The organism is Sulfuritalea sp. (assembly GCF_017302275.1).
In the GTDB taxonomy this organism is placed as follows: Bacteria; Pseudomonadota; Gammaproteobacteria; order Burkholderiales; family Rhodocyclaceae; genus Sulfuritalea.
This window is the reverse complement of sequence record NZ_JAFLDR010000038.1, coordinates 1-44,043: the sequence shown is the minus strand read 5'-3', so window position 1 is coordinate 44,043 and position 44,043 is coordinate 1. Positions and strand designations below refer to the sequence as shown.

39 protein-coding genes are annotated in these 44,043 nt (G+C 65.6%); 12 read left to right on the top strand and 27 right to left on the bottom strand.

Going from position 1 to position 44,043, the window contains the following annotated elements; genetic code table 11:
• A partial coding sequence (locus J0M27_RS17160; RefSeq protein WP_294994508.1) for an ATP-binding cassette domain-containing protein occupies positions 1-339 on the bottom strand: 339 nt, incomplete at its 3' end.
• On the bottom strand, positions 336-1,031 hold the full coding sequence (locus J0M27_RS17155; protein ID WP_294994505.1) for an ABC transporter permease: 696 nt from the start codon (positions 1,029-1,031) through the stop codon (positions 336-338). The genes J0M27_RS17155 and J0M27_RS17160, both read right to left, overlap by 4 nt.
• Positions 1,032-1,108: 77 nt before the next feature.
• Here J0M27_RS17155 and J0M27_RS17150 point away from each other — a divergent pair, with 77 nt between their 5' ends.
• Positions 1,109-2,173, top strand: coding sequence for a substrate-binding domain-containing protein (locus J0M27_RS17150; protein ID WP_294994502.1), 1,065 nt, complete (start codon positions 1,109-1,111; stop codon positions 2,171-2,173).
• Here the strand turns inward: J0M27_RS17150 and J0M27_RS17145 are convergent.
• The 20 genes from J0M27_RS17145 to cutA form a co-directional block, all read right to left on the bottom strand.
• Positions 2,170-4,188, bottom strand: a complete 2,019-nt coding sequence (locus J0M27_RS17145; RefSeq protein WP_294994500.1) for an NADPH-dependent 2,4-dienoyl-CoA reductase — start codon at positions 4,186-4,188, stop codon at positions 2,170-2,172. The genes J0M27_RS17150 and J0M27_RS17145 overlap by 4 nt on opposite strands.
• A complete protein-coding gene (locus tag J0M27_RS17140; protein WP_294994497.1) occupies positions 4,185-4,745 on the bottom strand; it encodes a PadR family transcriptional regulator in 561 nt (186 codons plus the stop codon). The genes J0M27_RS17145 and J0M27_RS17140 overlap by 4 nt, the downstream gene beginning before the upstream one ends.
• Before the next feature lie 49 nt (positions 4,746-4,794).
• Complete coding sequence (locus J0M27_RS17135) at positions 4,795-5,043, bottom strand: hypothetical protein (protein WP_294994494.1); 249 nt, start codon at positions 5,041-5,043, stop codon at positions 4,795-4,797.
• Positions 5,044-5,143: 100 nt separating this feature from the next.
• Positions 5,144-5,542 (bottom strand): hypothetical protein, encoded by a 399-nt coding sequence (locus J0M27_RS17130; RefSeq protein WP_294994491.1) that lies wholly within the window; start codon positions 5,540-5,542, stop codon positions 5,144-5,146.
• A 62-nt stretch (positions 5,543-5,604) separates the two neighbouring features.
• Positions 5,605-6,558, bottom strand: coding sequence for an HPr(Ser) kinase/phosphatase (hprK, locus tag J0M27_RS17125; RefSeq protein WP_294994489.1), 954 nt, complete (start codon positions 6,556-6,558; stop codon positions 5,605-5,607).
• Entirely contained in the window at positions 6,543-7,001 is a 459-nt protein-coding gene (ptsN, locus tag J0M27_RS17120) for a PTS IIA-like nitrogen regulatory protein PtsN (RefSeq protein WP_294994486.1), read from the bottom strand. Before ptsN ends, hprK begins: the two co-directional genes overlap by 16 nt.
• Before the next feature lie 118 nt (positions 7,002-7,119).
• A complete protein-coding gene (gene raiA, locus J0M27_RS17115; protein WP_294994483.1) occupies positions 7,120-7,437 on the bottom strand; it encodes a ribosome-associated translation inhibitor RaiA in 318 nt (105 codons plus the stop codon).
• A gap of 24 nt (positions 7,438-7,461) precedes the next feature.
• Positions 7,462-8,913: an RNA polymerase factor sigma-54 gene (locus J0M27_RS17110; protein WP_294994476.1), complete on the bottom strand. Its 1,452-nt coding sequence runs from the start codon at positions 8,911-8,913 to the stop codon at positions 7,462-7,464.
• An 8-nt stretch (positions 8,914-8,921) separates the two neighbouring features.
• Entirely contained in the window at positions 8,922-9,743 is an 822-nt protein-coding gene (gene lptB / locus J0M27_RS17105) for an LPS export ABC transporter ATP-binding protein (protein WP_294994473.1), read from the bottom strand.
• Positions 9,740-10,189, bottom strand: a complete 450-nt coding sequence (locus tag J0M27_RS17100) for a regulatory protein RecX (protein ID WP_294994470.1) — start codon at positions 10,187-10,189, stop codon at positions 9,740-9,742. Before J0M27_RS17100 ends, lptB begins: the two co-directional genes overlap by 4 nt.
• 300 nt (positions 10,190-10,489) lie before the next feature.
• Complete coding sequence (gene recA, locus J0M27_RS17095; RefSeq protein WP_294994467.1) at positions 10,490-11,515, bottom strand: recombinase RecA; 1,026 nt, start codon at positions 11,513-11,515, stop codon at positions 10,490-10,492.
• A gap of 68 nt (positions 11,516-11,583) precedes the next feature.
• Complete coding sequence (locus J0M27_RS17090; protein ID WP_294994464.1) at positions 11,584-12,075, bottom strand: nicotinamide-nucleotide amidohydrolase family protein; 492 nt, start codon at positions 12,073-12,075, stop codon at positions 11,584-11,586.
• Positions 12,075-12,572, bottom strand: a complete 498-nt coding sequence (locus J0M27_RS17085) for a phosphatidylglycerophosphatase A (RefSeq protein ID WP_294994461.1) — start codon at positions 12,570-12,572, stop codon at positions 12,075-12,077. Before J0M27_RS17085 ends, J0M27_RS17090 begins: the two co-directional genes overlap by 1 nt.
• Before the next feature lie 10 nt (positions 12,573-12,582).
• A complete protein-coding gene (gene thiL / locus J0M27_RS17080; RefSeq protein WP_294994458.1) occupies positions 12,583-13,530 on the bottom strand; it encodes a thiamine-phosphate kinase in 948 nt (315 codons plus the stop codon).
• Between the two features lie 6 nt (positions 13,531-13,536).
• Positions 13,537-14,007, bottom strand: a complete 471-nt coding sequence (gene nusB, locus J0M27_RS17075) for a transcription antitermination factor NusB (RefSeq protein ID WP_294994455.1) — start codon at positions 14,005-14,007, stop codon at positions 13,537-13,539.
• 32 nt (positions 14,008-14,039) lie between these two features.
• Positions 14,040-14,498, bottom strand: coding sequence for a 6,7-dimethyl-8-ribityllumazine synthase (gene ribH, locus J0M27_RS17070; RefSeq protein WP_294994452.1), 459 nt, complete (start codon positions 14,496-14,498; stop codon positions 14,040-14,042).
• On the bottom strand, positions 14,495-15,601 hold the full coding sequence (ribBA, locus tag J0M27_RS17065) for a bifunctional 3,4-dihydroxy-2-butanone-4-phosphate synthase/GTP cyclohydrolase II (protein ID WP_294994449.1): 1,107 nt from the start codon (positions 15,599-15,601) through the stop codon (positions 14,495-14,497). The genes ribH and ribBA overlap by 4 nt, the downstream gene beginning before the upstream one ends.
• A gap of 32 nt (positions 15,602-15,633) precedes the next feature.
• Positions 15,634-16,230: a riboflavin synthase gene (locus J0M27_RS17060; RefSeq protein WP_294994446.1), complete on the bottom strand. Its 597-nt coding sequence runs from the start codon at positions 16,228-16,230 to the stop codon at positions 15,634-15,636.
• 26 nt (positions 16,231-16,256) lie between these two features.
• A complete protein-coding gene (gene dsbD / locus J0M27_RS17055; RefSeq protein ID WP_294994444.1) occupies positions 16,257-18,035 on the bottom strand; it encodes a protein-disulfide reductase DsbD in 1,779 nt (592 codons plus the stop codon).
• 1 nt (position 18,036) lies between these two features.
• Positions 18,037-18,384, bottom strand: a complete 348-nt coding sequence (gene cutA, locus J0M27_RS17050; protein WP_294994441.1) for a divalent-cation tolerance protein CutA — start codon at positions 18,382-18,384, stop codon at positions 18,037-18,039.
• Positions 18,385-18,474: 90 nt separating this feature from the next.
• Here cutA and J0M27_RS17045 point away from each other — a divergent pair, with 90 nt between their 5' ends.
• From J0M27_RS17045 to J0M27_RS17035, 3 genes are all read left to right on the top strand, one after another.
• On the top strand, positions 18,475-19,368 hold the full coding sequence (locus tag J0M27_RS17045; RefSeq protein ID WP_294994438.1) for a hypothetical protein: 894 nt from the start codon (positions 18,475-18,477) through the stop codon (positions 19,366-19,368).
• Positions 19,369-19,593: 225 nt separating this feature from the next.
• Positions 19,594-21,303, top strand: coding sequence for a ShlB/FhaC/HecB family hemolysin secretion/activation protein (locus tag J0M27_RS17040; RefSeq protein ID WP_294994435.1), 1,710 nt, complete (start codon positions 19,594-19,596; stop codon positions 21,301-21,303).
• Between the two features lie 112 nt (positions 21,304-21,415).
• Positions 21,416-29,809 carry a GLUG motif-containing protein gene (locus J0M27_RS17035; RefSeq protein ID WP_294994432.1) on the top strand — a complete coding sequence of 2,798 codons (8,394 nt, stop codon included), beginning with the start codon at positions 21,416-21,418 and terminating at the stop codon, positions 29,807-29,809.
• A 63-nt stretch (positions 29,810-29,872) separates the two neighbouring features.
• Here the strand turns inward: J0M27_RS17035 and J0M27_RS17030 are convergent, their stop codons facing one another.
• A complete protein-coding gene (locus tag J0M27_RS17030) occupies positions 29,873-30,457 on the bottom strand; it encodes a peroxidase-related enzyme (RefSeq protein ID WP_294994430.1) in 585 nt (194 codons plus the stop codon).
• A 156-nt stretch (positions 30,458-30,613) separates the two neighbouring features.
• Here J0M27_RS17030 and J0M27_RS17025 point away from each other — a divergent pair, with 156 nt between their 5' ends.
• From J0M27_RS17025 to J0M27_RS17015, 3 genes are all read left to right on the top strand, one after another.
• Entirely contained in the window at positions 30,614-31,108 is a 495-nt protein-coding gene (locus tag J0M27_RS17025) for a heme-binding protein (RefSeq protein ID WP_294994427.1), read from the top strand.
• Between the two features lie 65 nt (positions 31,109-31,173).
• A complete protein-coding gene (locus tag J0M27_RS17020) occupies positions 31,174-31,338 on the top strand; it encodes a dienelactone hydrolase family protein (RefSeq protein WP_294994424.1) in 165 nt (54 codons plus the stop codon).
• Positions 31,339-31,417: 79 nt separating this feature from the next.
• The gene (locus J0M27_RS17015) at positions 31,418-32,068 is read left to right on the top strand and encodes an acetyltransferase (RefSeq protein ID WP_294994421.1); all 651 of its coding nucleotides are present in this window, start codon (positions 31,418-31,420) and stop codon (positions 32,066-32,068) included.
• 237 nt (positions 32,069-32,305) lie between these two features.
• On the opposite strand, the gene J0M27_RS17010 is transcribed toward J0M27_RS17015, so the two are convergent.
• The gene (locus J0M27_RS17010) at positions 32,306-33,883 is read right to left on the bottom strand and encodes a glycosyltransferase family 4 protein (protein WP_294994418.1); all 1,578 of its coding nucleotides are present in this window, start codon (positions 33,881-33,883) and stop codon (positions 32,306-32,308) included.
• A gap of 79 nt (positions 33,884-33,962) precedes the next feature.
• On the opposite strand from J0M27_RS17010, the gene J0M27_RS17005 reads away from it, so the two are divergent.
• Positions 33,963-35,354 carry a hypothetical protein gene (locus tag J0M27_RS17005; protein ID WP_294994415.1) on the top strand — a complete coding sequence of 464 codons (1,392 nt, stop codon included), beginning with the start codon at positions 33,963-33,965 and terminating at the stop codon, positions 35,352-35,354.
• A 31-nt stretch (positions 35,355-35,385) separates the two neighbouring features.
• On the opposite strand, the gene J0M27_RS17000 is transcribed toward J0M27_RS17005, so the two are convergent.
• Together J0M27_RS17000 and J0M27_RS16995 are read right to left on the bottom strand one after the other, a co-directional pair.
• Positions 35,386-36,063 carry a hypothetical protein gene (locus J0M27_RS17000; RefSeq protein ID WP_294994413.1) on the bottom strand — a complete coding sequence of 226 codons (678 nt, stop codon included), beginning with the start codon at positions 36,061-36,063 and terminating at the stop codon, positions 35,386-35,388.
• 19 nt (positions 36,064-36,082) lie between these two features.
• Entirely contained in the window at positions 36,083-36,754 is a 672-nt protein-coding gene (locus tag J0M27_RS16995) for a GntR family transcriptional regulator (protein ID WP_294994410.1), read from the bottom strand.
• A gap of 125 nt (positions 36,755-36,879) precedes the next feature.
• On the opposite strand from J0M27_RS16995, the gene scpA reads away from it, so the two are divergent.
• From scpA to accC, 4 genes are read left to right on the top strand one after another with little or no spacing between them, the layout of a single operon-like run.
• Positions 36,880-39,045, top strand: a complete 2,166-nt coding sequence (gene scpA, locus J0M27_RS16990) for a methylmalonyl-CoA mutase (RefSeq protein ID WP_294994407.1) — start codon at positions 36,880-36,882, stop codon at positions 39,043-39,045.
• A 7-nt stretch (positions 39,046-39,052) separates the two neighbouring features.
• Positions 39,053-40,060 carry a methylmalonyl Co-A mutase-associated GTPase MeaB gene (gene meaB, locus J0M27_RS16985; protein ID WP_294994404.1) on the top strand — a complete coding sequence of 336 codons (1,008 nt, stop codon included), beginning with the start codon at positions 39,053-39,055 and terminating at the stop codon, positions 40,058-40,060.
• Positions 40,061-40,083: 23 nt separating this feature from the next.
• Entirely contained in the window at positions 40,084-41,619 is a 1,536-nt protein-coding gene (locus J0M27_RS16980; RefSeq protein WP_294994401.1) for an acyl-CoA carboxylase subunit beta, read from the top strand.
• A gap of 19 nt (positions 41,620-41,638) precedes the next feature.
• A complete protein-coding gene (gene accC, locus J0M27_RS16975; protein ID WP_294994398.1) occupies positions 41,639-43,627 on the top strand; it encodes an acetyl-CoA carboxylase biotin carboxylase subunit in 1,989 nt (662 codons plus the stop codon).
• Positions 43,628-43,705: 78 nt separating this feature from the next.
• On the opposite strand, the gene J0M27_RS16970 is transcribed toward accC, so the two are convergent.
• The coding region (locus tag J0M27_RS16970; protein ID WP_294994395.1) for a rhodanese-like domain-containing protein at positions 43,706-44,043 on the bottom strand (338 nt) is incomplete at its 5' end.

The window sequence follows — 44,043 nt, the reverse complement described above, 5'->3', positions numbered from 1 at the left end:
GAGGCCGACTCGGGCCAGCGCTTCGGCGGCGCGGCGCCTTCGTTCCGCCGCGGCGTGGCCTTGCAGCTTGAGGCCATATTCGACATTCGCCAACACCGTCGTGCGCAGCATGATCGGGCGCTGGAAGACCATGGCCTGGCTCAGGGGTTTCGGCCAGGCAAGGCGCCCACGGCTCGGATGCAGCAGGCCGTGGATCAGGCGCAACAAGGTGCTCTTGCCCGCGCCATTGGGGCCGAGCACGATGCTGCGCTGGGCGGAAAAAGCCAGCGTCGCCGAATCGATGATGCGCGTGCTGCCCTCGGTGAGCCCGAGGTCGTCGATGGAGAGCCAGGGACTCACCCCCACCGCCTTTCCGCCCAACCGCGTACGGCATAGGCCGCCGCGTTGATCGAGAGCACTACGGCGATCAGGACAAAGCCCAGGGCGAGCGCCAGGGGCAGGTCGCCCTTGCTGGTCTCCAGGGCGATGGTGGTGGTCATCACCCGCGTCACGCCGTCGATGTTGCCGCCGACGATCATCACGGCGCCGACCTCGGCGATGGCGCGGCCAAAACCCGCCAGCGCCGCCGTGGTCAGCGAGAAGCGGCCGTCCCAGAGCAGCGTCGCCGCGGCGCGGCTGCGGCTGGCGCCGAGCGAGCGCAGCTGCTCGCGGTACTCCGTCCATTCATCGGCAATCACCTGCCGCGTCAGCGCGGCGACGATGGGCGTGACGAGTATCGCTTGGGCAACGATCATCGCCGTGGGCGAAAACAGCAGACCCATCGTGCCGAGCGGACCGGCGCGCGACAGCAGCAGGTAGACCAACAGGCCCACCACCACCGGCGGCAGGCCCATCAGTCCGTTGAACAGAACGATCAGAACGCGCCGGCCGGCGAAGCGGCCGACCGCCAGCAAAGCGCCGATCGGCATGCCGACGACACAGGCGATCAGGGTGGCGGCAAGGCTGACGCGCAGGCTGAGCCAGACGATGTCGGCCAGTTTGGCGTCGGCGGAAGCGACGAGCTGCCAGGCGGTGAGGAAGGAATCACCCATTGCGGTCATTCATTTATGTAGCAGCATGCATAAGATGAAGCAGGTTAAAGTAGGTAGTTGAAAGGTGGAATATGTCGATGGTTGCAACTAAGCCGCGCTTGCGCTGGAGTTGGGATTTCGGTCCGCTGCTGCAGGACGTGGACAGCGCGCGCCTGCTGCGCCTGCTCGCCGGGATCGGTTCCGGCGGAACCCTGGGGGCGGCCGCGGACGCCGCCGGCATTTCCTACCGCAGCGCCTGGGGCTTGCTGCGCCAGTGTGAGCAGGCATTGGGGGCTTCACTGGTGGTGATGGAACGCGGACGCGGTACGCGCCTGACCGAATTTGGCGCCGCCCTGGTGGAACTTGACCTCGCCGCGCGCGCTGCGCTGGATGACGTGCATGCTCCCTGGCAGCGAAGGCTGGAGGCCCTGCTGGCTCCCGTCGCGCGCTTCGCACCGGAGCGCCTGCGCGTGGCGGCAAGCCACGACCTGGCGCTGGCCGACTGGGTGGAGCACGGCCGACGCATCCGCTTCGAACTGTTCTGGCGCGGCAGCGAGGAGGCGCTTGCAGCGCTGGGGCGCGGCGAGTGCGAACTGGCCGGCTTCCACGTGCCGGAGGACTGGCCCTTGGCACGCATCGAGAGCTGGCTCGGGCGCTGGCTGGAGCCAACGACCCACGTCTGCCTGCCGGTGATGCGCCGCCGCCAGGGCCTGATCGTCGCGCGCGGCAATCCGCACCGGCTGACGAGCCTTGGCGACATCGCGCGCCGCGGCCTGCGCATGGTCAACCGCCAGCGTGGTTCCGGCACGCGCGCCCTGATCGACGAACTGCTGGCGGCGACCCGTGTGCGGCCGGAATCCATCGCCGGTTACCAGCACGAGGAATTCACCCACGAGGCCGTCGCTGCGGAAGTCGCCACCGGCAAGGCCGATGCCGCGTTCGGCATCGAGGCCGCCGCCGCGCGCTACGACCTTGCCTTCGTGCCGCTGCTTACCGAGCGTTACGGCTTCGCCATGACGCAGGCGATTGCCGACAGCCCCGAGGGCAAGGGCTTCCTTGCCCGCCTGCATGGCAATACCTTCCGCCAGCGCCTGCTGGCGATGCCCGGCTATGAGCCCTTGCCGGCGCGCGAGCCGGGTAACTGGGCGGATTTCCTCGCTTAGAACTCGACCGCGAATTCCGTCGCCTGCCAGATCGCGCGCTTGGCGTCGAGTTCGGTGGCGACGTCGGCACCACCCACCAGCGTGTAGGCGATGCCGGCGGCTTCGAGCCCGGCGACGAGTTCGCGGCGCGGTTCCTGGCCCGCGCAGATGACGATGGTATCGACGTCGAGCACGCGCTCCTTGCCCTCGACGGCGATGTGCAGGCCGGCGTCGTCGATCTTCAGGTACTCGACGCCGCCCTGCATGTGCACGCCGCGCTTCTGCAAAAGCAGGCGGCGCGCCCAGCCGGTGGTCTTGGCCAGGCCGTCGCCGAGCTTGGTGGCCTTGCGTTGCAGCAGCCAGACTTCGCGCGGGCTCGGCGCCATCTGCGGCGCGGCCAGGCCGCCGCGCGTCTCGCTGTAGTTGGGATCGATGCCCCATTCCTTGCGGTAGGCGGCTATCGGGTCGCCGTGGTCGCCGGCATGGGTGAGGAATTCGGCGACGTCGAAGCCGATGCCGCCGGCGCCGATCACCGCGACCTTCCTGCCGGCCGGCTTGCGGCCTTCGATCAGGTCGATGTAGCTCGTCACCTTCGGATGGTCGATGCCGGGGATGACCGGTGTGCGCGGCACGATGCCGGTGGCGACGACGACGTGGTCGTAGCCCTGAAAGTCGGCGCTGGTGACACGGCGATTCAACTGCACATCGACCGCCAGATCCTTCAGCCGGGTGCGGAAGTAGCGCAGGGTCTCGCCGAATTCTTCCTTGCCCGGAATGCGCCGCGCCAGGTTGAACTGGCCGCCGATCTCGGATGCGGCATCGAACAGCGTGACGCGGTGGCCGCGTTCCGCAAGCTGCGTGGCGGCGGCCAATCCGGCCGGGCCGGCGCCGACCACGGCGACCTTCTTCGGCGCGTCGGTCGGCACTACCTCGACGTCGAGTTCATGGCAGGCGAAGGGATTGACCAGGCAGGAACAGAGCTGGCGCGAGAAGATGTGGTCGAGGCAGGCCTGGTTGCAGGCGATGCAGGTGTTGATCGCGTCAGCGCGGCCGGCGGCGGCCTTGTTCACGAACTCGGCATCGGCGAGGAAGGGCCGCGCCATCGACACCATGTCGGCATCGCCGCGGGCCAGCACGTCCTCGGCGACCTGCGGGTCGTTGATGCGGTTGGTGGTGATCAGCGGGATTCCCACTTCGCCCTTCATGCGCGCCGTGACCCAGGTGTAGGCGGCGCGCGGCACGGCGGTGTAGATGGTCGGGATGCGCGCCTCGTGCCAGCCGACACCCGTGTTGATGATCGTGGCCCCGGCCTTCTCGACCTCTTTCGCCATGGTCACCACTTCGTCCCAGGTCGAGCCGCCCTCGACCAGGTCGAGCATCGAGAGGCGGAAAATGATGATGAAGTTCGGACCGACGCGGGCGCGCACCGCACGGATCACTTCGAGGCCGAAGCGCAGGCGGTTTTCCAGGCTGCCGCCCCAGCGGTCGTCGCGGTGGTTGGTCTGCGGCGCGATGAACTGGTTGATCAGGTAGCCTTCGGAGCCCATGATCTCGACGCCGTCATAGTTGGCGAACTGGCACATCGCGGCGCATTGCGCGTAGTCGGCGATGGTCCGGAGGATTTCTTCCTCGCTCAGCGCATGCGGCGTGACCGGGTTGATCGGCGCCTTCAGCGCGGAAGGCGCCACCGGACGCTTGTGGTAAGCGTAGCGGCCGGTGTGCAGGATCTGCACGCAGATCTTGCCGCCGTGCTGGTGCACGGCCTCGGTGATGACGCGGTGCTTGGCGGCTTCGGTTTCGTTGTCGAGGATCGATGCGCCCTGCATGACGATGCTGTCCTGGTTGGGGGCGAAGCCGCCGGTGACGATGAGGCCGACGCCACCCTTGGCGCGCGCGGCGTAGAAGGCCGCCATGCGGTCGTGGCTGTTGCCGATGTCCTCCAGGCCGGTGTGCATCGAGCCCATGAGCACGCGGTTCCTCAACGTGGTGAAGCCGAGGTCGAGCGGCGCCAGCAGGTGCGGGTAGGGATTGCTCATTTCTTTTCTCTCCTTGGTGGGTCTTGTTCATGGCCATGCAGGAGGGCGATCGCCTCCTCGCACCATTCCAGCCAGCCCTGTTCGTAGCGGATGCCACTCTTCAGGACCTGGTATTGCAGGGCGCGCTGGCGGTCCAGCGTGCCGGAAAAATCCCTCGCCTCGATCACGCGGTAGGCGGTCAGCCGATTGGCGTGCAGGGCGCGATGGTGCTCGAGTTCCGGGATCAGGGCGCCGGCTTCGCCGAAGGCCGCGCCGCGCAACTTGACCATCAGGCTGTCGCGAACGCCTTCCGGCTCGGTGGGCTCCGCCAGCCAGCGCGCAACCTCACTGCGGCCGGCGCGGCTGACCGAGTACAGCTTGCGGTCGGGGGCGGCTTCGCCGGCCTGAAGCTCGCCGGAAATCCAGCCGGCTTCCTCCATGCGCGCCAGGACCTTGTAGATCTGCTGGTGCGTCGCGTGCCAGAAATAGCCGATCGAGCGGTCGAAACGACGCGCCAGTTCGTAACCCGAACTGGGCTTTTCAAGCAGGGATACCAGCAGGGCATGGTCCAGCGACATGCCCGAAAGATACTATGCAACGAGTTGCAGTGCAAGCCGTTGCATAGGGCTACCGTGCCGGGGCAGAAGTCGGCGCTGGCGCCACGGCAGCCGGAGCTGGGGTCTTGTCCGTGGCCGGCCGTTCCGACGGTGGCAAGTGGCGCGATTTGATCCCGGGGGCGTCTGTGGGTGCGCTTTGTCGCGAAAAAAAGCTCCAGGCCATGCCGCCGAGCGCGGTGACGACAATCAGGACGATGACGATCATGATGCGATCGCCGCCGGGTTCGTACTGGGGAGGGGTGTCTGAAGGAGATTTCATCCGCAGGATTCTAGTCGGGTCCCCTGGATACTGCCCGCCCTTCCGGACCGGACAAAAAAACGCCGGCGTGGAGCCGGCGCTTTCCGGGTTGCGGGCCGGATTACTTGGCCTTGGCATCCTTTTCGCACTTCTTGATCGAAGCGGCCTTGGCGGCGCCGGCCAGCGGCTTGCCATCCTTGCTCACGGCCTTGGCTTCGCAGCCGCTGGCATCGGCGGGCTTGCTGCCGCCTTCGCACTTCTTCATGAAGGCCTTCTTGGCGGCGCCGGCCAGCGGTTTGCCATCCTTGCTCACGGCCTTGGCTTCGCAGTCGCCGGCGGCGGCCTTGGCGGCGGGAGCAGCCGGTGCGGCGGCCGCAGGCTTTGCGGCCTCAGCAGGTTTCGCGGCCGGAGCAGCAGCAGCGGGCTTGGCGGCTTCGGCCGGCTTCGCGGCGGGGGCCTGGGCCAGCGCAACGCCGGCGGCAAATAGGGTAGACAGGGCGACGGCGATCATTTTGTTCATTGAATATCTCCTTGGTTTATTGGCGGCGCATGGCCGTGCCCGAATAACGCGCGTGCCGGTGTCTAGTTGACCGGGCTGCCGTTGCTGTCGGCGCGCAGAGCGGCCTCCTGGCGCTCGACGAACTCCTGCATGCTGTCGATGCCGCGCAGTTTCAGAACAGTGGCGCGCACCGCGGCTTCAAGCAGCACGGCCAGGTTGCGGCCCGCCGCCACCGGCAGCGTGACGCGGCGCACCGGTACGCCGAGAATGGTTTCCGTCTGCGCATCGAGCGGCAGGCGCGCTGCCTCGGGGACTCCCGGCGTCGGCCGTTGCAGATGGACGATGAGCTTGAGCCGCATCTTGCGTCGGCACGCGGTTTCGCCGAAGACGGTGCGGACGTTGAGCAGGCCCAGTCCGCGCACTTCGAGGAAATCCTTGAGCAGTTCCGGGCAGCGCCCCTCCAGGGTGTCGGAGCCGATGCGCGAAACGTCAACCACGTCGTCGGCGACCAGGCCGTGCCCGCGTGATATCAGTTCGAGGCCGAGTTCGCTCTTGCCGACTCCGGAATCGCCTGTGATCAGCACGCCCATGCCCAGTACGTCGAGGAACACGCCATGCAGCGTGCCGGTTTCGGCAAGCTGGCGCGAGACGAAATAACGCAGCGTGTCGATCACGAAAGCCGACGACATCGGCGTTGTCAGCAGCGGTGTGCCAGAGGCCTCGCATCCGGCGCGGACGCCGTCGTTGATCGTGCAGCCGTCGGCGACGATGATGGCCGGCGGGCGCGCGGCATAGATTTCCTGCATGTGGTGGGCGACTTTTTCCGGCGCGTGGCGCAGCGCCCAGGCGACTTCCGGCGCGCCGATGACCTGCAGGCGTTCCGGGTGCATCAGGTTGAGGTGGCCGATCAGGTCGGCGGGGGAAACGACGTGCTCGCTGGCGCAGATCGCCCGCGTCATCGCGCCGCTGACCCACGAGAGCTGGAGCCGCTCCCGGTTGCGTTCGAACAGCTGGGAAACGACTAGTTCGCGTGCCAATTGGCGAACAGGCCGTGCAGCGCCGCAGCGTCGGCGGCGGCCGCAAGCTGCTCGCGAAACGCCCGGTCGGAAAACATCTGGGCCAATTCGGAGAGCAGTTGGAGATGGTGTTCGTTGGCGGCTTCCGGTACCAGCAGGACGAAAATCAGTCCGACCGGCTTGCCGTCGGGTGCGTCGAATAGGACCGGTGTGGCCAGGCGGACAAAGGCGCCGCAGGGCGTCTTCAGTCCCTTGATGCGGCCGTGGGGAATCGCGATGCCCTGACCGAGCCCGGTTGAACCGAGCTTTTCGCGTGCGAACAGGGCGTCATAGACGGTGCTGCGGGCCACGCCCTGGTGGTTCTCGAACAATATCCCGACCTGCTCGAATACGCGCTTCTTGCTGCTGGCGTCGAGGTTGGCCACGACGTTGTCGAGGGGCAGCAGGCTGGCGATCTGATTCATCGTGGGAGCGATAATCTTGCAATAGGGGGAGGTCGCGGCGGCGGGAGTATAAACCGCGAACCCGGTTGGGTGGGGTTACCGGTCCGCGCCGCCGTGCCTTGCCTGGATCGTCGTGGCCTTACTCGGCCGCTTGGCGCTTGTTGTCGTGGGAGTGGCTGGAAACCTTTTCCTTGTGCTTGACCACCTGGCGGTCGAGCTTGTCGGCCACCAGGTCGATCGCCGCATAAAGGTCGGCGTCCGTGGCGTCGGCGAAGATGTCCTTGCCCTTGACGTGCAAGGTGACTTCGGCTTTCTGCTGCAGTTTCTCAACCGACAGAATGACGTGCGAGCTGGTCACCTGATCGAAATGCCGCAACACCCGCTCGAGCTTGCCCTTCACGTATTCGCGAATTGCCGGGGTGACTTCAACGTGATGTCCGGTGATGTTGAGATTCATGATGCCTCCTGGTCAAATGTTTTCTCAGAGAACCTTCCTGAGGTTTACCGGCGGAATGCCGAGCAGTTCGCGGTACTTCGCAACGGTGCGACGTGCCACGACGATGCCCTGCTCGCCGAGGATTTCCGCGAGACGGGCATCCGAGAGCGGCTTCTTGCCGTCCTCGGCGCCGACCAATTGCTTGATCAGCGCCCGAATCGCGGTTGAGGAGGCCGCGCCGCCGGTATCGGTGGCGACGTGGCTGCCAAAAAAGTATTTGAGCTCGAAGATGCCGCGCGGACTGGCCAGGTACTTCTGGGTCGTCACGCGCGAAATCGTCGATTCGTGAAGGCTGACGGTTTCCGCAATCTCGCGCAGGGTCAGCGGCCGCATCGCGACTTCGCCGTGGTCGAAGAAGGCGCGCTGCCGGTCGACGATGGCTTGCGAAACGCGCAGGATGGTGTCGAAGCGCTGCTGCACGTTCTTGATCAGCCATTTGGCTTCCTGCAACTGGCTGGCCAGGCCTGCAGACGAACCCCCGCCGCCGCGGTGGCGCTGCAGGATGTCGGCGTAGAGTCGGTTGATGCGCAGGCGCGGCATGGCGTCGCGATTGAGGCTTACCACCCACTTGTCGTTAACCTTGCGCACCGCCACGTCGGGTACCACGTAGCGCGTGTCGGTCGCCGCATACTGCGCGCCGGGGCGCGGATTGAGGGATTTGATCAGGGCCTGTGCCGTGCGCAGTTCGTCGTCGTCGCAACCCAGCAGCTTGCGGATGCGGGCGAAGTCGCGCGCCGCCAGCAGGTCGAGGTGGCGGTCGACGATGTCCAGCGCCAGCTTGCGCGGCGCCGTATCGGGCAGGCACTTCAGTTGCAGCACCAGGCATTCCTGCGCGTTGCGCGCGCCTATCCCCGGCGGGTCGAGGTTCTGCAGGTGGCGCAGGGCAATGCCGAGTTCTTCCAGCAGCACTTCGCGCTGCTCGTCGTCCTCGCCGACCAGCAGGTCGACCAGTTCCTCGAGCGGCTGTGTCAGGTAGCCGTCGTCATCGAGCGCTTCGATCAGGAAGCCGACCAGTGCCCGTTCGCGATCCGGCAACTGCGTCATCGCCACTTGCGGAACCAGATGCTCGCGCAGGGAAGTGGAGGCGGTTTGCGCCTCGCCACTGTCGAGGTCGTCGTCGTTGGGGTCGCGCTGGCCGTGGGCCCCGGAGAAATCCATGCCCCAGCCTTCGTCGTCGCCGCCTTGTGCTTCCCTGCGGTCCTCGTTTTCCGGCGCCGGCGCGGTTTGCGGCGTTGCCAGCGTTTCGCCCGCTACGCCGAGGCTGTACAGTGCCGGTTCTCCCGGATCGTCGCGTTCCAGCAGGGGGTTCTCCTGCAACGCTTGATCGATTTCGGCGTTCAACTCCAGCGTCGAAAGTTGCAACAGCCGGATCGACTGCTGCAACTGCGGCGTCAATGCCAGATGCTGCGAAAGCCGGAGCTGGAGACCCTGCTTCATTCTTGCTATTACATTCTGAAGTGCTCGCCGAGATAGACCCGGCGCACGCTTTCATTATCGACTATCTCGGCCGGCTGTCCAGCGGCAAGTACTTCTCCGGCGTTGATGATCGTGGCGCGATCGCAAATTCCCAATGTCTCCCGCACGTTGTGGTCGGTGATGAGCACTCCGATGCCGCGTTCGCGCAGGTAGCGGATGATTTTCTGGATGTCGATGACCGCGATCGGGTCGACGCCGGCGAAGGGCTCGTCGAGAAGGATGAAGCGCGGGCTGGTGGCGAGCGCGCGGGCGATCTCGACGCGGCGGCGCTCGCCGCCGGAAAGCGAGGCGGCAATGTTCTTGCGGATGTGGGTGATGTGCAATTCCTGCAACAGGGTTTCTTCCTGCTGGTCGATCGCTTCGCCGTCCATATCCTGTAGTTCGAGCACCGCGCGCACGTTTTCCGACACGGTCAGCTTGCGGAAGACCGAGTTTTCCTGCGGCAGGTAGGACAGCCCCAGCTTTGCCCGCTGGTGGATCGGCATGTGGGTCAGGCGCAACTGCTCGGCGCCGTTCTCGATGCGGATCTCGCCACCGTCGGCGGCGACCAGGCCCACGATCATGTAGAAGCAGGTGGTCTTGCCGGCGCCGTTGGGGCCGAGCAGGCCGACCACCTCGCCGGCGCCGACCTCGAAGGAGACGTCGGTGACTACGGTGCGCGACTTGTACTTCTTGCGCAGGTTGTGCGCCGAAAGGATCGCGGCGGGTGCGACGGCAGAGGCGGCGGCCTCGGGTGGTGCGGCATCGTTCTCGTAACCGAGGGGAAGCTGGCCGGGAGCGGGGATCTTCATTCGCCCTCCGCCTCCAGCGGCAGCTTGAGCAGGCGGCGCACGATGTCGCCGGCAAAGCCGCGGCTTTGCAGGAAACGCGCTTGGCGCGCCCATTCCTTGGGATTGGCTGGCGCGGCGGAAAACTTGCGGCTCCAGGCGGCGCGGGCGCGCGCCATTTCGTCGGGCAGGTCGGCCTGGGCCAGTTGCTCCTCGATCATCTCGGGCGCCAGACCGCGGGTTTTCAGGGTGTGGCGCAGGCGCGAGGCACCCAGGCGCGAGGCGTTGCTGCGCAGGAAGCTTTCCGCGGTGCGGCTGTCAGACTGCAGTTGGGACGATTCCATGTCGGCCAGCACGGCATCGATTTCCTCCGGCGTGCCCAGCCCCGCCAGTTTGCGGGCCAACTCGGCGCGAGTGTGTTCACGCCGGGCCAGCAGCTTGATCGCCTGCTGGCGCAGTTCATTCGACATGGTATCGACCGCGACACGCGCGGCAACTGCTGTTCGACAAGATGCGTGTCCCCGGCGGGTTAGCGTGAGATACAGTCGCCCACGAAGTCCCCGGCAACTATCGAGCGAAGCGAGCGGACGGGTAGCGCCGCCCCGGGAAGGGGGCGCAGGCGGGATATCACGAAGCACTGCTTCGCGCCGCCGAATCCGGCCGGCCATGCAGGGCCGGCCGTGGAGCGGGGGTGGGGGGCTTTCAATTCGCCTTTCGCGTGTTTCATCTTCAGCGGGTGGTTCTGGCTGTCATGAGCGCCAATGCCGCGCCTAGCTGCCCTTCGCCGCGTCGGCGGTACCGAGGGTGGCGACGCCGACCGCTTCGCGCACCCGGTTCTCGATTTCGACCGCAAGGTCCCCATGCTCGCGCAGAAATTCCCGCGCGTTGTCCTTGCCCTGGCCGATCTTCTCGCCCTTGTAGGCGTACCAGGCGCCGGACTTCTCGACGATCCTGTGCTCGACGCCGAGTTCGACGATCTCGCCCTGGCGCGAAATGCCTTCGCCGTAGAGGATGTCGAAGTGGGCTTCGCGGAAGGGCGGCGCCACCTTGTTCTTGACCACCTTGACCTTGGTCTCGTTGCCGATCACCTCATCGCCCTTCTTGATGGCGCCGGTGCGGCGGATGTCCATGCGTACCGAGGCGTAGAACTTGAGTGCGTTGCCGCCGGTGGTGGTTTCCGGATTGCCGAACATGACGCCGATCTTCATGCGGATCTGGTTGATGAAGATGACCAGGGTATTGGTCCGCTTGATGTTGGCGGTCAGCTTGCGCAGGGCCTGCGACATCAGCCGCGCCTGCAGGCCAGGCAACTGGTCGCCCATTTCGCCCTCGATTTCGGCGCGCGGCGTCAGCGCGGCGACCGAGTCGATCACGATGCAATCGATGCCGCCCGAGCGCACCAGCATGTCGCAGATTTCGAGGCCTTGCTCGCCGGTGTCGGGTTGCGAGATCAGCAGGTCGGGGACGACTACGCCGAGCTTCGCCGCGTAGCCGGGATCCAGTGCATTTTCCGCGTCGATGTAGGCGGCGACACCGCCGGCTTTCTGGATTTCGGCGACGATGTGCAGGCACAGCGTGGTCTTGCCCGACGACTCCGGTCCGTAGATCTCCACGACCCGGCCGCGCGGCAGGCCACCTATGCCCAAAGCGATGTCGAGTCCGAGCGAGCCGGTGGAAACCGTCTGGATGTCGTCGATCGCCAGGCCTTCGCCCATCTTCATGATGGAGCCCTTGCCGAACTGCTTTTCGATTTGGGCCAGGGCGGCCTGAAGTGCCTTGCTCTTGTTCTCGTCCATTTTTTGCTTCCTTGTCAATGATTCGATTATGTCATGGATGGCACAGTTTTTGCGCCATGTCGCTTCGGTCAGATGGCTTCGAGTCGCCGCAGCAGTCCCTGCAGGGCATGGATTACGGCCTGGCGGCGAATGGCCTCGCGGTCGCCGGCAAACTGCCGGGTTTCCGCGTCGGCCTTTTCCCCACGCCGACACCAGGCAAAGCATACGGTGCCCACTGGCTTACCAGGTGAGCCACCCGTGGGGCCGGCGATTCCTGTAATAGCCAATGAAAACATGGCGTTGGAGTTATTCAGCGCCCCACTCGCCATGTCTGCGGCGGTTTCCAGGCTCACGGCACCGAATTCGGCCAGGGTTTCGACAGATACTCCGAGCATGCCCACCTTGGCCTCATTGGAGTAGGTGACGAATCCGCGATCGAACCACGCCGAACTGCCAGCAGTGTGAGTGATTACTTGCGCCACCCAGCCGCCGGTGCATGATTCGGCAGTCGCCAGCAAAAGTCGGTGCTGGCGACACGGTACCGCTACCGATTCCGACAGTGCTATGAGGTCGGCGTCCATCAGAAGGGCAGGAATGCCTTGAAAACGGCGATCGTCAGCACCGTATAGCCAGCGGCGATGACATCGTCCATCATCACGCCGAAGCCGTTCTTCACCTGCGTGTCGAAGAACTTTGCCGGCTGCGGCTTGACGATGTCGTAAAAACGGAACCAGAGGAAGGCGGCGAGTTGCCACAGCAGTTCCTGAGGTGCGAGCATCAGCACGCCCCAGAATGGCACGATTTCGTCCCAGACGATGGCGCCATGGTCGACCACGCCGAGCGCGCGCCCGGTGATCTGGCAGGCGGCGACGCCGACGGCGAAGCCCAGCAGGAGGAAGATGGCGAAGGCGAGGTCGCTTCCAAGGTAGAGGCGCAGCAGCGGGTAGGTGGCCCAGGCGAAGGCCGTTCCCGCCGTGCCGGGCGCCCAGCGCGACAATCCGCTGCCCATGCCGCAGGCGATGAAATGCGCCGGGTGGTGGAGCAGGAATTTCAGTGGAGGCGGCGGGAGTTTGGCCATGTGCGGGGAGTCAGGTGTCGGTGCTCGGGAAGTGGTCATAGCCACGCCGGCGAATGACCAGGGGATTGCCTTCGGCATCGCGCAGGTCGATCGCACCAACACTTCCCGCTTCAACGGTTCCGATGCGAGTGAGCGCCAACTGAAGCCGGCCGGCAAGAGTGTCGATTGCGCTTCTGCACGATGGCGGCGCAGCAAACACCAGTTCGTAGTCGTCGCCGCCGGAGAGCCATGCATCCCTTTCAAGAGTCGGCGCTGATGGTACGGCGACTTGCACGGAAGCGGCGACCCGGGATGCTGTCAGGATGTGGCCGAGGTCGGCCAGCAGGCCGTCGGACACATCGATTGCCGCCGTCGCCAATCCTTGCAGGGCCAGGCCGAGGGCCACGCGCGGTTGAGGACGCTGTAGGGCCGCGACGCATCCGGCGCGACGGGGCTCGGCCAACACCGTGCGCCCTTGCAGGTGGGCCAACCCCAGCGCGGCTCGCCCCGGTTGGCCGGACACCCAGATGTCGTCGCCGACGCCAGCGCCGCTGCGGCGCAGGGCGTGGCCGGCCGCGACTTCACCGAGAATGGTGACGCAGAACGCGCGCGGCCCGCGCGTCGTATCGCCGCCGATCAGGTCGATGCCGAACTCGTCGGCGCAGGCGAAAAAGCCGCGGGCAAAAGCTTCGATCCAGTCGGAAGTCGGCGCTGGCAACACGGCGGCGAGCGTCGCCCAGCGTGGCCGCGCACCCATCGCGGCCACGTCCGAGATGTTGACCGCCAGTGTCTTCCAGCCCAGGTCTTCGGCGTCGGTATCGGGCAGGAAGTGGGTGCCCTCCACCAGCATGTCGGTGGAGATCACCAGTTCCTGGCCGGGGGCCGGCGTGATCAGCGCGCCGTCGTCGCCGACGCCGAGCGTCGTGTGGGTCGTGCCGCGCGTGAAATGGCGCGCGATGAGTTCGAATTCCGAGGGCACGCGGAATCAGCGCTTTTGCAGTTCCGCCGCCCTCAGCACGGCGGCGAGCTTGTCCAGCACGCCATTGACGAACTTGTGGCCATCGGTGCCGCCGTAGGTCTTGGCCAGTTCGATGGCTTCGTTGATGATCACGCGGTAGGGTGTTTCCGGATGCAGCTTGAGCTCGCAGGCGCCCAGCAGCAGCACGCAGCGCTCGATCGGCGAGACTTCGTCCCAGTTGCGGTCGATGTGCGGCGCCAGGTCGAGCATGAGTGCCCCGGCGTTCTGTCGCGCTTCGGCGAGCAGGGTGCCGTAAAGCGCGCCGTCGGCCTTGTCGAAACCTGCCACGCCCTCGGCCTGGACCTGGATCGCCGCTTCGTCCTGGCCGCCGACCTGCCATTGGTAGAGGCCCTGGATGACGAATTCGCGCGCGCGCCGACGCGGGTTCGACGTCCTGCCGCCCTTGACTCGCCCCGGGCGCTGGGGCGAGCTTGTCACCGGACCCTCGCCCGGTGAATTGCCGCCGGCCATTACTTCAGCGCCTTCAGCAAGTTCGCCATCTCGATGGCCGCCTGCGCCGCTTCGGTGCCCTTTTGCACCATGCGCACCAGCGCCTGGTCGTCGTTCTCGGTCGTCAGAACGGCATTGGCGATCGGGATGCCGCAGTTCAGCTGCACGTCGGTGATGCCGCGCGCCGATTCGTTGGAAACGATTTCGAAGTGATAGGTCTCGCCGCGAATCACGGCGCCCAGCGCAACCAGTGCATCGAAGCGCCCGCTTTGCGCCATGGCCTGCAGCGTCAGCGGCAGCTCCAGGGCGCCGGGAACGGTCGCATAGGTCACGTCGCCATCGGCCACGCCGAGGCGGGCGAGTTCTGCCAGGCAACCCGAACGCAGGCCTTCGCCGATTTCCTCGTTGAAGCGGGCTTGCGCCACGCCGATGCGCATGCCGCTGCCGGCGAGGTTGGTTTCGAGTTCGCGTGCGCTCATGCTGTTTTCTCTCCCGATGGAGTGAAGTAGCCGGTGATTTCCAGGCCGAAGCCGGCCATGCTCGGCATCTTGCGTGGGCTCGACATCAGCCGCATCCTGCCGACGCCGATCTCGCGCAGGATCTGCGCGCCGATGCCGTATATGCGCGGGTCCCAGGTATAGGCGGGCTTTTCGTTGCGTTCGCTCTTGAGCGCAGCCAGCAGCGCATTGCCGGTCTCCGCGCGGTGCAGCATCACCAGCACGCCGCACCCCTGTTCGGCGATCTTGCGCAGCGCGAAGTCGACGCTGTAGGTGTGGCCGCGGCTGCCGTGGTCGATGAAATCCAGCACGCAGACGGCTTCATGCACGCGCACCAGGGTTTCATCCGCAGCCGTGATCTCGCCGCGCGACATCGCCAGATGCACGTCGCCGCTGCTGCGGTCGGCGAAGGCGCGCAGGCGGAACTTGCCTTGCGCGCACTCGACCTGCTTGTCGGCCACGCACTCGATGAGTTTTTCGGTTTCCGAACGATGTTGGATCAGGTCGCGGATGGTGCCGATCTTCAGCCCGTGTTCGCGGGCGAACTCCAGCAGGTCCGGCAGCCGCGCCATGGTGCCGTCCTCCTTGAGGATCTCGCAGATCACCGAGGCAGGCGTGCAGCCGGCCAGTTGCGCGAAATCGCAGCCGGCTTCCGTATGGCCGGCGCGCACCAGCACGCCGCCGTTCTGCGCCATCAGCGGGAAGATGTGGCCCGGCTGGACGATGTCGGCGGGGGTGGCGTTCTTCGCCACGGCGGCCTGCACCGTGCGCGAACGGTCCTGCGCCGAGATGCCCGTCGTGACGCCCTCGGCGGCCTCGATCGACATGGTGAAGGCGGTTCCGTGCTGCGCCTTGTTGTCTCGCACCATCAGCGGCAGGTCGAGCTGGCGGCAGCGCGCCTCGGTCAGGGTCAGGCAGATCAGGCCGCGGCCGAACTTGGCCATGAAGTTGATCGCCTCGGGCGTGCAATGCTCGGCGGCGATGACGAGGTCACCCTCGTTTTCACGATCCTCTTCGTCGACCAGGATCACCATGCGACCGGCGCGCAGGTCGGCGACGATGTCGAGTACGGGGCTGATGCTCATGCTGTGCCTACCAGTGTGAGAAACGGCGCATTTTACGCCGCGTCGGGATTCAGCATCCGCTCCACGTAGCGCGCGATCAGGTCGATCTCCAGATTCACCCTGGCACCCGGATGCAGGCGCTTCAGCGTCGTCACCTCGACGGTGTGCGGGATCAGGTTGATCGAGAAGCGGCGCCCCTTGACCTTGTTGGTGGTCAGCGACACACCGTCGACCACGATCGATCCCTTGCGCGCGATGTACTTCGCCAGCTTCTTCGGCGCCTTGATCACCAGCTCGTGGGATTCGCCGATCGGCTCGAACTTTTCCACCTCGCCGACGCCATCGACATGGCCCGAGACAAGATGGCCGCCGATGAAATCCGACAGGCGCATGGCTTTTTCCAGATTCACTTCACCGCCCGCCGCATCGAGACCGACCGTGCAGTCCAGCGTCTCGCGCGAGACGTCGACCTGGTAGCTGCCTTTTTTCTTTGCGATCACGGTCAGGCAGACGCCGCCGTGGGCGATCGAATCGCCCAGCGCGACATCGGCCAGCTTGAGGCCGGGGGCTTCGACGGTGAGGCGCAGGCCTTTTTCCAGCGGCTGGACGTGGCTGATTTTTCCTACGGCGGTGATGATGCCGGTGAACATGGGAGGCTCCGAAGTGGTTGGCGGATTCAGCGCAGGACGCGCTCGAGGGTGGGCAGGAATTTGTCGGCCGGAACGAAGCCGACCACGCGCTGGTCGCCGAGCTCGCTGCCGGCCGTGTTCCAGAAAATGATGCCCGGCGGGCCGAACAGGCCGAAGCGCTTCAGCAGCGCCTTGTCGGCGTCGTTGTTGGCCGTGACGTCCGCCTGCAGCAGCACCATCTTCTCCATGCGCGCGGCGACCTTGGCATCGGCGAAGGTGAAGCGCTCCATTTCCTTGCAGCTGACGCACCAGTCGGCGTAGAAATCCAGCATCACCGGCTTGCCGGCGGCCTTTGCCGCGGCGAGGCGGGCATCCAGCTGTTCGACCGTGACCACGCGCTCGAAGGCGGGCCCGTGGGCTTCGGCGGCGATGCCGCCGCGCAGAAAGCCCAGCGGCTGCAGCGGGTCCTTCGCGCCGCCCAGAACGCCCATCAGCATCGCCGCGCCGCCCAGCAGCAGCACCACGCCGAGCCCCTTGCCCAGGCGCTGCCAGCCGTGCGCGTTTTGCGGCAGGGGGTCGAGCGCATGCAGGTAGATCGCCGGCACCACCAACAGCAGCGCCCAGCCGAGCATCTGGACCCACAGCGGAATCACCGGCGACACCAGCCACAGCGCGGTGGCCAGCATGATCACGCCGAAGAATTTCTTGACGCCTTCCATCCATGGTCCGGACTTGGGCAACAGCGTGCGCGAGAAGGCGCCCACAAGCAGTAGCGGCGCGCCCATGCCCAGCGCCATGACGAACAGCGCGCTGCCGCCGAGCACGGCGTCGCCCGTCTTGGCGATGTAGAGCAGGGCGCCAGCAAGCGGCGCGGCGACGCAGGGGCCGACGATCAGCGCCGACAGCGCGCCCATCAGCGCGATCGCGGGCAGCGAGCCACCCTGTTTGTTGGCCGTGTCCGAGACGCGGCTTTGCAGTGCCGCCGGCAGTTGCAGTTCGTAAAAGCCGAACATCGACAGCGACAGCACGACGAACACCAGCGCGAAACCGCCCAGCACCCAGGCGTTCTGCAGCGCGGCCGAGAGCAGCGTGCCGGAAAGGCCGGCGGCGACGCCCACCGCGGCATAGGTCACGGCCATGCCCAGCACATAGGCCAGCGACAGCATGAAGGCACGCAGGTGGCTCACGGCATGACCGTGATTGACGATGATGCCCGACAGGATCGGGATCATCGGGAACACGCAGGGCGTCAGCGAAAGCAACAGGCCGAAACCGAAGAAACTAAGAAGCACCAGCGCCAGGTTGTCGCCCTTGAACAGGCCGGCGATGCGCGAGGTTTCGTCGCCGGTGGCAGTTTTTTCGTCGGTGGCAGAAGTCGGTGCCGGCGCTACGGCAGTCGCGGCGGCTGCCGGGGTGGTGCCGGCCGGTGGCATCTCGATGCGTGCCTCCTGGTTGATCGGCGGGTAGCAGATGCCGCCATCCCAGCAACCCTGCGAGACGGCCTTCAGCGTCACTGCACCGGCGGCGTCGACCGGGATCAGGATCTTCACCTCCTTGCGGTAGACCTCGACATTGCCGAAGTTCTCGTCCTCCTTCATCTTGCCGGGCGGATATTTCGGCGTGCCCAGCGTGCCGCCCTCGGCCGCGAACTTGAACTTGTCGCGATACATGTAGTACTGGTCGGTGATCTGCCAGCGTGCTTCGATGGTCCGGGCGTCGATAGCCCTGGCCGAGAAGCGGAAGGCCTGCTCGGGCGGCAGGGGTTCTTCGGCGTGCAGCAATGCCGACAGGGAGAGCAAGAGGAGGAACAGCAGGCGCATCAACATGTCAGGGATCTTTCGGAGGGGCTTCGGCCCGCGTTTCGGTGACGACCCAGTTCAGGTATTCCGGCAGGGCATGGGCGATTGGGACCGCGATGATCTCCGGAAGTTCATAGGGATGATCGGCCCGGATCGCCGCCTCCAGCGCAGGGTAGCCTTGCGGCGTGGACTTGATCAGCAGCGGAATTTCCTGTGCGCCTTCAAGCCTTCCTTGCCAGCGATAGACCGAGCGACAGGGTGCGAGGATGCTCACGCAGGCGGCAAGGCGCCCTTCCACCAAGCGCGCCGCCAGCAGTTGTGCGCTGGCTTCGTCGGGCAGGTTGGTTATCACCAGCAGGGCTTGGGCGGCGTCCATCGGCATATTCTACCTTCCGCCTGCGGCGCTTCCGGGGCGTCTGCCCTAGAATCGGGACTCGGATTGCATGTCCGCACGCAGAGGCATGAATTGAGCAAGCTATTGACCGGATTGATGGAAGCGGAACGCAAACGGCGGCAACTCGCGGCCACTACCCCGCTGCCGCCTGTCGGCGGGAATGCTGTCGCCAATGGCGACGCCGGGTCGTGGATGGTTGCCGACAGTACCGGTCTGGTCGATGAAGAGCAAGCGGCGCTGGCGTTGCGAAGCCACATCGAACAGGAGTTCGCTTCCGCGCAGGCCGCCGCCGCGCAACTGGAGGCCGATAGATCGGCTGCGGCTGCGCTGGACAGGCGCATCGAGAATGAGTCGGCGGCGCTTGCGAAAGCGCAGCGTGAGGAACGTCGCGCTGCGGAGCTGGCCGCCGCTGCCGCCGTACGCGCGGCGAAGGAGGCGGAGCTGGCTCGCCTGACGAGGGAACGTGCCGCAGCCGAGCGCTGTGCCGCAGACCGCGCCGCCGCCCAACTGCAGGCAGATCGTGCCGCCGAAGCCGCCGCCCGGTCACGCGCTACCGCCGAGGAGGACGCGCGACAGCAGTCGCGACGCCGTGTCGAGCTGGAGGCCGAAGTCAGTCGAGCTGCGGCGCAATCGGCGCGCGACCGGGTTCCCGGCCGCGAAGCGAACCCGACCGTCAACCCTGCAGTCGTCGGGTCAGTGGCTGTAGCCTCGCGGGAGGCAGATCAACGAGACCGAGGGCAGCCCGTGGCATTCGGTCGCGTGGTCGTGGTGGCGGCGCTGGCGATGGGCATTGGCCTGTCAGCCGGGTTCTGGCTGGCTGGGTCGGCGCAAGTGCCGCCTACTCCACCCGTTTCGGTCGGAAACCCGCCTGCCGCAGCAGACCGTGATGCACCCTACCTGCGCCTCGACCACGAACTGCGAGCGGTGCCTGGCGGGACACCGCGAAGCTTGAGTGCCAAACCCTGACAGGTGCTCCGGCCTGCGGCATGCGGCGTCGAGCGCCGAACGCACGGCAACGGTGGCTCAATCCCAGCGCGGCCGATAAGTGGCGTACAAACAACACGTTGGCATGGGTTCCTGCCCCTTGCTTGTTGGACGGTTGCTGATACACTCGAAGCTTGGTATTGTTGTCGGTGAGAAAATGGTTTAACTGCGAATTGCTATGTTGATGTTTGTATTGAGGATTTATTCATGACGAAAGTCTTCGTCGGACTTCTGGCTGCGGCCATTCTTGCCACCGGATCGCCAAAAGTAGCGTTGGCGCAGGATGCTGCTTTCGATATCGTGCGGTTTCAGGTGGAAGGAAACACCATTCTGGGCGCCGACAGGGTGCAGGTACTCCTGGCGCCTTTTGTCGGCAAACGCAAGGTTTACGGCGATGTGCAGAAGGCGCTCGAAGCGCTGGAAGACGAGTTTCGCCGCCTCGGTTTCGGCACCGTGCAAGTGTATGTGCCGGAGCAGGAACTCACCACCGGTGTGGTCCGCCTGCTGGTCAGCGAAGGCGTGGTGGGGAAGGTCACCATCAGCGGCAACAAGCATTTCGACGATGCCAACGTGCGGGCCAGCCTGCCCCAGTTGAAGGAAGGGGTCGCGCCCAACATGCGCCAGTTGTCGGAAAACGTCCAGCTGGCGAACGAAAGCCCCGCCAAACAGCTGGAAGTCACGCTGGGAGTGAGCGAGGTGGAGGGCAAGGTCGATGTCAAGGTGGAAGTCAAGGAAGAAGACCCGGAACGGTTCTACGTGACACTGGACAATTCCGGCACCAAGGCCAGCGGCAAGCATCGCGTCGGCGTGTCCTACCAGAATGCCAACATCGGCAACGGTGACCAGGTTCTGACGCTGGCCTATACCACGGCCGTGGATCCACCGGGCGGCATGAAGATTCTGTCGAGCCGTGTGTTCCCGTGGCAGGACGACAGCGGGGTCAAGGTCGATATTTTCAGTGTTGGCTATCGTCTGCCGCTCTATTCGCTGGGCGGCAGCGTCGATTTCATCTTCGGCAGTTCAAGCACTAATACGCCGAGTGCCGCAGTGGGCCTGGGGCCCGCCATCAACGGCAAGGGCAAAGTCTTCGGCGTGCGCTACAACCACATTTTCCCCCGCGCCGGGGAGTACACATCGCGGCTGGTGCTTGGTTTCGACTACAAGTACCTCAACTCCCGTTGCACCAATCCGGCTACCGGAGCGCCTTTCACGATTGATCCGCCGACCGCGACGGCGGGCTGCACGCCGCACACCTTCAGGCCGGTTTCGGCTACGTACAGCGGGCAATGGCAAAAGCCCGGCGAGGCGATCGACTTCAATATCGGCTTGGTGCACCACTTGTTCCCGATGGGGACTGAATACGTCTTTGCACCCGCGGCGCCCGACGCAGGAGGTACCGACCGGTATTCGGGGCCGTCGGGTTACCGGACCAAGGACGAATTTTCCGCGTTGCGTTTCGGCGGCAGCTACGCCGCGGCTGTCGCCGGTGAATGGTTGCTGCGCGTCGCCGCCAACGGCCAGCATGCCAATAACGCGCTGCCTGCCGGCGAGCGACTCGGCCTGGCCGGGCAGAATGCCGTGCGCGGCTTCCTCGAGCGCGCGGTGGCCGTGGATCGTGGCCTGGTCGCCAACCTCGAGGCCTATTCGCCCGACATCGCGGCCAGCCTGGGCGTGCCCGGAAACCTCAAATGGCTGGTGTTCTTCGATGCGGCGCGGGGCTTCAACCTCAACCCGTCGACCAACCAGAGGGTGAACATCGCTTCGCTCGGCCTCGGTTTGCGCTACAACCTCAAGAAGGACATCAGCGCCCGGGTGGATATCGCCCGCGTAATGGATGGCGTCTGGCCGAATGGCGCCCCCAATGTGGCGCTGGAAGGCGACCTTCGCGGACATTTCGCTCTGGCTTTCGGCTTCTGAGCGTTAGTCCGGTTGGTAGGGCGCGTGAATTATTCCCTCGCATCGGGGAGAGCTTGGGGATATAAGTGAATAATGAGTGGACGGCTGTTCCGTCCTTTTGGAGTTTGCACCCATGAGCCACAAGAATCTGCCCCCCAATAATCAGTCTCGCTTGCGCACCTCGGTTCGTCTGGGCGTAGCGGCAGTAGCCGCCTGTTTCCTGACGGCACCGGTGCAATCGAACCCGGTGAATCCGGTGGTGGTGAATGGTACGGCCAGCTTCAACCAGGCCGGCAACAGGCTGACGGTGACCAACAGCAATGGCGCCATCATCAACTGGGACAAGTTCTCGATCAAGGCCGGGGAAACCACCCACTTCGCCCAGACGGCCGCCTCCAGCACCGTGCTCAACCGGGTGCTCAACGACCCGACGGCGATCTACGGCACGCTCAGCTCCAACGGCAAGGTCTGGCTGGTGAACCCGGCCGGCATCATGGTCGGCCCCGGAGGACGCATCGACACCGCCGGCTTCGTCGCCAGCACGCTCAACATCAGCAACGAGAACTTCCTCGCCGGCCGCAAGCTGTTCGACAACATCCCGGGTGCCGGCAACGTCATCAACCAGGGCGAAATCAGGACGCCTGCCGGCGGCAGCGTCTATCTGATCGGCAGCAACGTCGCCAACGAAAGCCTCATCAGCACCCCGCAAGGCGAGACCATCCTGGCTGCCGGTGCCACCGTCAGTCTCGTCGATAGCGCCACGCCCGGCGTCAAGGTCGACATCACCGGCGCGGCGGGCAATGCCACCAACCTCGGGCAGATCACGGCGGAAGCCGGACGCATCGGCATCGCCGGCGTCATCGTCAGGAATAGCGGAACACTCAACGCCAGCAGCGTCGTCAGTGAGGGCGGACGCATTTTCCTCAAGGCCACCAAGGCGGTCCAGCTCGATCCCGCCTCGATCATCCGTGCCGATGCGGGGCAGGACGGCAAGGGCGGCAATATTCTCGTCTGGGGTGGCGAAACCGCCCATGTGGATGGCAGCATCAGCGCCCGCGGCGGCAGCGCGTCCGGCGATGGCGGCTTCATCGAGACCTCGGCGCGCAAGCTGGGCATCGCGACCTCGGCGCGCGTTGACACCCGGGCGCCGCACGGCAAGGCGGGGACGTGGCTGCTCGATCCCTACGACTTCCTCATCGATCCGGACGAGGGCGACATCACGGGCGCGGCCCTTTCGGCGGCGCTGGAGTCCAACGATGTGCTGGTCCAGACCGACGACGGCTCCGCTTTCTGCACAGGCGTCGTGGGCTGCTTGGGGGGATACAGCGGCAACGGCGATATCTTTGTCGATGACGGAATCACTTGGACCAGCGGCAATCAACTGACGCTTTCCGCCTATCGCAACATCGAGGTCAACCAGCCGATCAGCGGCGGCAATGGCAGCGTCGTTGTCCTGCGCGCCGACAACACCGGAACCGGCACGGGAACCGTTATCAAGGGCCCCAGCGGCACGGTCGGTACCGGGGCTGTCAAGCACTTGCGCATCTACTACAACCCCGAGAGCTATAACTCGCCCGAGGTTTTCAGCGACCTGGCCCCGGGCGGGTACTTCGCCTGGATGCTGGTGAACGACGCGATCAATCTACAGGCGATGGCGGACAATCTCGCCGGTGTCTATGCCCTGGGCAGGGACATCGACGCGTCGTCCACCGCCTTCTGGAACGCGGGTGAGGGCTTCCTCCCTGTCGGCGACACGACGACATCCTTTACCGGCCAACTCGACGGGCTCGGGCGTACCGTGAGTGGCCTCACCATCAATCGGCCAGGCATGGACCACGTCGGCCTGTTCGGCGTCGCATCGGGCGCCGCGATCAAGAACCTCACGCTGGACGCCAGCACGATCACCGGGCAGTACTACGTCGGCGGCCTGGTCGGCAGCCTCGACGGCGGCAGCATCGACAGCAGCCATTCCTTGTCGGCGTCGATCGCGGGTGTCCAGGGAGTCGGCGGGCTGGCCGGGCAGATTTACGGAAACGCCTGGGTTTACGACAGCACCAGCAGCGGCAGCGTTTCGGCCACCGATACGCAGGGCAGTGCCGGCGGCTTGGTCGGCCTCATGGCCTGCTGCGGCTCACCGACGATACAGACGAGTTACTCTTCGGCGGACGTGAATGGCGTAGGCAATCTCGGCGGCCTGGTCGGCTGGATGCAGAACGGCCAGATCATCTCCAGTGGCGCCTACGGCGACGTGACCGGCGGCGGTGACAACGTCGGCGGCCTGGTTGGGAAAGCCGGGCAGGACGACGTCGGCAGTCCGGCCGTGATCTCGAACAGTTCGGCGAGCGGCTACGTCAGCGGGGGCATCAACGTCGGCGGCCTGGTCGGGGAGAACACCCCGTACAGCGTGGTCACCGATTCCTTTTACGGCAACGCGGATGTCGACGGCGGCGCCAACGTCGGCGGCCTGGTCGGCAACAACGGCGGCACCATAGTCAATAGCACGGCGCAGACCACCAATGTCACTGGCGTGCGGGATGTGAGTGGCCTGGTCGGCTTCAACAGCGACGTTGGTGTGGTGACCAATTCGCACTACGACGTAAGCGATGTTTCCATAAACGGCGCCAACCGGGTCACGCAAGGCGCCCTTTACCACGACCAGTTTGTCGACTGGATCAGCCACGGCATGACCTTGAACATCGGCGACTACGCGGCGAACCTGCCGCTGGTCGGCGGCTACCACGAAATCAACAGTCCCGTCGGACTCAAGGACCTGCTCGGCTTCGCCGGCACGCCCGGCTTGAAGTTCAAGCTGGTCGCCAGCATCGACCTGTCGGCCGAGACCGACGGCCTGCACATACCCTACTTCGCGGCAGACGAGCTGGACGGCGCAACCCATTTCGTCACCGGCTTCAACCTGAGCCTGCCCAACACCCACGTCGGCTTCATCGGTCGCCTGGATGTCGGTACGGTCAAGAACATCGGCATCATCGGTGGCAGCGTTTCGGGGGATGGCGGCGTCGGCGGCCTGATAGGCCTGAACAAGGGTGGCACTGTCAGCAATGCCTACAGCACGGCAACCATCACGGGCGGCGACGGCTACGACATCGGCGGCCTGGTCGGCTTCAACTCCGGCGGCACGGTGTCGGATTCCCATGCGGAGGGCAACGTAACCGGCGGGGCGGGCAGCACCCGCACTGGTGGCCTGGTCGGGGCGAATTTCGGCACCATTGCCAATTCGCATGCCACGGGCACGGTCAGCGGCTGGCGCGAAGTCGGCGGCCTCGCTGGCGGGCAAGGCGGCGACATCAGCAATTCCTGGGCGACCGGTGCGGTCAGCGGCACCGGCGACGACGTCGGAGGCCTGGTCGGCCATGCCTGGTATGGCAGCATCAGCGACAGCTACGCGACCGGCAACGTCAATGGTGCAGGTAGCAACACCGGCGGATTGATCGGCTACAACGGATATCCCGGCTTCAGTCCGGGGGTGAACCGCAGTTATGCCACCGGCACGGTCACCGGCACCTACGAAGTCGGCGGATTGGTGGGCACCAACAGTGGCGGCACCATCACCGATTCCTACAGCATGGGCAGCGTGATCGGGGACTACGATGTCGGCGGCTTGGCGGGTGTCGTCAACAGCGGCGGCTCGATCATCCATTCCTACAGCACGGGCCCGGTGAGCGGAACCATCCATGCCGTCGGCGGGCTGGTCGGCCGGAATCAGGGAAGCATTGGCAACTCCTACAGCACCGGCAGCGTTACCGGCAACATCTACGGCGCGGGCGGACTGGTGGGCTTGAACTACAACGACATCGACAGTTCCTACAGCACCGGCCCGGTCAATGTTCCGTCGAACTCGAGGATCGGTGGGTTGGTGGGGTGGAACCACTACGGCGTCATCACGAATTCCTACAGCACCAGCAGCGTGAGCGGCCTCAACGAAGTCGGCGGACTGGTGGGTTACACCAATTTCGGCAGCATCAGCAATACCTACAGCACGGGCAGCGTGAGCGGCGCCAGCCCGGTCGGCGGCCTTCTGGGCCTGAACGACGGCGGCGCGGTCACCAACAGCTTCTGGGACACGACGACCTCCGGTCAGCCTGACTTGTTCGATGACCGCGGCACCGGACTGACAACCGCGGAAATGCAGACTGCGGCGACATACATCCCAGCCGGCTGGTCGGCGACTTACTGGAACATCGCCGACGGGGCCTATCCGACGCTGAAGAACATGCCGGTCATGGCGGGATGCGTCGGTTACGACAACTGCTGGACCGGCGCCGTCGACGGCCTCTGGGCCACCGCCGGCAACTGGACCGCGGGCCTGCCCGGCGGCAGCCAGACGGTGAAAATCGACGTCGCCGGAACGCCGACGATTTCGCTGGTCGGGGTCAACCCGAGCTTCGGCAGCCTCTGGCTGGCCGAGAACCTCGACGTCGATGCCGGGGTCACGTTCAACCTGTCCAACCTGTTTACCCTCGTCTCGGGCACAACGACGCTCGACGGCACGGCGACGGTGCCAGCCTACGTGCAGACCGGCGGCACGCTGGCGGGCAGTGGAAGTATCCACATCACCAACAACTACCTGCATTCCGGTGGCGCCATCGATGGCACCAACATCACCCTTTGGATTACCCAGGCATCGGGGCCGCTCAACTTCTCGGCGAGCCGGCTCGGCTCGGCCAACCTTAATGCCAATGCCATCGTGCTCGGACCGATCGGCCAATCGGGTGGACTCGGCATCACCACCGACAGCCTGCAGGTCACGGCGCCGGTGTCGACGGGCCTGATGACCCTCTACCCGAAGTCCTACGCGACGATCCGGCTCGGCAGCGCCACCGCGAGTACCGTGAGCCTGCTGCAGTCCGACCTCGACAACCTGACGGTGGGCGAGCTGCAGGCCTTCGCGCTGAACCTGGAGGTGAACAACGGCCCGAGCACGGTCACGCTCGCCAACTTCGATACCGTCCAGCTCGGCAGCCAGGTCAGCATCGACTCGCCGCTGGCGCTGACGCGGCCGGGCAGCGCGCTCTACCTTAACGCCAAGCGAATCGACATCAACGAAACGATCGCGGCCGGTGCCGGCGGCGTCTTCCTTGGCCAGAACGCCAGCAACGTGGCTTACCTGGTCGGCGTCGGCGGCAAGACCTATCCGACGGATACAGTCGAGTTGAGCAACGCCGAACTCAACCGCATCCTCACCACCGGCCCGGTGACCATCGGCGATCCCTACAACGCCCACAACGTGAACCACGGACCGATGCAGATTGTCGGGCCGATCGACCTGACCGGCATCACTTCGCAACTGCGCCTGGTCGGCAACGGCATCACCCAGGCGCTTGGCGCCACGATCACCGTCCCGCAACTGGCGGCAGATGGTTACGGCAGCATCAGCCTGCCCGAAGTCAACCAGGTCGGTACCTTCGCCGCGAAATCCGCAAACGGCAGCATCAGCTTCGCCAGCGCCGGTCCGCTGGCCATCGGCAAGGTGGAGACCACCGCGTCGCCGTACAATTTTGCGACCACCGGTGTGATCGCGCATGCCGGATCTCCGGTCACGGTCACCGCGGCCGGCCCGCTGACCATATCCGCGGCGGCTGGGCAGCAGGTCCCGGTGTTCGGGGCCGAGGTCTGGCTCAACTTCAACGGCGACCTCTCGCTCAACGCCGGCCCCGGAGGCCAGGCCTATGTCGAGGCCGCAGTGCCGGCCACGATCCATCTCGACTTCGCCAACTCCGCAGGCCAGGTCAGGTTCAATGGCGTCGTCGCCACGGCCCCGACCAACGGCCTGGCGGGTCCCGGCACGCCGGACTTCATCGGTTTCTGGGACAACGGCATTGCCGCAGTGGAAGGGAGCACCCTGCTGCTCGCCAACACCAGCTTCTCCTTCGGCGGCATTTCCTGTCCCGGCTACGACAACTGCTGGACCGGCGCCGTGGATAGCCTTTGGGCAACGGGCGGCAACTGGACGGCCGGCCATGCGCCGACCGGCAGCGAATCGGCCAGGGTCGATGTCGCCGGTACGCCGACGATCTCCATTCTCGGCGTCAATCCGAGCTTCGGCAGCCTCTGGCTGGCGGAAAACCTCAATGTCGATGCCGGGGTTTCCTTCAGCCTGAGCAACCTGTTCACCCTGAATGCCGGCACCGCGACGTTTGACGGCACAGCCAGTGTCAATGGCTATGCCCAGACCGGCGGCACACTGGCCGGCAGTGGCGCCTTCACTGTCACCAACGCGTTCTCGCGCGGCGGCGGCGGCATTGATCGTTCCGGCGCCATGTACATTACCCAGGCGACAGGCAACCTGGCGTTCTCGGCGGCCAACGTCGGCGCCCTGAGACTGCGTGCCGCCAGCGGCAACGTTTCGCTTGGCGCGGTGACCGCCGGCGGCGACGTGTTCGCCGCGGCGGGATGCAATCTGGACACATCGGCCAGGATACGGAGCGAGGGCGCGATCACGCTCGCCTCCGGCGCCATTCACGACGGAATGGCCTATTCCCCATCGGGCTTCGGCGGCGATATCGTGCTCGGCGCGGGCAGCGAACTGAGCACGGGCGATGGCGTGACCTACAACGGCAAGAACATCCTGCTGGTCGCGCTGGCTGGCAGCGATGCCCGGGGCAGCATCACCCAGAGTCATGGAAGTAGCGTCGGCGGCGATACGGTTTCCTTCCATGGCAGCGACAGCGTGACCCTGGAAGGCAATGTCACGGCGGTCGACTATTCGCCAGCCTCACTGAACGTCTTCGCCGGCACCGACTATCTTGCACCGATGAGCCGGACGCAGTATGGCGGCGACATCCTGATCGGCGGCAATCTCGATGCCCAGGACATCAACCTCACGGCCAACGCCGGGTTGTCCGGCACGGCGGCCGTCGTGCAAGCGCCGGCCTCGCTGATCAACGTGCGCGGCGGGCAGATGACCGCGACGGCCCATGGTGACGTGCTGCTCGATGGCACCACGATCGCGCACGACGCCTCCGTGACCCTCATCGCTGGGTATGACAGCATCGGGGCCGGAGATATTGCCGGCAAGAACGTCTCGCTCGGTCGCATCGAGGCTGCCGGGGCCTACATTACCGCCACGGGGGCGATCCTCGACGGCAACGGCGGCGATCCCAACATCGTCGCCGCATGGATCGGTGGGCCGGTCATCCAGTTGCGCAGCAAGGGTGGCGGCAGCCCCGGCAGTGCGGCGATCAGCGCCGACACGGTTACCGAGGGCAGTATCACCGCGACCGTGGACGTCGGCGCGGTGAATGGCGGCATCGACCTGCGCGACTTCAGTGCCACGGGGCCGGTCGCGCTTGCGCTGTCCGACGGCGCCAGCAACCAGCCATCGGTCGCCTACTACCAGGACGGCGATCTGGCGATGGGCGCCGGGCACACCTTCAATGCCGGCAGCGGCGGCATCGTGATCGGCAGCGGCGGCTCGATCAGCGGCATCCAGAGCAGTCGCTTCGGCGGGGCGCCGACGCAACTAACGCTGATTGCCGACCAGAACATGAGTCTTTCGGGCGCGCTGAGCTTGGCCGCAACCCATGTCGGATTGTCGGCGGCCGGCACGCTCGACATCGGACAGGCGCTGAATGCCCAGCATGTCACCCTCAGCGCCGGTACCCTCAATGTCGGCGCCGCGGTTAGCGCGTCGGGCGACCTCAGCGCCGGCGCCGGCATCATCAACATCCACGGTGGCATGAGTGCGCAGCACGCCATCATCGGTGCCGGTACGCTGAACATCGGCGGCAGCGGCGGAGTCCATGCGTCCAGCCACCTGTTGGCGGTCGTCGCGGGTGACGCGACCATCGCCGGCGGCTACCTGACGACATCGAGTGGCGACCTCGAAATGCTCGTGGGCGAAAATCTGACGATAGGCAATGCCGGCCACGGCGGGGAAATCTGGGCCGGCCATGGCCAGTTGAGTCCGCCCTTCGCTGACGCCAGCATCGCCGTCGGCGGCAACCTGACGCTGAACAACGCCGCCCACATCAACGCCGCCAACGATGTCTTCATCGACATGCTCGGCAGCGCTTCGGTGCTGGCGCTCAACACTGGCATCGGCGGACCTTCCTACATCCTGTCCGACATTGGCACCGGCGTGATCGGTACCGCCTACCTCAGCTTCCTCGGTCGCAGTTCCGGCGGCTTGCAGCTTGACGGTGTGGCTACCACCACGACACGGGTGGGCGGCAGCGGCATCTACGCGCTGAATCTGTCTACACCCGCGACACCCGGCGCCGGACTGCAGATCGAGTATGGCGCGGGAGGCGGCGGCGACAGCATCGCGGCGCAACTGGTGACAGCAATACAGAAGTCCGTCGAGGACGCCGCCACCGCCTCCACCCCGACCGACGATGCCACGCCTGCGACGCCGCTGGGCAGCGCCGCCGACGGCTGCACCGAAAACTGTTTCGGCGATGACGAGGAGCAGGACGGGAAGAAGAAAAAAGACAAGTCCGCCGGCGAGGGCAAGGACGGCAAGAAGGAAGACAAGCCGGCGCAGAAAAAAGTCGCCCAGTGCATCTGAGGCGGCGTGGCAGGCGCGGTGGCATCCGCTGCGCCGTGTCGCCGGCGCCGACTCTTGGGGGTGCTACTTCTGCTTCGGCACGCGCCCCATCAGGTAGAACTCGTCATTCGCCCGCATCGCGGTCATGTTGGCCAGGCGGTTGCTGAGGCCGAAGAACGCCGCAACGGCGCCGATGTCCCAGATGTCTTCGTCATTGAAGCCGTGGCCGTGGAGCATCTCGTAGTCGGCATCGCCGATCGCGGCCGAATCCAGCGCCACCTTCATCGCGAAGTCGAGCATGGCCTTCTGCCGCGGCGTGATGTCGGCCTTGCGGTGGTTGATCGCGACCTGGTCGGCGACCAGCGGATTCTTGGCCCGGATGCGCAGGATCGCGCCGTGGGCCACCACGCAGTACTGGCAGCCGTTGGCATTCGAGGTGGCGACCACGATCATTTCGCGCTCGGCCTTGGTCAGGCCGCTGTCCTTTTCCATCAGCGCGTCGTGGAAGGCAAAGAAGGCGCGCCATTCGGCGGGACGGTGCGCGAGGGCGAGGAAGACGTTGGGCACGAAGCCGGATTTTTCCTGCACCTCGAGGATGCGGGCGCGGATGTCCGCGGGCAGGTCTTCCAGTTTCGGCACCGGGTAGCGGCTGATGGGTGGTGTGCTCATGGTGTCTCCATTGAAATGCAAGGCGTGTCGGGGTATTTTACGGGCTCCATCGCCATGAACCACGGCGACGTGCATGGACGCGTCCCCGCGGACGACGTCAATGATCGTCGACGAACAGGTACAGTTGGAATTCGCGAGTCACCAGGGAGACGTTTCATGCAAACTGCAAAATGGCTGGCACCAGTTCTGCTTGTCGCCGCGATGTCTGCACAAGCGCAAGATGGTACTTTCCAGTCCAGATCACTGACTCCGGAAACCGCCCTTACGGCGGCAAGAGCAGCGCTGGATGCTTGCCGAAAGCAGGGGTTTCAAGTGACAGTGGTCGTCACCGACAGAGCCGGCCTGACGCAAGTCTTGCTGCGCGATCGCTTTGCCGGGCCCCATACGGTCGAAGTTGCTTCAAACAAGGCCTGGACGGCGGTCAGTTTTCGGACGTCGACAGCGGTCATTGCCGCAGAAACCCAACCCGGCCGTCCAATGAGCGGCTTGAGAACCCTCCCCAGGCTTCTCGCCGCGGGCGGCGGCCAAGTGATCGAAGCCGCGGGAAGCATTCTGGGCGCCATTGGTGTTTCTGGCGGCCCCACCGGCGAAGCCGATGACAGCTGCGCGGCAGCGGGGATCAAGGCAATCACCGATGCCATCGAGTTCTGACTCGTCCTGGATGGACTCCACCGAGGTCAGCGAAATCAACCGACTGAATTGGTGTTTCGGCCTCGTTGGCCAAGTCCGGCAGCCAGTCACGGATTCACGCAAACGACGACGCGCCGCACGCCTTCCATGCCGACTGCCGGCCAGGCTATCGCAAGGAGCCGGCCGAGGACGGCTGGAAACGCCTGCTGGCCTGGCTGCAAATGCACGGTGTATCAAGGTTTCTGAAGTGATGTTCGCTGGCAGCCTCGTCGCGCGTCCCGTGCCCGCGCTGACGCCGTGAGCTCGAGCCCGGGAGACCCGCGCCGGCTGGTGATTTTCGGTGCCAGCAACATCGTTTCCGACCTGTTCGACTGCGCGCTGGCGAACGGCTTGGTGCCTGCCAGGGTGGTGCTGCACCTGCCCGAATCCGGCGGCGAGCGCGACATGGCGCTGGCGGACCGGGTTGCCGCGCTGGCTGGCCTGTGCGATCCACCGAAAATCGAAACCCTCGACGAATTCCGGCCCCAGGCCGGCGAACTGTACCTGCTCGGGCCGACCACGCCGACCCGCGCCAACCTGGCGGCGGAAATCGAGCGGCGCTTCGGCCTGCGCTACCACACGCTGATCCATCCGACGGCTTACGTCTCGCCTCTGGCGCGCATCGGGCAAGGGGTGTTCGTCGGCGCCAACAGCGTTGTCGGTCCCGGCGCCTGGCTCGATGACCATGTTTTCGTCAATCGCGGCGTCACCATCGGTCACGACACGCGGATCGCGTCGTTCTCGCGCCTTCAGCCGGGCGCCAACCTGGGCGGGCTATCGCGCATCGGCGGCGGCGTCACGGTCGCCATCGGCGCCACCTTGCTGGAACGCCTGGTGGTCGGCGACCGCGCCTTCATCGGCGCCGGCGCCGTCGTGACCAAGGACGTGCCGGACGACGCCCTGGTGCTGGGGATTCCGACCAAGTTCAAGAACCTGCCCTGACGCCCATGGCTTCGATGTGCCACCCTGCGTAATGAAACACAACACTCTCTTGCTGCCGAGGGCCAAATATTCGCCCCCCACCCCCGTTCCACGGCTGGCTTCGCACAGCCAGCAGGCTCTGGCGGCGCAAAGCAGTGCTTTGCGAAACCCCGCCTTCGCCGCCTTCCCAGGGCGGGGCTATCAATCAGCTCGCTGCGCTCGATATCACCATCGCCCCAAGCTGCTGCTTCACGTTAATCAGGCGTGCAGTCGCTCGCGAGCCAGGCCTGACGCGACCTTGAAGGCTTCCAGCAATGCGGGACCGGAGGCCGCGATATCGAGCTGCCGATCGAAGCGCTGGCGCAACGCGGCGCCCATTTCGCGGCGCAGGCGGGGATTCTCGATCAGGGCCGCGAGGCGTTCGGTGCAGGCGTCGAGGTGCGGCAGCGCCAGCTCGCCGAGCTTGTCGCCGCCGTCGGAGCCGGCCAGCGCAATCACGGGCAAACCTTCGGCCATGGCCTCGGCGACGCTGAATCCGCCGCCCATGCGTGGCGGATTGACATAGATGTCGCTGCTGCGCAGGATGGCTGGCAGGTCGTCGCGCGTCGCCAGCGCCCGCACGCGACCCCGCCCGGCCTGCGCCAGGGCGGGCGGCAGCTTGCCTTCGCCGCCCACCAGCAGCCAGACCACCTGCGGATAGCGCGCGACCAGTTCCAGCATCCGCTTCGCCCATTCGTCGCGGATTTCGTGTTCCAGGCGGAACCCGGCGCTGATCCAGACCACGGCCTTGTCGTCGATGCCCAACTCGGCGCGCGGCAGCGGCGTGCCAGCGACCGGGCGTTTGACGCGGAAGGGATGATGCACGGCCTGTGGCGCCGGAAACCGGCCGCCCCAGGTTTCCCCGCGCACGTTGGCCGGCCCTGCGGTCAGCCAGACATCCAGCGGCGCGATCGGCGCCACGGTATTGACGCTGATGCCGACCACCGGCCGCAGCGAGTACAGTGCGCCGGCCAGGGGCGAGTAGAGCCCGACCAGCAGCACCGCATCCGGGTCGAAGGCGGCCAGCGTCGGCATCAGGTTGCGCCAGCGTCCCGGCAGGCTGTAGCGGGAGTCGCTGATCGTCATGTTGATGCCCGCCGGCAGGATGCCCGCCCAGGACTTCGGCTGCAGCGGGGGCAGCACCAGCCGGCGGCCGTCGCCGCGAAACAGCGCGGCGTCCGCGGGCAGCAGTTCCTGCGCGGAAAAGATCTGCACCTGGATGCCTTGGCGTGCGAGCACGATGCACTGTTCGACCGCCATCATGCTGGGCGTATGGAAGCGATGTCCGACGTAGGGCACCACCACCGCCACCCGCCGGATCTCGTCCGGCCGGCGTGCGACGAAGCCCGGCGGCAACTGTCGGGTTGCCGCCTGCACCAGGCGTTCGGCCATTTCAGGAACGAGCCCGACGGACAGGTCGGCGACGAAGTCCGGCCGCTGCGCGATCGTCTGCAATGCGGCCAGCCAGCGATAGGCCATGAAGGCCGCAAGCCGGTCCGGATCGGCGGGTTGCGCCGCCAGGACCAGGGCGGCGGCGGTGTTTTCGTAGTGGGACGCGCCACTCGTTCCGGCGAGGAAGGTCAGGCGCAGGATGTCGGCGCGCGGATCGCCTTCGGGCAGCTTCGCCAGCAGGTCTTGCACGGAGGCGCGCCGGTTGGCGTCGCGCGTTTCCAGCCAGGCGGTGAACAGGCTGTGCCAGCGCTGCGCGCATTGCGGCTCAAGCAGGGTTCGATCGAGTGCGTCGCGCAGCAGGGCCATGGGCAGGGGGTTCGACCGGGGCGATTGCGGAACGGGCATGTTACCGCGCCGCGGCCGGCTGCCGCAGCTCGGGTAGCATATGCCGGACCCGCCCGCTGACCGAGATCGAGGAAACGCCGTGAATGCAAGTCCGCCTGGCTTCGAACTGCCTGCCGTGCGCAGCGGCATCGAAGGCGTCGCCTGGCCCGGCATCGCCGCCGACGGCGCGGCGCAACTGCTGGCAATGAACTTTCAGTTGGAACGCACGCAATGGTGGACGCCAGAACAACTGCGGGCGCGGCAATTGACGCAATTGCGCGTGCTGCTGCGCCATGCGCTCGATTCGGTGCCCTATTTCAGTCGCGTTCTCCAGGGCCACGATGTCGAACGGATGGACTGGCAGGTGTTCGAGCGCCTGCCGCTGCTCGAACGGCGCACGCTGCAGGCGGAGTTCGACGCCCTCGCCAGTCGTCGCCTGCCGCCCGGCCATGGCGCGGTCAGCGTCGCGGAGAGCTCCGGTTCGACCGGCATGCCGATCAGGTTTCGCACCACGGCGCTGAGCCATTTTTTCTGGGAGGCGTTGACCCTGCGAGAACATTTCTGGCATCGGCGAGACTTTGCCGGCAAGCTCGCCGCGATCCGGGTCCAGGTCGACGATGCCAGCCTTCCGGACTGGGGCGCGCCGGCGGGCAGCGTGTTCCGTACCGGACCCGCGGCCATGCTCAACGTGCGCGCGGATGTGGCGACGCAATTGGCATGGTTGCAACGCGAGGATCCGGACTACCTGATCACCCATGCCAGCAACCTCGGCGCGCTGGCCGAGCTGAGCCTCAGGCGCGGCCTGCGCCTGCCGCGCCTGAAGCAGGCGCGAACGCTGAGCGAAACCCTGCGGCCGGACCTGCGCGACACCGTGCGCGCGGCGTGGGGGGTCGAGGTCGTGGATACCTACAGTTGCTCCGAGGCGGGCGTCATCGCGCTGCAATGCCCGCTGCACGAGCACTACCATGTTCAATCGGAAAACCTGGTGGTCGAGTTACTGCGACCGGATGGCAGCGCCTGCGGCGCGGGTGAAACCGGCGAGGTGGTGCTGACCACGCTGCACAACTTCGCCCTGCCGCTGATTCGCTACCGCATCGGCGACTATGCGGAGGCCGGCGAGCCCTGTTCCTGCGGGCGAGGGCTGCCGGTGCTGAAGCGCATCCTGGGCCGCCAGCGCAACATGGCGCGCCTGCCGGACGGGAGGACGCTGTGGCCGAGTTTTCCGGCCGCGGTCTGGCGCTCGGTGGTGGCGGTCGAACAGTTCCAGTTGATCCAGCGCGAACCGGACCGGATCGAAGCGCGCTATGTCATGGATCGCGACATGACGCCGGACGAAGCCTCGCGCCTGACCGAGCTGCTGCGGGAAAAGCTGGGTTATCCCTTCCGCATCGACCCGCTGCGCGTCGATCGGCTGGAGCGGCCGGCGGCGCACAAGTTCGAGGACTTCATCTGCGCGCTGTCGGCGGCGGATGCGCCCAGGCCGGGAGCATAGCCACCCGCCGCAGTCAAGCCGATACCCGCCGCTATTGGGGCAGCCGGATGCTGCGCCGTGCCGCTTCGATCCGGCGCTGGCTGCCCATGCCGATGAAGTCCGCGAGCCTGGCGATGTTCATGCGCGGATCGGCGAGCAGGTCCTCGTAGCGCAGCGCGAGATGCGGCACGCCGAGATTCCCGGCGTGCCATGCGGCGAACCCGGCGTAGCGTTCGAGCGTCGCGCGCGCCGATTCCAAACTGCGTTCCGCCATCTGGCGCGCGAGTTCGGGCATGCCGTACAGGTCCTGCGCGGCGTCGTCGAGCTGGCGTTCCATGCGGACGACCCGGAGTCGCGATGGATCGAGAACGTCGGCCGCGATCCAGGCCAGCAGCGTCGCGCTAAAGCGCGGATCCTTGATTCCACTCAGCGACGTGGCGCCGGTCCAGGCGAGGCCGACTCGCTGCAGCGGCCGCAGGTCGCCCTCGGTGGCGAGCACTTGTGGATGCGCGGGCCAGGCGACGGTGGAAGCGACGGACCGGATCAGGCGGTTGTTGGCGATGCGCACCCGTGCATGCTGGAAGTAGCCATCCGGATTGAAGCGGTCGGCCTTCAGCATCGTGTCGGGCGGGCCGAAATCGGCGCCGAGGATGGACAGGATGCGGCTCGCCAGCGAGGTGCCGGAGCGGAAGGGCCCGATGACGACGACCGTCCGCGGACCGCGCTTCATGCCGGTGCCTGTCGGCCCGTCAAGCCGTCGTCGCCAGCCGCGCCAGCGCCGCGCGTCCCGACAGGAGATGGTCGTGCATGGCCTGCCGCGCTCCCGCCGCATCCTTCGCGCGCAGGGCTTCGAGGATTTCGCGGTGCTCCTGCAGCGATTGCTTGAGGCGTCCTTCGAGGCGCAGCGAATCGCGGCGGGTGAGCTTGATCAGCTTGCGCGCGTCGTCGATCAGTTGCGCCAGGTAGCGGTTGCCGGCGATTTCCTGCAGGGCGGCGTGGAAGCGCTGGTTGGCCTCGAAGAAGCGGTCGGCGTTGTGGGTCGCCGCATGGTCTTCGAGCTCCGCGTGGATCGCCGCAAGCCGCGAAAAGTCGGCGCTGGTGGCACGGCGTGCCGCCAGTTCCGCAACGCGCCCCTCGAGCATGGCCATGACGGGAAAGACCTCGTCGATGTCACGCTCCGACAACTGGGTCACATAGCAGCCGCGGCGCGGCTTGAGTTCCACCAGGCCTTCGGCGGCAAGCACCTTCAGGGCTTCGCGCAACGGGGTACGGCTGATGCCATACTCCAAAGTGAGCGCTTGCTCATCTATCCAGCCGCCTTGTGGAAGCTCATGCGCGAAAATGCGATTGCGCAGGCGCTCGGCTACCTGTTCGTAGAGGGCGGGTGCCGCAAGAATTTTGGATGACGGTCTTGCATTCATAATTATGAATGCAGTATCATGGCTCTTCGTCCGGAAGTCAAGTGCATCGAAAGCGAAGTTTCAGTGGAGGCTAACGCCGGCATCATCGGCGTTAAGCGCAGCGGCCGTAACCAAAAGGAAAAATCATGAGCAAGGCACCCGAAGTCGGCATTCCCTCGATCGACGCCTGGGCGAAGGCCGCCGCCAAGTCGGCGCCCGGTGGTGACGTCGCCAAGCTGAACTGGGTCACGCCCGAAGGCCTGACCGTCAAGCCGCTGTATACCAAGGCCGATGTCGTGGGCCTGCCCTACGCCGACACGCTGCCCGGCTTCGCGCCCTTCCTGCGCGGCCCGCAAGCCACCATGTATGCGGTGCGGCCCTGGACCATCCGCCAGTACGCCGGCTTCTCCACCGCCGAAGCGTCAAACGCCTTCTATCGCCAGGCCCTTGCCGCCGGCGGTCAGGGTGTCTCGGTGGCCTTCGACCTCGCCACCCATCGCGGCTACGACTCCGACCATCCGCGCGTCACCGGCGACGTCGGCAAGGCCGGCGTGGCGATAGATTCGGTGGAGGACATGAAGATCCTGTTTGACGGCATCCCGCTCGACAAGATATCCGTGTCGATGACCATGAACGGCGCCGTGCTGCCGATCCTGGCCGGTTATGTGGTCGCCGCCGAAGAGCAGGGCGTTTCCCAGGAACAGTTGAGCGGCACCATCCAGAACGACATCCTCAAGGAGTTCATGGTCCGCAACACCTACATCTACCCTCCCGAGCCGTCGATGCGCATCATCGCCGACATCATCGGCTACACCGCGCGGAACATGCCGAAGTTCAACTCGATCTCGATCTCGGGCTACCACATGCAGGAAGCCGGCGCGACACAGGCGCTGGAACTGGCCTTCACCCTGGCCGACGGCCGCGAGTATGTGAAGACGGCACTGGCCTCGGGCATGGACGTCGATGCATTTGCCGGCCGCCTGTCCTTCTTCTGGGCGATCGGCATGAACTTCTACCTGGAGATCGCCAAGATGCGGGCCGCACGCCTGTTGTGGTGGCGCATCATGGACGAGTTCAAGCCGAAGAACCCGAAGTCGATGATGCTGCGCACCCACTGCCAGACCTCGGGATGGTCGCTGACCGAACAGGACCCGTACAACAACGTGGTGCGCACCACGATCGAAGCCATGGCGGCAGTGTTCGGTGGCACGCAGTCGCTGCACACCAATTCGCTGGATGAAGCCATTGCCCTGCCCACCGAGTTCTCATCGCGCATCGCGCGCAACACCCAGCTCATCATCCAGGAAGAAACGCACATCACCAGCGTCATCGATCCCTGGGCCGGCAGCTACATGATGGAAAAACTGACCCAGGACATCGCCGACGAAGCCTGGCGCATCATCGAGGACGTGGACAAGATGGGCGGCATGACGCAGGCCGTGCAAAGCGGCTGGGCCAAGCTGCAGATCGAAACCTGCGCCGCGCAGAAGCAGGCGCGTATCGATTCCGGGCAGGACGTCATCGTCGGCGTGAACAAGTACAAGCTGAAGGAAGAGGCGGCGATCGACACGCTCGACGTCGACAACAACGCCGTCCGTGAATCCCAGGTGGCACGACTGAAGACCATCCGCGCCGGCCGTGACGGCAAGGCGGTGCAGACCGCGCTCGATGCGCTGACCGCTGCCGCGAAGGACAAGACCGGCAACCTGCTCGACCTTGCGATCAAGGCCAGCCGCCTGCGCGCCACGGTGGGCGAGATTTCCGACGCCCTGGAAGCGGTCTATGGTCGCCATCGTGCCACCAACCAGACCGTCTCCGGCGTTTATAGTGCGGCTTTCGGCGAGGATGGCACCATGAAGGAAATCCGCGAACTGATCGACAATTTCGCCGCCGCCGAGGGCCGCCGGCCGCGCATAATGATCGCCAAGCTGGGCCAGGACGGGCACGATCGCGGCGCCAAGGTGGTGGCGACGGCCTTCGCCGACCTCGGTTTCGACGTCGATGTCGGCCCGCTGTTCCAGACGCCGGAAGAGGCTGCGCGCCAGGCGATCGAGAACGACGTACATGCAGTTGGCGTTTCGACACTGGCCGCCGGCCACAAGACCCTGGTGCCGGCTTTGATCAAGGCCTTGCGCAGCCAGGGTGCCGACGACATCGTGGTCTTCGTCGGCGGCGTGATTCCGGCGCAGGACTACGACCAACTCTTCAAGGACGGCGCCGCCGGCATCTTCGGCCCGGGCACGCCTATCCCGCAGTGCGCCCACGAAGTGCTGCGCGCCATTCGCGCCGCCCACCTGCCGGCCAGCGCCTGACCGGACAATGCATCCGATGCCCGAGCTGGGCCAGTCCGCGGTGGATGCGCAGGACCTCGCATTGTTCGAGGGCCTGCTCGCCGGGAATCGGCGGGAGTTGGCCAAGGCCATCACCCTGGTCGAGTCGACACGCCGCGACCACGCATTGCGCGCACAGAAACTGCTCGACGCGGTGCTGCCGCATGCAGGGCGTTCGCTGCGCCTGGGCATCTCGGGCGTGCCCGGCGTCGGCAAGTCGACCTTCATCGAGGCGCTGGGTCTGTACCTGATCGGACGCGGGCATCGCATCGCCGTGCTCGCCGTCGATCCTTCGTCGACGCTGCACGGCGGCTCGATACTCGGCGACAAGACGCGCATGGAGCTGCTGTCGCAGCGCACCGAGGCGTTCATCCGCCCCTCGCCTTCATCTGGCAGCCTCGGCGGCGTCGCCGCGCATACGCGCGAAGCGCTGCTGCTGTGCGAAGCCGCCGGCTACGACATCATCATCGTCGAAACCGTCGGCGTGGGCCAGTCCGAAACCGCCGTCGCGGGCATGACCGACTGCTTCGTCCTGCTTCAGCTCCCGAATGCGGGCGATGACCTGCAGGCGATCAAGAAGGGCATCATGGAACTGGCCGACCTGGTTGTCTTCAACAAGGCCGACATCGATCCGGCGGCCGCCCAGCTCGCCGCGGCGCAAATGCGCTCGGCGCTGTCCATGCTGCATCCGGCTTCGCCAAACTGGAAGCCACCGGTACTCACCTTGTCAGCCATGCGCAAGGATGGACTGGTGGAGTTCTGGCAGACCATCGAGAAGTTTCGCACTACGCTCGGCGCCAGCGGCGAGTTCGAAGCCCGTCGCCGGCACCAGGCCCTGGCCTGGATGTGGCAACTGATCGACGCCGGCCTGCGTTCGCATTTTCACCAGGCACCGGCAGTGATGTCGGAGCTGCAGGACACAACCGCCGCCGTGGAAGCGGGACGCATGACGCCCGCCGAAGCCGCGCGCCGTCTGCTGGATATCTCGGCAGGATAAACAGGTTTTTCAGGAGCCAAACCATGCATGAAATCATCGACCAACTGGAAGAAAAGCGGCGACGGGCTGCGCTCGGCGGTGGCCAGAAGCGTATCGACAGCCAGCACGGCAAGGGCAAGCTGACGGCGCGCGAGCGCATCGAACTGCTGCTCGACGATGGCACCTTCGAAGAGTGGGACATGTTCAAGGAGCACCGCTGCGTCGATTTCGGCATGGCCGAGCAGGAGAAGATCCCGGGCGACGGCGTGGTGATCGGCTATGGCACCATCAACGGCCGCATGGTCTTCGTCTTCTCGCAGGACTTCACGGTGTTCGGCGGTGCGCTGTCGGAAGCCCATGCCGAGAAGATCTGCAAGATCATGGACAAGGCGATCCAGGTCGGCTGCCCGGTGATCGGCCTCAACGATTCGGGCGGCGCCCGCATCCAGGAAGGCGTCGCTGCGCTCGGCGGCTATGCCGACGTGTTCCAGCGCAACGTCATGGCCAGCGGCGTGATTCCGCAGATCTCGATGATCATGGGCCCCTGCGCCGGCGGCGCGGTGTACAGCCCGGCGATGACCGACTTCATCTTCATGGTCAAGGATTCGTCCTACATGTTCGTCACCGGCCCCGAGGTGGTGAAGACCGTGACCCACGAGGAAGTCACGGCCGAGGAACTCGGCGGCGCGGTGACCCACACCAGCAAGTCCGGCGTCGCCGACCTGGCCTTCGAGAACGACGTCGAGGCGCTGGTCATGCTGCGCCGCTTTTTCAACTACCTGCCGCTTTCGAACAAGGAAAAGCCGCCGACCAGGCCGACCGACGATCCGGCCGACCGCCTCGACTACAGCCTCGACACCCTGGTGCCGGACAACCCGAACAAGCCCTACGACATCAAGGAACTGATCTTCAAGGTGGTCGACGACATCGATTTCTTCGAGGTCCAGCCTGATCACGCGAAGAACATCGTGACCGGCTTCGCCCGCATGGAGGGCCAGACCGTGGGCATCGTCGCCAATCAACCGGTGGTGATGGCCGGCTGCCTCGATATCAAGAGCTCGATCAAGGCCGGGCGCTTCGTGCGCTTCTGCGATGCCTTCAACATACCGATCATCACCTTCGTCGATGTGCCTGGCTTCATGCCGGGCACGGCGCAGGAGTATGGCGGCATCATCAAGCACGGCGCCAAGCTGCTCTATGCCTATGCCGAGTGCACCGTGCCGAAAATCACCGTGATCACGCGCAAGGCCTATGGCGGGGCCTACGACGTTATGGCCTCCAAGCACCTGCGCGGCGACGTCAACTTCGCGTGGCCCAGCGCCGAGATCGCCGTGATGGGGCCGAAGGGCGCCGTGGAGATCATCTTCCGCGAGGACAAGGGTGACCCGGCCAAGCTTGCCGCGAAGGAGGCCGAGTACAAGGCCAAGTTCGCCAACCCCTTCGTCGCCGGCGCGCGCGGCTTCATCGACGACGTCATCCAGCCGCACGAAACCCGCAAGCGCATCTGCCGTTCGCTGGTGATGCTGCGAGGGAAAGACATCAAGAATCCGTGGCGCAAGCACGGGAATATCCCACTCTAAGCGCCGGAAAGAAATCACCATGTTCAAAAAAATACTTATTGCCAATCGCGGCGAGATCGCCTGCCGCGTGATCAAGACCGCCCGCAAGATGGGCATCAAGACCGTCGCCGTGTATTCCGAGGCCGACAAGGATGCGATGCACGTGACCATGGCCGACGAGTCGGTCTGCATCGGGCCGCCGCCGTCGAAGGAATCCTACCTGGTGATGGACAAGGTCATCGCCGCCTGCAAGCAGACCGGCGCCGAGGCCGTGCATCCGGGCTATGGCTTCCTCTCCGAGAACGCCACCTTCTCGCGCCGGCTGGAGGAAGAAGGCATCGTCTTCATCGGCCCGAAGCACTATTCGGTCGAGCAGATGGGCGACAAGATCGCCTCGAAGAAGCTGGCGCTGGCCGCCAAGGTCAACGTCATTCCCGGCTACAACGACGCCATCGATACACCCGAGCAGGCCGTGGAGATCGCCAGCGGCATCGGCTATCCGGTGATGATCAAGGCTTCGGCCGGCGGTGGCGGGAAGGGCCTGCGCGTGGCCTTCAACGACAAGGAAGCGCACGAAGGCTTCGCCTCGTGCAAGACCGAAGCCAAGAATGCCTTCGGCGACGATCGCGTCTTCATCGAGAAGTATGTCGAAGAGCCGCGCCACATCGAGATCCAGGTGCTGGGCGACGCCCACGGCAACACGCTCTACCTGCACGAGCGCGAATGCTCGATCCAGCGGCGCCACCAGAAGGTAATCGAGGAGGCGCCCAGTCCCTTCCTCGACGCGGCGACGCGCAAGGCCATGGGCGAGCAGGCCGTGGCGCTGGCCAAGGCGGTGAAGTACCAGTCGGCCGGCACCGTCGAATTCGTCGTCGGTGGCAAGGACAAGAGTTTCTACTTCCTCGAAATGAACACGCGGCTGCAGGTCGAGCATCCGGTGACGGAACTGATTACCGGGCTGGACCTCGTCGAGCAGATGATCCGCGTCGCCGCCGGCGAGAGGCTGACGTTCAAGCAGGAAGACCTGAAGATCAACGGCTGGGCCATGGAGTGCCGGATCAATGCCGAGGACCCCTTCCGCGGTTTCCTGCCGTCCACCGGGCGCCTGGTGAAGTACGTGCCGCCGCCTGCCGAGAATGGCGTGCGCGTCGACACCGGCGTCTACGAAGGCGGCGAGATCTCGATGTTCTACGATTCGATGATCGCCAAGCTGATCGTCCATGCCGCCTCGCGCGACCAGGCCATCGCGCGCATGAGGGATGCCCTGAACGAGTTCGTGATCCGCGGCGTGGCCAGCAACATCTCTTTCCAGGCCGCGCTGATGCAGCATCCGCGTTTCACCTCGGGCAACTTCAACACCGGCCTGATCGCGGACCAGTACCCGAAGGGCTTCAACGCCGCCGACGTGCCGCACGACGATCCGCTGATGCTGGTGGCCACGGCCGCCGCCATCCACCGCCAGTACCTGGCGCGCAACGCGACGATCACCGGCCAGATGCCGGGCCACGAATACAAGCCGGGCAAAGAATACGTGGTGCTTTTCAACGGCGAGCGATATCCTGCCAGCATCACCCCGGCCGACGGCGGCTGGGACGTCAAGCTGGCCGGCGGCAACTACTCGATCCGCTCGCGCTGGCAGTTCGGCGACATCCTCTATCGCGGCACGCTCAACGGCGAACAGATCTGCATGCAGGTCGAACGTCGCGGCTCCGCCTACCGCCTGTTCCATTGGGGCGTGCAGGCCGACGTCCAGGTGATGAGCGCGCGCGCCGCCGACCTGCTGGCGCTGATGCCGGTCAAGGCGGCGCCCGACATGTCGAGATTCCTGCTTTCGCCGATGCCGGGTCTGCTGACCCAAGTTGCGGTCAAACCCGGTCAGGAGGTCAAGGCCGGGGAAGTACTGGCCAGGATCGAGGCGATGAAGATGGAGAACGTGCTCAAGGCCGAGCGCGACTGCGTGGTCGACAAACTGCTGGCGCAGCCGGGCGAAAGCCTCGCGGTGGATCAGGCCATCATCGGCTTCAAGTAGGCGCCTGCAAAAAAGTCGGCGCTGGCCACACGGCTATCGTCACCGTGTCGCCAGCGCCGACTGTTGCAGGTCCCCGAACTACTTCTTTGCCGTCATCGTGTAGCTGCCGTCGGCATTGAACTTGACGTCGGCATCGAGGAAGGATGCCTGGACCTTGCCGCCGAGCAGCTTGACGGTGTCGTAGGCCTCGCCCGAGCGCGCGCCGGTGCCGCAGACAAAGACCACCGGTTTGTCGGTCGGCAGCGTGCCGATCTTCTTCTCCAGTTCATTCATCGGGATATTCACCGAGCCCTTGATCATGCCGGAAGCCACTTCCTTCGCGTCACGTACATCGACCAGCATCACCGAGCCCGGGCTGGCCTTCCACACGGCCTGGAAGGAGTCGACCGTGACCGAGCCCTTTTCCTTGCCGGGCA

Excerpts from the sequence above, each read along its gene's own strand:
- J0M27_RS17155 (WP_294994505.1), bottom strand. The coding sequence starts at position 1,031 with ATGGGTGATTCCTTCCTCACCGCCTGGCAGCTCGTCGCTTCCGCCGAC.
- J0M27_RS17150 (WP_294994502.1), top strand. The coding sequence starts at position 1,109 with ATGGTTGCAACTAAGCCGCGCTTGCGCTGGAGTTGGGATTTCGGTCCG.
- J0M27_RS17145 (WP_294994500.1), bottom strand. The coding sequence starts at position 4,188 with ATGAGCAATCCCTACCCGCACCTGCTGGCGCCGCTCGACCTCGGCTTC.
- J0M27_RS17140 (WP_294994497.1), bottom strand. The coding sequence starts at position 4,745 with ATGTCGCTGGACCATGCCCTGCTGGTATCCCTGCTTGAAAAGCCCAGT.
- J0M27_RS17135 (WP_294994494.1), bottom strand. The coding sequence starts at position 5,043 with ATGAAATCTCCTTCAGACACCCCTCCCCAGTACGAACCCGGCGGCGAT.
- J0M27_RS17130 (WP_294994491.1), bottom strand. The coding sequence starts at position 5,542 with ATGAACAAAATGATCGCCGTCGCCCTGTCTACCCTATTTGCCGCCGGC.
- ptsN (WP_294994486.1), bottom strand. The coding sequence starts at position 7,001 with ATGAATCAGATCGCCAGCCTGCTGCCCCTCGACAACGTCGTGGCCAAC.
- raiA (WP_294994483.1), bottom strand. The coding sequence starts at position 7,437 with ATGAATCTCAACATCACCGGACATCACGTTGAAGTCACCCCGGCAATT.
- J0M27_RS17110 (WP_294994476.1), bottom strand. The coding sequence starts at position 8,913 with ATGAAGCAGGGTCTCCAGCTCCGGCTTTCGCAGCATCTGGCATTGACG.
- lptB (WP_294994473.1), bottom strand. The coding sequence starts at position 9,743 with ATGAAGATCCCCGCTCCCGGCCAGCTTCCCCTCGGTTACGAGAACGAT.
- J0M27_RS17100 (WP_294994470.1), bottom strand. The coding sequence starts at position 10,189 with ATGTCGAATGAACTGCGCCAGCAGGCGATCAAGCTGCTGGCCCGGCGT.
- recA (WP_294994467.1), bottom strand. The coding sequence starts at position 11,515 with ATGGACGAGAACAAGAGCAAGGCACTTCAGGCCGCCCTGGCCCAAATC.
- J0M27_RS17090 (WP_294994464.1), bottom strand. The coding sequence starts at position 12,075 with ATGGACGCCGACCTCATAGCACTGTCGGAATCGGTAGCGGTACCGTGT.
- J0M27_RS17085 (WP_294994461.1), bottom strand. The coding sequence starts at position 12,572 with ATGGCCAAACTCCCGCCGCCTCCACTGAAATTCCTGCTCCACCACCCG.
- ribH (WP_294994452.1), bottom strand. The coding sequence starts at position 14,498 with ATGAGCGCACGCGAACTCGAAACCAACCTCGCCGGCAGCGGCATGCGC.
- ribBA (WP_294994449.1), bottom strand. The coding sequence starts at position 15,601 with ATGAGCATCAGCCCCGTACTCGACATCGTCGCCGACCTGCGCGCCGGT.
- J0M27_RS17060 (WP_294994446.1), bottom strand. The coding sequence starts at position 16,230 with ATGTTCACCGGCATCATCACCGCCGTAGGAAAAATCAGCCACGTCCAG.
- dsbD (WP_294994444.1), bottom strand. The coding sequence starts at position 18,035 with ATGTTGATGCGCCTGCTGTTCCTCCTCTTGCTCTCCCTGTCGGCATTG.
- cutA (WP_294994441.1), bottom strand. The coding sequence starts at position 18,384 with ATGGACGCCGCCCAAGCCCTGCTGGTGATAACCAACCTGCCCGACGAA.
- J0M27_RS17040 (WP_294994435.1), top strand. The coding sequence starts at position 19,594 with ATGACGAAAGTCTTCGTCGGACTTCTGGCTGCGGCCATTCTTGCCACC.
- J0M27_RS17035 (WP_294994432.1), top strand. The coding sequence starts at position 21,416 with ATGAGCCACAAGAATCTGCCCCCCAATAATCAGTCTCGCTTGCGCACC.
- J0M27_RS17030 (WP_294994430.1), bottom strand. The coding sequence starts at position 30,457 with ATGAGCACACCACCCATCAGCCGCTACCCGGTGCCGAAACTGGAAGAC.
- J0M27_RS17025 (WP_294994427.1), top strand. The coding sequence starts at position 30,614 with ATGCAAACTGCAAAATGGCTGGCACCAGTTCTGCTTGTCGCCGCGATG.
- J0M27_RS17010 (WP_294994418.1), bottom strand. The coding sequence starts at position 33,883 with ATGCCCGTTCCGCAATCGCCCCGGTCGAACCCCCTGCCCATGGCCCTG.
- J0M27_RS17000 (WP_294994413.1), bottom strand. The coding sequence starts at position 36,063 with ATGAAGCGCGGTCCGCGGACGGTCGTCGTCATCGGGCCCTTCCGCTCC.
- J0M27_RS16995 (WP_294994410.1), bottom strand. The coding sequence starts at position 36,754 with ATGAATGCAAGACCGTCATCCAAAATTCTTGCGGCACCCGCCCTCTAC.
- scpA (WP_294994407.1), top strand. The coding sequence starts at position 36,880 with ATGAGCAAGGCACCCGAAGTCGGCATTCCCTCGATCGACGCCTGGGCG.
- meaB (WP_294994404.1), top strand. The coding sequence starts at position 39,053 with ATGCATCCGATGCCCGAGCTGGGCCAGTCCGCGGTGGATGCGCAGGAC.
- J0M27_RS16980 (WP_294994401.1), top strand. The coding sequence starts at position 40,084 with ATGCATGAAATCATCGACCAACTGGAAGAAAAGCGGCGACGGGCTGCG.
- accC (WP_294994398.1), top strand. The coding sequence starts at position 41,639 with ATGTTCAAAAAAATACTTATTGCCAATCGCGGCGAGATCGCCTGCCGC.